Below are 57,671 nucleotides of genomic sequence, written 5' to 3'. Positions count from 1 at the left end.
ATCCGTCCCGTGCTGGACGGTGAGTACGCCGGACCGGACTACATGGTCCGGTTCGTGGAGGCCGCGGTGCTGCCCGCGCTCGGCCTCGACTAGAAGACCCAGGCCGCCGTCCGAGGGATGACTGGACGGCGGCCTGCAAGCGCCGCACCGTGGGGACGGGGGCGGCGCCACCCGGCCGGGCGGGTCCCTCTGGAGCGGAGAGGGACCCGCCCGGCCGACGTTTTCCCCGGAGGCGGCGGGGCGGGGCCGCCGCAGGGTCCGCTGGGGCCGTGTGAACCAGCGGTACGGGCGGCCCGTGACGCGTCACACGTTCTGGCCGCTCCCGCCGCCCGAGGACTCCTTGATGCCGCGGGTGATCTCGTCGATGACCGACTGCCCCTGCTCGACGTCCACGCCGAAACGGACGACGACCATCAGGCCCGGGTTCCCCGGCGACGGAAAGGCCAACGACTCCACGTACCCGTCGGACCCCTTGGCGGTGACCGCCTTCCAGCGCACCAGGTACCCCTTCTGGCCGGCCACGGTGACCGCCTTGGAGGCCAGCACCTGGTGCGACGATATGCCGCCGTAGGCCTTGCCGTACGACTGGTCGGCGTTGGTCGCGATGTCCGCCTCGGCCACCTGCCGCGCCGTGCCCACCGTGGGCGCGGGTGAGGAGGAGGCGCCACCCTTGTTGCAGCTCAGCGAGGTGTCGCCGGGGCACTTGTAGGTGTCGGAGGAGTTGACCTGGGCGCCGCTGCCGTTCGCGAACTGCTGGCCGTACCAGCCACTCGGGATGGGCAGACTGATGCCGCTGGCCGGGTCGGCCACCGACCCGCTCCTGATCTTCGGCGGCTCGGAGTGCTCCGGGGCGGGCGCCCGGCCCCCGGACCCGCCCGAGCCACCGGAGCCCCCGGATCCGCCCGGATCCCCGGGACCGCCGCTGCCACCGCCGAACGGCCCGCCCTGGCCGCCGGAACGGCCGCCGCCCTGACCGCCCGGGATCTGCCGGGAGGCGGCCCGGTCGCTGCCGCCGTCGTCCTTGGTCAGCGCGTACACCCCGACCCCGATGCTCGCCAGCACCGCGGCGGCCACCGCCACGGCGATGCCCGTGCGCAGTCCGCGGCGCCCGCCGGGCGCGGGCTGCGCCGGGTAGGCGGGGTACCCCGGGTAGGCGGGATACCCCGCCTGCGCCGGACGGCCCGGGTACGCCGGCTGTCCCGGAGCGGCCGGTTGCCCGGGCTCGCCCCGGTACGCCGGGTGGGGACCCGCGGCGGGCGGCTGCGCCGGCGGACCCCACGCGGCGGCCGAGCCGGCCGGGCGGGTCCGGTCCGTCCACGCCCCGCCGTCCCACCAGCGTTCGGTGGCGGGGCCGTCACTTGTCTGCCCCGGGTCGGGATACCACCCGGGAGGAGTCACCTGCGTCATGTCCCCACCGTATGAGGCGTCCGTGAAAGAGGTATGAGAGGCCCCCGCCCGGCGGGACCGCACCGGCCCCGCCCCACGAGCCGCTTCGCGCCGTACGGGATGTTTCCTCCCGTGCGCGCCCACCGCCCGCGGTGCGCCGCGCCTCCTGTCCTGCGTGCCGCTGCCTGCCCTGCGCCGCGTCCGCCGCCGTGCGCGCCACGGTCCGCGGTACGAGGCCCCCGCCCCACTGTAAGCGGCGACGGCCCCGACGGGGAGGGGCCGACCGGTGCCGTCCGCCCGGGGGACCGACATGACCACCGGCACCACGGCCAACCGGCGCACCACCGCATCATGAAAGTCCCCGCACACCGTCAAATCTGCGCCAACTCGCGCCCGTTGACATTCCGTCCCTTCCCCCGCAGGCCGCGGGACCGCCGCGTCGCCCGCCTGTACCCGACGTCACCCGTGACGGCAACACGTGGCCGGACAGTCCTCCGCTCGGCCTCCCGGAGGGATACGCTCGGGATTCGTACGGCGTTCGGGCGGCTAGGGGAGGTACCGGAATGACGGAGGCAGAGCCGGATGCGGCCGTCTCGGCTTCCCTGTGGGAGCGCGACGAGGAAGTCACCGCCGTCCGGCGGGCGGTGGACATCCTGTGCGCCGACCGCGCGTCCGAGGGCGGCCTGCTGGTCTTCCAGGGCGAGGCCGGGCTCGGCAAGACCGCCCTGCTGACCGAGACCCGTCGCATCGCCGAGGAACGCGGCTGCACGGTGTGGTCGGCGCGCGGCGGCGAGATCCTGCGCTCCGTCCCCTTCAACGTGGTGCGCCAACTCCTCCAGCCCGCGCTGCTGTCACTGCTGCCCGAGGAGGCCCGCGAATACCTCGGCGACTGGTACGGCATCGCCGGCCCCGCCCTCGGCATAGCGGAACCCGGCGAGGGACAGGCCGACCCGCAGGGCGTCTGCGACGGCCTGGTCAACGCGGTGCGCCGCCTGGCCGACCGCGAGTGGCCGCTGGTGCTGCTGATCGACGACGCCCACTGGGCCGACGAGGAGTCGCTGCGCTGGCTCGCCGCCTCCGCCGAACGCCTGGCCGAGCTGTCCGTGCTGTTCGTGGTGACCCGCAGGCGCGGCGAGGTGAGCGGCGAGAGCGCCCGGCTGCTGGACGCGGTCGCCGCCGCCGCGGGGGTGAGGGATCTGCGCGCCCTGTCCCCGGACGCCACGGCCGAACTCACCCGCACCGCCCTCGGCTCGCACGCGGACGCCCCGTTCTGCCGCGAGGTGTGGGCGGTCACCGGCGGCAACCCCTACGACGCCGTCGAACTCCTCGCCAAGGTCCGCGACAGCGAACTCGAACCGGTCGAGTCCCGGGCCGGCGAACTGCGCGACCTCAACCGCTCGGCCCGCGGCGGCGGCCTCGTCGCCCGGCTGGAGGAACTCGGCATCGACGCCACCCGGTTCGCGTGGGCCGCCGCCATCCTCGGCACCGGCATCTCCGTGGACCTGGTCGCCCAACTCGCCACCATGGGCCGCGAGGAGGCGGTGCGCTGCGCCGAACTGCTGCGCACCGCCCGTATCCTCACCGAGCCGGACCCGGCCGGCGCCCACGGCATCGACGGCGACCTGGAGTTCGTGCACCCGCTGATCGCCACCGCCGTCTACAACTCCATCCCGGACGCCCTGCGCACCGCCATGCACGGCATCGCCGCCCAGGTGGTGGCCGAGTCCGGACGCGGCGCCGCCGCGGCCTCCCGGCATCTGCTGGAGGTCCACCCGGACGACGACGAGGAACTGGTCGACCAGCTGCGGCAGGCCGCCCGCGAACACCTCGCCGTCGGCGCGCCCGAGGCCGCCCGCCGCTGCCTGGAGCGGGCCCTGCGGGAACCGCCCACGCCCGAGGTGCACCCGCGTGTGCTCTACGAACTCGGCTGCGCCACGCTGCTGACCGCGCCCGCCGTCACCATCGAGCACCTCCGGCTGGCACTGAGCATGCCCGGACTGGACGGCCGGGCGCGGGTGGACGCCGTCTGCCGGCTGTCCCAGGCGCAGTTGCACAACAACCAGCTGGAGGAGGCCGTCCGCACGGTGGAGGCCGAGGCGGCCCGCCACCGACCGGGAGCCACCCGGCTGCGGCTGCACGCCACCCAGTACATGTGGGAGGTCCTGAACGCCGGGGAGTCGATCTCGCCCGACCGCTCCGAGCGCCTCGCCGAACTCGCCGCCGCCTGCACCGGACGCGACAACCCCGAGCGGGCGCTGCTGATCCTGCGCGGCTTCGACGCCATGGCCCGCGGTGAGAACACCGAGGAGGTCGTCGAGCTGTGCGACCGCGCCCTCGTCAACGGCCGCCTGGCTCCCGGACTCGGCTGGACCGACACCGAGTGGGGCATCGAACTGCTGCTGATGCTCGCCAGCGCCTACGCCTACAGCGACCGCCTCGACCGGGCCGAAGCCCTGTACAACGAGGCGCTGCGCGCGTACGAGACCGCGGGCTGGAGCGGCGGCCACCTGGCCCTCGCCCATGCCTACGTCGGTCTCGGCCACCGCAGGCGCGGGCGGCTCAGAGAGGCCGAGGCGTCCCTGCGCGAGTCGCTGCGGATCGCCGAGCGGGTCGGCCGGGGACTTCCGCTGTACTGGACGGCGACCTGCAACCTCGTGGACACCCTGCTCGCCCGCGGCCATGTCGAGGAGGCGTGGGCGGTCGCCGAGCGGTACGAGTTCGCGCCGCCGTACCCGGCCACCATCGTCATCCCCGATCCGCGCAGTGTGCGCGGCAGGCTGCTGCTGGCCACCGGCCGCACCAAGGAGGGCGTCAACGAACTGGAGGCCGCCGAGAAGGCGGCGGCGGTACGCGGTCACCACAACCCGGTGATGGTGCCGTGGGCCGCGGACCTGGCTCGCGCCCTCGCCGTGGAGGACCCGGCCCGGGCGGTCCGGCTCGCCGCCGACGTCCGCCGCCAGGCCGAGCGGTTCGGCACCGACACCGCGATAGGAGAGGCCCTGCGCTGCGCGGCCGCCCTGGAGACCGGCCAGCGCGCGGTACGGCTGGCCGCCCAGGCCGTCGCCTACCTGGAGGCGTCCCCGTGCCAGTACGAACACGCCGCCGCACGCGTCGAGTTCGGCATCGCCTCCCGCTCGGCCGCCGAACTGGAACGCGGTCTGGCGCTGGCCCGCTCGTGCGGCGCGGACGGTCTGGTGGCCCAGGCCCGCGAGGCCCTGGAGTCGGCCCACGGCATCAGCTGAACCGCCTCCGGGGAGGCCGTCGGAGGTCATCCCCCGGCGCTCTCCCCGGACTCCTCCGCCGGCACCCGCTGCGGCACCGCGAAGGCCGAGCTGGCCGCCGGAACGCCGCAGTACACGGCGCTCTGGAGCAGCACCGCGCCGATCTCCTCGGCGGTGAGCCCGTTGCGCCGGGCGGCCCGCACATGCAGGGCCAGCTCGTCGTGGTGGCCGTGCGCGACCAGCGCCGTCATCGTGACCATGCTGCGCTCGCGGCGGGTGAGCGTCGGGTCGGTCCAGATCTCGCCCCAGGCGTAGCGGGAGATGAAGTCCTGGAACCGGGCCGTGAACGGCGTCTGCCGGGCCTGCGCCCGGTCCACGTGCGCGTCGCCCAGCACCTCGCGCCGCATCTGCACACCCCGCTTCGGCGCCCCGCCCAAGTGGGTGCGCAACCCGGCCGAGCCCGGCCGGTCCCGAGACGCGGCGCGCAACGAAGCGCAGGCCCGGGGCCGGGCGCGCCCCCGCCGCCCGTGCCCCCTCACGGTTCGTCCGTCCGGCCCCGGGTACCCGGCCGGTCGCGAAGGTGACGGACCGCGACGAAAGGGACGCTACGCGATGAAGGCAGTGACCTGGCAGGGCAAGCGCGACGTGCGGGTGGAGGAGGTGCCCGACCCCGAGATCCAGGAGCCGACGGACGCCGTCATCCGGATCACCTCCAGCGGCCTGTGCGGATCCGACCTGCACCTGTACGAAGTGCTCACCCCGTTCATGACGCCCGGCGACATCCTCGGCCACGAGCCGATGGGCGTCGTCGAGGAGGTCGGTCCGGAGGTGCCCAACCTCAAGCGCGGCGACCGGGTGGTCGTCCCCTTCCAGATCTCCTGCGGCCACTGCTACATGTGCTCCTCGGGCCTCCAGACCCAGTGCGAGACCACCCAGGTCACCAGCGAGGGCATGGGCGCCGCGCTGTTCGGCTACACCCGGCTCTACGGCGCCGTCCCCGGCGCGCAGGCCGAGTACCTCAGGGTCCCGCAGGCCCACTACGGGCCGATCAAGGTCCCCGTGGGCCCGGCCGACGACCGTTTCGTCTACCTCTCCGACGTGCTGCCCACCGCCTGGCAGGCGGTCGCCTACGCCGACGTCCCGCCCGGTGGCACCGTCGCCGTCCTGGGCCTCGGCCCCATCGGCGACATGGCCTGCCGGATCGCGCGGGTGCGCGGCGCCGAGCAGGTGTTCGGCGTGGACCTGGTCCCCGAACGGCTGGAGCGGGCGCGCCGGCGGGGTGTGAAGACCTACGACCTGCGCGACTTCGACAGCGAGAAGGAACTCGTCGCCGCCATCCGCGACGAGACCAACGGACGGGGCCCTGACGCCGTGATCGACGCGGTGGGCACCGAGGCGCACGGCAGCGCGGTCGCCAAGATGGTGCAGCAGGCCGCCGCGGTGATGCCCCGCGCCCTGAGCGGGCCGCTGGCCGAGCGCTTCAGCGTGGACCGGCTCGCCGCCTTCTACACCGCCATCGAACTGGTGCGGCGCGGCGGGACCATCTCGCTCTCCGGCGTGTACGGCGGCTCGGCCGACCCGCTGCCGATGCTCACCATGTTCGACAAGCAGATCCAGATCCGGATGGGCCAGGCCAACGTCCGCCGCTGGGTGGACGACATCCTGCCCTATCTGACGGACGAGGACGTGCTCGGCGTGGACGACTTCGCCACCCACCGGCTGCCGCTCTCGGACGCGCCGCACGCGTACGAGATGTTCCAGCGCAAGCAGGACGGCGCGGTCAAGGTGCTCATGACGCCGTGACGCCGTGACGCGGTCGTCCGGCCGGTCGTCGTCCGTCGCCCCCGCCCCTACCCGCCGTCGGTCCGCCGCCCGTCGCCGGGCCTCGCGGGCGGCGGGCCGAGGATCTCGGCGAGGTCGTAGCGGACGGGCTCCTCCAGCTGGGCGTAGGTGCAGCTGCGCGGGGTGCGGTCCGGGCGCCAGCGGCGGAAGCGCGCCGTGTGCCGGAACCGCGTCCCGTTCTCCATGTGGTCGTACGCCACCTCGGCGACCCGTTCGGGCCTGAGCGGCACCCACGACAGGTCCTTCCTGCCCGACCAGCGGCTCGGTGCCCCCGGCAGCCGGGCCGACTCGTGGGCCGCCTCTTCGGACCAGGCCGCCCACGGATGCCCGGCCGTGTCGTCCATGCGCAGGGGCGCCAGCTCCTCGATCAGCTCGGCCCGCCTCTTCATCGGGAACGCCGCCGACACGCCCACGTGCTGGAGGCGGCCCTCGTCGTCGTAGAGCCCGAGCAGCAGTGATCCGACCACCGGCCCGGACTTGTGGTGGCGGTAACCGGCGACGACCACGTCGGCCGTCCGCTCGTGCTTGATCTTGAACATGGCACGCTCGTCCTGGAGGTAGCGCAGCCCCGGCGGCTTGGCGATCACCCCGTCCAGACCCGCGCCCTCGTACTGCTCGAACCACCGCCGCGCCACCTCGACGTCCCGCGTCGCGGGCGCCACGTGCACCGGCGCGGTGACCCCCGCGAGCGCCTCGACCAGCAGCGCCCGCCGGTCCGACAGCGGTACGTCGAGCAGCGACTCGTCGTGCAGGGCGAGCAGGTCGAAGGCGACGAAGGAGGCGGGCGTCCGCTCGGCCAGCGTGCGCACCCGGGAGTCGGCGGGGTGGATGCGCTCGGTCAGCGCGTCGAAGTCAAGCCGCCCCTCGCGGGCGATCACGATCTCCCCGTCCAGCACGCACCGCTCGGGCACCCGCTCCTTGAGGGCTTCCACCAGCTCGGGGAAGTATCTGGTCAGCGGCTTGCCAGTCCGGCTGCCCAGCTCCACCTCCGGGCCGTCGCGGAACACGATCGCCCGGAAACCGTCCCACTTCGCCTCGTACTGCATGTCCGGCGGGATCCTCGCCACCGACTTGGCGAGCATCGGCTTCACGGGCGGCATCACGGGCAGCTCCATGCAGCGATTGTGCGTGTTCGTGACGGGTCGCGCCCGTCAGCGAACGTGGCGCGCCCGTCCATGAGCAGCTGTGCCGGCGTCCACGAGGGCGGCCCGTCCGCGACGCCCGTTGTGCGGCAGCCGCACCCTGCGCCTACCGTGGCACGCATGGGCGACGCGGTGGAACTGGACGTGGCCGGCCGGACCGTACGGCTGTCCAGTCCGGACAAGGTCTTCTTCCCGGAGCGGGGCTACACCAAGCTGGACGTGGCCCGCTACTACCAGGCGGTCGCCCCCGGCATCCTGCGCGCCCTGCGCGACCGCCCCACCACCCTGGAGCGCTATCCGGACGGCATCACCGGCGAGTGGTTCTACCAGAAGCGGGCGCCCAAGGGCATGCCCGACTGGATCCCGACCGCCCACATCACCTTCCCCAGCGGGCGCAGCGCCGACGAGATGTGCCCCACCGAGGAGGCGGCCGTGGTCTGGGCCGCCCAGTACGGCACCCTCACCTTCCACCCCTGGCCGGTGCGCCGCGACGACGTCGACCACCCCGACGAACTGCGTATCGACCTCGACCCGCAGCCCGGCACCGACTACGCCGACGCGGTCCGCGCCGCCGGTGAACTGCGCACCGTGCTGGAGGAGTTCGGCGGACTGTGTGGCTGGCCCAAGACCTCCGGCGGGCGCGGACTGCACGTCTTCGTGCCCATCGAGCCGCGCTGGACCTTCACGCAGGTGCGACGGGCCGCCATCGCGGCGGGCCGGGAGCTGGAGCGCCGGATGCCGCAGCAGGTGACCACCAAGTGGTGGAAGGAGGAACGCGGCGCCCGCATCTTCGTGGACTACAACCAGACCGCCCGCGACCGCACCATCGCCTCCGCCTACTCCGTGCGCCCCCGCCCGAACGCTCCCGTCTCCGCGCCGCTGCGCTGGGAGGAGGTGGGTGTCGCGCACCCCGAGGACTTCGACATCACGACCATGCCCGCCCGGTTCGCCGAGGTGGGCGACGTGCACGCCGACATGGACGACCACGCCTACTCGCTGGAGGCCCTGCTGGAGCTGGCCAACCGCGACGAACGCGAGCACGGCCTGGGCGACCTGCCCTATCCGCCCGAGTACCCGAAGATGCCGGGCGAGCCCAAACGCGTCCAGCCCAGCCGCGCCAAGCGGGACGACCGGCCCGCCTCCGGGGCGTCGTAGGCCCTCCGAGGCGTCGTGGACGACCCTCGCCTCACTCTCGCGGCGCGGGCCGCAGTACGGCGAACCGGGCGCCGTACGGATCGGCGAGGCGGGCGACGCGGCCGACCCCCGGGATGTCGGTGGCGGGCACCCGGACCGTGCCGCCCAGCTCCGCCGCCCGGGCGGCCACGGCGTCCGCGTCCAGGGCGGCGAAGTACGGCAGCCAGTAGGCGCCCGCCGCCGCCTCGGTCGGGTCGTCGGCGAGCGGCACGAAACCGCCGAACACGGTTTCCTCGCCGCCGCCCGCCGGATTGACGCGGGTGTAGGTGCCGTCCGGGAAGGACGCCGCGGAGGTCTCCAGCCCCAGTACCCGGTGGTAGAAGGCGGCGGCCGCCGCGATGTCCGGCGTGTACAGCTCGACCCAGCACAGGGCGCCGGGTGCGCCCGCCACGTCCAGGCCCGCGGTCCGCCCCGGTTGCCACAGCCCGAACGGCACGCCCGCCCGGTCGGCGAGGAGCGCCATGCGGCCCTCGCCCATGACGTCGAACGGATGGACCAGCACCCGGCCGTGCGCCTGCTCGGCGGCGGCCGCGGTCGCCCGCGCGTCGGGGGTGCGGAAGTACACGGTCCAGGAGGGCGGCCCCTGGCTCGGCCGGATCTCCATGCCGCCGGCCACCGTACGGCCGTCCAGCTGGAAGAAGCCGTAGCCGCCGCCGGGACCGGCCGGGCGGAACTCCCAGCCGAACAGGGCGCGGTAGAAGGCGCGGGCGCCGTCCAGGTCGGGGACGCCGACATCGATCCAGTCGGGGGCGCCGTCGGCGAAACGGGTGGTGAGCATCGTCGCCCTCCTCGGCAGGGGCCGCTGTCCGCTCTGCGTGTGCGTCTGCTCTGCCGAGTCTCGCACCGCCCGCCGGCGATCGCCGCCGCACACGCGGGTGGGCGCGCCGCCGTGCGCACGCGCCGCCGCCGGGCCATCATCAAGGTGGCCGGCGGACCGCGAACGCGGCGTTGAGCGCGCGTTGATCGAACGTTTTTCGCCGCCTGCCACGCTTTCGGACATGCACATCGAGACCATGACCCCGGCCGACCCCGCCTGGCAGGCCCAGGCGCTGTGCGCGCAGACCGGGGCCGACTTCTTCTTCCCCGAGCCGGGCAGCTCCGTGCGCGAGGCCAAGCGCATCTGTGCCCTGTGCGAGATGCGCCCGGCCTGCCTGGAGTACGCCCTTGCCCACGACGAACGCTTCGGCGTCTGGGGCGGCCTGTCCGAGAAGGAACGGCTGAGCCTGCGCCGGACCGCGCGCTAGGCACGCGGTCCGGCGCAGGCTCACGCGCCGGCGCGGGCCGCCATCCGGGCCTTGCGGGCCGCCAGCTTCTCGTCGAACTTGGCCGCCTCCGCGTCCAGACCGCCCATGAACAGGCCCAGTTCCTCCTGCGCCCGCAGGCCCTCGGGGCCGAGGCCGTCGATGTCCAGCACCTTCAGATGGCGCAGCACCGGCTGCAGCACGTCGTCGTGGTGGATGCGCAGGTTGTAGACCTCGCCGATGGCCATCTGCGCCGCCGCCCGCTCGAAGCCGGGGATGCCGTGGCCGGGCATGCGGAACTCCACCACCACGTCCCGCACCGCCTGCATGGTGAGGTCGGGCGCGAGTTCGAAGGCCGCCTTGAGCAGGTTGCGGTAGAAGACCATGTGCAGGTTCTCGTCGGTGGCGATGCGCGCGAGCATGCGGTCGCAGACCGGATCCCCGGACTGGTGGCCGGTGTTGCGGTGGGAGATGCGGGTGGCCAGTTCCTGGAAGGCGACGTAGGCGATCGAGTGCAGCATCGAGTGCCGGTTGTCGGACTCGAAACCCTCGCTCATGTGCGCCATCCGGAACTGCTCCAGCTTGTCCGGGTCCACCGCGCGCGAGGTGAGCAGGTAGTCCCGCATCACGATGCCGTGGCGGCCCTCCTCCGCCGTCCAGCGGTGCACCCAGGTGCCCCACGCGCCGTCCCGGCCGAACAGGCTGGCGATCTCGTGGTGGTAGCTGGGGAGGTTGTCCTCGGTCAGCAGGTTCACGACCAGCGCGGTCCGGCCGATCTCCGTGACCTTGGACTGCTGCTTGTCCCAGGCCTCGCCGTCGGCGAACTGGCCGGGGAAGTTGCGGCCGTCGCTCCACGGGACGTACTCGTGCGGCATCCAGTCCTTGGCGACCTTCAGATGCCGGTTCAGTTCCCTCTCGACCACTTCCTCCAGTGCGTACAGCAGCCGGGCGTCGGTCCAGACGGCGGACGGGCTGCCGAGGTGCGGGGAAGTGATCGTCATGGATACTCCAGGGGGACGTGCGGGGGCCGGGCGGGAGCCGGCACCGCCGAGCGGGGGAACGGTCGAACAGGCCGGCGAGCGGTGCCGACCAACCTACGGAATCGTAGGCTACGAAACCGTAGGTTACGTAACCGTAGGTTAAGGCCGCTGTAAAGACCTCCCCGCGTACCCCGTCCGGCCCGCCCCGCCAGGCCCTATGACGGACCGTGAGCGGCCGCGGCTCCCACCCGCGCACCGCGGGGCACGCGCCCGCGTCACCCGTTCGGCCGCCTCTCCCGGGGAGCCCGCGCCGTCACTCCGTTGGTCGCGACGGCCTCCCGGGTGGTCTCCCTCAGCTCCCCGCCGTCACTCCGTGGCCGCGACGGCCTCCCAGGTGGTCTCCCTCAGCTCCCCCTCCTCCACCAGGAACCAGCGGGTGATGCCGATCGAGCGCAGGAACGGCAGATCGTGACCCGCCACGATCAGCGCCCCCTCGTACGACTCCAGCGCGCTGGTCAGCCGGCGCACGCTCGCCATGTCGAGGTTGTTCGTCGGCTCGTCCAGCAACAGCAGCTGGGGCGCGGGCTCGGCCAGCATGAGCGCGGCGAGCGCGGCCCGGAAACGCTCACCGCCGGACAGCGTGCCCGCCTTCTGGTCGGCCCTTGCGCCCCGGAACAGGAAGCGGGCCAGCCGGGCCCTGACACGGTTGGCGGTGGCGTCCGGAGCGAACCGGGCCACGTTCTCCACGACGCTCAGCCCGTCGTCGAGCACGTCCAGCCGCTGGGGCAGGAATCGCAGCGGCACATGCGCCACCGCCTCCCCGGACGCCGGCGGCAGCTCCCCGGCGAGGGTGCGCAGCAGCGTCGTCTTGCCCGCGCCGTTGCGCCCGACCAGCGCCACCCGCTCCGGACCGCGCAGATCGAGCACGCCGCTCACGCGCGCGCCGTACGCCGTCCTGAGTTCCCGCAGGGTGAGCACATCGCGGCCGGGCGGCACCGCCGTGTACGGGAGTTCGACGCGGATCTCGTCGTCGTCGCGCACCGCCTCCACCGCCTCGTCCAGGCGCTCCTTGGCCGCGGTGAGCCGCTCCTCGTGCAGGATGCGGTGCTTGCCGGCCGACTCCTGGGCGGCCCGCTTGCGCGCGCCCATCACGATCTTCGGCTCGCGCCGGCTGTCCCACATCTTCTGCCCGTACCGCCTGCGACGGGCCAACTTCACCTGGGCGTCGGACAGTTCGCGCTTCTGGCGGCGCAGATCGGCCTCGGCGACGCGCACCATCCGTTCGGCGGCGTCCTGTTCGACGGCGAGGGCCTCCTCGTAGGCGGAGTAGTTGCCGCCGTACCAGGTGACCCGGCCGGCGCGCAGATCGGCGATCTGGTCCACCAGGTCGAGCAGCTCGCGGTCGTGGCTGACCACGACCAGCACGCCGGGCCAGGCGGCGACGGCCGCGTACAGCCGCCGCCGGGCGTACAGGTCGAGGTTGTTCGTGGGTTCGTCCAGCAGCAGCACGTCGGGACGGCGCAGCAGCAGCGCGGCCAGCCGCAGCAGCACCGACTCGCCGCCGGACACCTCGCCGACGGTGCGGTCCAGCCCGATGTGGCCGAGGCCGAGTTCGCCGAGCGTGGCCAGGGCACGTTCCTCCACGTCCCAGTCGTCGCCGACGGTCTCGAAGTGCTCCTCTGCCGCGTCGCCCGCCTCGATGGCGTGCAGCGCGGCCCGCCGCGCGGCGATGCCGAGGGCCTCGTCCACCCGCAGGCCGGTGCCCAGGGTGACGTTCTGCGGCAAGTATCCGACCTCGCCGCCCACCCGGACGACGCCGTCGGACGGCGCGAGCTCGCCCGCGATCAGCTTCAGCAGGGTGGATTTCCCGGTGCCGTTGACGCCGACGAGGCCGGTGCGGCCGGGGCCGAAGGCGATGTCGAGGCCGGAGAGGACGGACGTGCCGTCGGGCCAGGCGAAGGACAGTGCGGTGCAGGTGACGGATGCTGACATGGGACACCTCGCGGTTGCCGGGTGCGGTCTGGGGGCAGACGCATGTCGAGACACCGCGGGGCGGGGAGGCCGTGTGGGAGAGGAGGCACGGGGCATGAGAAGAGCCCTGGGCCGGACTTCCGTGAGGACGGCTCGGACGCCGAGGTCGGACGCGACGTGCACACCTGACCGGTGTGACGCGGTGTCTCAGGACCTCAGACGAGCAACGTCCTTCTCCAATCGACGGCAACAGGAACGCTGTACAACGTACGAGCGGCTCCGGGCGGCTGTCAACGAATATTCGCGTGGGCCCCGCGCCCACCGTGCGAAGGAGGCCCGCCCATGTCCGACGGCCCGCTCCCGCCGTCCCCGCCGGCCCCTCAGCTCCCGCTGTCGCTGCCGGCCCGCCTCTACCTGCTGGCCTGGGACACCTCGCGCCGGCGCCTCACCGCCGCCGACCGGCTGCCCCGCCTGGTGCGGGCCGGTGCGCTGACCGAGCTGGTCCGGCGCGGGCTGCTGATGGACGACGACGGCATCGCCACCCCCGTCGACCTGGACGCGCGCACCGGCGACGCGGTGCTGGACGGCCTCCTCGACCTGGTCCGGGAGTCCTGCCCCCGCCGCTGGCGGACCTGGGTCACACTGCGTGCCCGGTACACGCTCGTGGCCGTACGCGAACAGCTGGCCGCCGAGGGGTATCTGCGCGCGGAGAAGCGGCGGGTCCTCGGGATCTTCCCGACGGTGGAGTACGCCCTGGAGCGCGTCGCCGCCGTGGACGCGCTGCGCGCGGAGGCCCGGCAGGTGCTGGCCGGCGACCGCCCGGCGGCGGAGGTCACCGAGCAGACCGCCGCCGCGGTCGCCCTGGCCGCCGCCGCCCGGCTCGGCACCCTCGTGCCCGATCGGGAACGCGGGCGGCACCGGCGGCGCATCGAGGAACTGACCGAACGCGGCACGGCGGCCGTCCCGGCCCTGCGCGGCGTGGTCCGCGAGGTCCGCACGGCACTGACGGCGACGACGGCCACGGCGGCGACGGGCGGCTGAGCCGGGGGACCGGTACGGTCCGGGCGGGCGGCTGCGCGGCGGCGTTTCCCCGCCCGCAGCCGGCCCCTGGGGCGAGCGCCCGCGACCGGCTCGTCCTGAACCACCCGCGACCGTTCGTACACGACCGGCCCGTCCCCGGACCCGCCGCCGGCAGGGCCGGGCGCACCCCCGCCCGCAAGTGAGCGCACCCCCTGCCCGGGCTGTCACGTCCATGTCGCATTTCTGCTGGACCGGCCCCCGGCCCGCTGGTTGAGTGGCGGGCATGAGCAACCGAGACGTCCTGCGCGACCGCGCCCGCACCTTCCACGCCCTGCACGTTCCCGGCCGGCCCCTGGTCCTGCCCAACGCCTGGGACGCCATGAGCGCGCGGCTCGTCGAGGCGGCGGGCGCCCCGGCCGTGGCGACCACCAGCGCCGGACTCGCCTGGGCGCTCGGCGTCGCCGACGGGAACGAACTGGACCGGGAGCCCGCGCTCGCCGCCCTGGCCCGGATCACCGCCGCCGTCACCGTGCCGGTCAGCGCCGACGTCGAGAGCGGCTACGCGCGGGACGCCGCGGGCGTCGCCGACACGGTCCGCGCGGTGCTCGCGGCCGGCGCCGTCGGGATCAACATCGAGGACGCCGCGCACGGGCGGGGCGCCGCCCCGCTGCGGTCCGTCACCGAGCAGTGCGAGCGGCTGGCCGCCGCCCGCGAGGCCGCGGACGCCGAAGGCGTGCCGCTGTTCGTCAACGCCCGCATCGACACGTTCCTGCGCGGCGGCGGCGGCGTGGACGCCACCCTGGAGCGGGCCGCCGCCTACCGCGCCGCGGGAGCGGACGGCGTCTTCGTACCCGGGACCGTCGACCCGGGCACGGTCAAGGCGCTGGCCGCGGGCGTGACCGGACCGCTCAACATCCTGGCGGGCCCCGGCGCCCCGCCGGTCGCGGAGCTGGCCGCGCTCGGCGTCGCCCGGGTGAGCGCCGGCTCCGGCATCGCCGAGGCCGCGTACGCCGTGGTCGGCCGCGCCGCGCGGGAGCTGCTGGACGCGGGGACCTACGGGTCCGTGGCGGACGGACTGCCCTACGGCGAGCTCAACGCACTGCTGCGCACGGAGCGCTAGCAGGCGTCCCGCATCAACTCCGCGAGCCCGTGGTCCACGTCGAGCTGGAGGTGTTCGAGGCCGACCGGCACCAGCTCGCTCGCGGCCCGCAGGAACCGGCGTATGTCACCGCTGCGGACGTGCACCACGGCGGTGCCCTCGGGGGCGTGGAACTCCAGGACCGTGCGGTCGTACCCGTACGGCCGCACCCGTACGTCCCCGTCGCCCTCGGGCTCCTCCAGGCCGGCCGTCAGCAGATCGCGGGCGAAGGTCCAGCAGACCTCGACGCCCTCCAGGGTGGCCGGGGCGGGGAAGGACATCCGGACGGCGAACGGGTCCCGGCGGTCGTAGTGAAGCGTGGCGGGAATGCTGGGCATCCGCGGCGCGGCGGCGACCAGACGCGCCTCGACGGGCTGCTCGATGACGGTGGACAACGCCTTGCTCCCTTGTGACGTAGGGCGTACGACGGCTGGACGACAGACGGACGGGTGAGCGGTCGGGCGGACGAAGCCGGCACTGGGAGAGACGACGGAACCGGCCGGTCCGTGCACATGGGGAGCGAGTGACCTCTGTCACCGCCTTCATGCGCGGACGTGGCCCGTCTTCCGTGGCCGGCCACGCGTGTGACCCCAGGTCACCGGGCATCCGGCGACACGGGACGCTTCGCTCGACTGGGGGATCGAATATCGCCTGATATAGCGAACTATTCCAGGATGCGGGTATCCGTTCCTTGACAGAGAGGAAGTGAACGGCATGCCACGCGGAAGCAGTTCCAAGCGGGAGCGTCAGTACGAGCACATCAAGGAGAGCGCGCAGGACCGGGGCGAGAGCGCCGGGCGCGCCAAGGAGATCGCCGCCCGCACGGTGAACAAGGAGCGCGCCCGCTCCGGCGAGTCGAAGACCGCCAGCCGTACCTCGACGCAGGACATGTCCTCCGGCAAACGGGGCGGACAGCGGTCGGGCCAGGGCTCCCAGGGCCCCACCTACGACCAGCTCTACGAAGAGGCCAAGCGCCGCAACATCCACGGCCGTTCGGACATGAACAAGCAGCAGCTGCGGCAGGCCCTGGACAAGTGACCCCGGGGTCCGCGGACGGCGCGGGGCCGGTCGGCGCGCGCCTCCCGTGAACCGGCGCGGCGATGTGGCCGCGCCGGTCGCGGGCCCCGCGGTCCCGGCCCGCGCGACGGCCCCGTACCCTCGTCCTCACCATGACGACGACCGTAGGCGTACCCGCGGGCTGGCCCGCGACGGCGGAGCAGGCCCGGGCCGTGCAGGACGAGTTGCGGGCGAAGGTCGTGCTGGACGAGGTGGGGCCGCCGCCCGGGACGGGACACGTCACCGGCGTCGACGTCGCCTACGACGACGAGCGGGACGTCGTCGCGGCCGCCGCCGTCGTCCTCGACGCGGCCACGCTGCGGGTGGTCGCCGAGGCCACCGCCGTCGGCCGGATCTCCTTCCCCTACGTCCCCGGGCTGCTCGCCTTCCGCGAGATCCCCACCGTGCTCGCCGCCCTGGACGCCCTGGACCGCCCGCCGGGCCTGGTCGTGTGCGACGGGTACGGGCTGGCCCATCCGCGCCGGTTCGGGCTCGCCAGCCACCTCGGCGTCCTGACCGGACTTCCGGTGATCGGCGTCGCCAAGAACCCCTTCACCTTCGCCCACGCCGACCCGGGCACCCCGCGCGGCAGCGCCTCGCCGCTGCTCGACGGCGGTGAGGAGGTCGGCCGCGCGCTGCGCACCCGGGACGGCGTGAAACCGGTCTTCGTCTCCGTGGGCCACCGCACCACGCTCGACAACGCCTGCGCCCACACCCTCGCCCTGGCCCCGGCCTACCGCCTGCCGGAGACCACCCGCCGGGCCGACGCGCTGTGCCGACGGGCCCTGCGGGAGGCGACGGGGCAGCAGGAGCCCGGCGCCCGCTAGGGCCTGTCTGATAATTCCCGTCGTCGCCCGAAGGGCGGCCGCGCGGCGTCAGGTGCGTGCTCTCGGGGTGCCGGGCGCAGGCCCTCGTACTGGACGTACTCGGGTCTGCGCCCGGTGCCGCGAGAGTGCGTGCATGGCGTCGCGAGGCAGACGGGAATTGTCAGACAGTCCCTAGGTCGTGTCCGCAAAGTCAGGGCAGCCAGAGTCGTAGGCAGGCGATGGTGACCAGGGCTTGGTAGTGGCGTGCGCGTTTGTCGTAGCGGGTGGCCAGGGCCTTGTTGTGCTTGAGCCTGTTGAAGCAGCGCTCGACGACATTGCGGCGTCGGTAGGCTGCCCGGTCGAGCCGGCAGAGGCTCTCGCCTCGGTGGAGGCGGCCGTTGATCTGGTCGAGCCGTTCGGGGATCGCCGCCTTGATACCGCGTCTGCGCAGGTAGGAGCGGATCTTCGCGGACGAGTAGCCCTTGTCGGCGGCGACCCGCTCGGGCCGGGTCCTGGGCCGGCCGGGACCGCACCGCCGGACGCGGATGCGGGCCATGACCTGCTCGAACTGGGTGCAGTCGTTGACGTTGCCGGCGGTGATGGTGAAGGCCAGCGGCCGGCCCTGGCCGTCGCAGGCGAGGTGGATCTTCGTGGTCAGCCCGCCGCGGGACCGGCCGATCGCCTCACCCGGCCAGGGCCCCCTTTTCGGGCCCCGGCCGCATGCTGGTGGGCCCGCACAGTCGTGGAGTCCACGCACGCGATCGTCCAGTCGAGCGACCCGACGGCATCCGAGTGCTGCTGGACATGGGCCAGGAGCCGGTCCCAGGTGCCGTCGGCCGACCAGCGGCGGAAACGTTCGTAGACCGTCTTCCACGGCCCGTACCGCTCGGGCAGGTCCCGCCAGGCCGCACCCGTGGACAGCTTCCACAGAATCCCGTTGACCACCTGACGGCGGTCCCGTACCGGCCGGCCCATCCGCGACGGAGCCAGCAACGGCTCGATCACCGCCCACGACTCATCGGTCAGCTCATGACGACGCACCATGAACAGACCAACGACGCCGACACTTTGCGGACACGACCTAGGGCCGCCGGGCGGCCGGGAAGCGCCGGACACTCCGCCCTAGCCGACCACCGCCGCCGTGCGGACGGTCAGCCCGGACGCGCGCAGCCGGTCGAGGAGCGCGTCGCCCATCGCGACCGCCGTGGTCACCTGACCGGCCGTCGCGGGCAGTTCGTCCAGCGCCAGGCACAGGGCCGACTCGGCGAACATCCGCGCCGTCTCGTCGTAGCCGGGGTCGCCGCCCGCGATCTCGGTGAACACCCGTCGTCCGCCGCCCTCGCCCACGAACCGCACCGAGAACCAGCTCCTGGCCCGCTTCTCGGCGCTCGGCCCGTCCCCCGGCTTGAGCCGGCCGGACAACCAGCCGCGCACCGGCGGTACTTGGGCGGCCGCGGCGAGGGCGCCGACGGCGGCCACCCCGCCGGCGGCCACCGGCAGATGCTTCACGGCGGCGTAGTGGCGGTAGCGGAAGTCGGGGCCGTAGCGCTCCAGGGCCCGTGCCGAGCGCACCACGATCTGCGGGTCGATGGTCGGCAGCGGCAGCGCCCACGCGCCGACCTCCCCGGCGAACCGCGGCCCGCCCGCCGGCGCGGAGGCCCGCCGCCCCACCAGCCGCGGCTCGTGCCGGGCGCGCTCGCGCGCGGCGGCCCGCATCCGCAGCGGCCGGGACACCTGCCCGAGCACCGAGGCGAACGTGCCGCCCGAGAACGCGGCGTCCGCGCGGACGAACCCGTCCACGGACAGCGGCACGCCCTCCGGCAGCTGCCGGACCGTGTAGTACACGCCCAGGTCGTGCGGCACGGAGTCGAACCCGCAGGCGTGCACCAGACGCGCCCCGGTCTCCCGCGCACGGGCGTCGTGCCGGACGTACATCAGATCGACGAACTCGGGTTCGCCGGTCAGGTCCACATAGTCCGTGCCACTGTCCGCGCAGGCGGCGACCAGCTCCTCGCCGTAGGTCACGTACGGCCCCACGGTGGTGGCCACCACGCGCGCCTGCCGGGCCAGCGCGCGCAGGGAGACCGGGTCGGCCGCGTCGGCCCGCACCACCCCGACGGACGCTCCGCCGGGCAGGTCGGCGCGCAACTCCTCCAGCCTGCGTTCGCTGCGGCCCGCGACGGCCCAGCGCAGGTCGTCCGGCGCGTGCGCGGCCAGGTACTCGGCGGTCAGCCGTCCCACGAAACCCGTGGCCCCGAAGAGCACGATGTCGTACGGACGTTCTGCCTCGTTCAGCCTGCTCATGACACCCCTCCTCGCGGCGTCGCCGCCTCGCCGCCGTCGGTGGCCGAGGCTAGCGTGCGCGCGGCGACCGCCGCGAGGGGGTGGCCGCCACACCGGCCGGGAAGCGGTGTCCGTGTCGTGCGGGGAGGGAAGCGGTGGCGCGCGGATCGTGCCGGGTGGGCAAGGCGGCATGCGGTTCGTGCCCGGCGGGGGAGTGGCGTGCGGGCGGCGAGGGAGTGGCGTGCGGTACGGCCGGCGGCGCGCCGGGTACCTCTCGGACACGACCTTGGCTAAGCGCTTGCTCGTGCTGGGCTTGTGCCGGGTGGAACGTGTTCTTAACATCAGCGGTGTTACATCGGTTGTGTCACAGTGGTCGCGACGAGGGGGCCCACAGGATGGCAACGGCACAGACGCCGGGGCGGCACGGCCCGCTGACCGGCGTGCGCGTCGTGGAACTGGCCGGCATCGGCCCCGGGCCGTTCGCCGCGATGCTGCTGGCCGACCTCGGCGCCGACGTGGTCCGGGTGGACCGCCCCGGCGGCGCGGGCCTCGGCATCGACCCGGCCCGCGACGTCACCAACCGCAACAAGCGCTCGGTCGTCCTCGACCTGAAGTCGCCCGAGGGCCGATCCGGCGTCCTCGACCTCGCCGCCCGCGCCGACGTCCTCGTCGAGGGCTACCGCCCCGGCGTCGCCGAACGCCTCGGCGTGGGCCCCGAGGACTGCCACGCCCGCAACCCCCGGCTCGTCTACGGCCGGATGACCGGCTGGGGCCAGGAGGGACCGCTCGCCCCGCGCGCGGGACACGACATCGCCTACATCGCCGTCACCGGCGCCCTCGGCATGACCGGCGCCCCCGACGGCCCCCCGGCCGTCCCCGCCAACCTGCTCGGCGACTACGCGGGCGGCTCCCTCTACCTCGTCGTCGGCGTTCTCGCCGCCCTTCACCACGCCCGCGAAACCGGCGCCGGCCAGGTGGTGGACGCCGCCATCGTGGACGGCGCCGCCCATCTGGGCGCGATGATCCACGGCATGCTCGCCGCCGGCGTCTGGCAGGACCGGCGCGGCACCAACCTCCTGGACGGCGGCTGCCCGTACTACGGCACGTACGAGACCGCCGACGGCGGGTACATGGCGGTCGGCGCCCTGGAGCGGCGTTTCTACGACGAGTTCGCCGCCCTCCTGGGTCTCCCGTCCGACCTCGTCGGCGCCCACGCCGACCTCGCCCGCTGGAGCGAGTTGGGCGAGGCCGTCGCCGCCCGTTTCAAGTCCCGCACCCGCGAGGAGTGGACCGGCGTCTTCGAGGACTCCGACGCGTGCGTGGCCCCCGTACTGTCGCTGCGCGAGGCGCCGCACCACCCGCACCTGGCCGCCCGCGGCACCTTCACCGACCACGGCGGGATCACCCAGCCCGCCCCCGCGCCCCGTTTCTCGGCCACCCCCACCGCCGTCCGCACCGGCCCGGCCCTGCCGGGCGCCCACGCGGCCGAGGTGGCCCGCGACTGGGACCTGCCGGCGGGCGCCTGACCCGGGCGCCCGGCCGTGCCCCTCCGCACCGCACAGCCACCGAAACCCTCATCGAAAGGCCTGTCAGTGAGCACCGAAGCGTACGTGTACGACGCGATCCGCACCCCGCGCGGGCGCGGCAAGGCAGGCGGCGCCCTGCACGGCACCAAGCCCATCGACCTGGTCGTCGGCCTCATCCACGAGATCCGCCGCCGCTTTCCGGACCTGGACCCGGCGGCCGTCGACGACGTGGTGCTCGGCGTCGTCGGCCCGGTCGGCGACCAGGGCTCCGACATCGCCCGGATCGCCGCCCTCGCGGCGGGGCTCCCCGACACGGTCGCAGGCGTCCAGGAGAACCGCTTCTGCGCCTCGGGTCTGGAGGCCGTCAACCTGGCCGCCGCCAAGGTCCGTTCGGGCTGGGAGGACCTGATCCTCGCGGGCGGCGTCGAGTCGATGTCCCGGGTGCCGATGGCCTCCGACGGCGGCGCCTGGTTCAACGACCCGATGACCAACCTCACCGTCAACTTCGTGCCCCAGGGCATCGGCGCCGACCTGATCGCCACCATCGAGGGCTTCTCACGGCGCGACGTGGACGAGTACGCGGCGCTGTCCCAGGAGCGCGCGGCGGCGGCCTGGAAGGACGGCCGCTTCGACCGCTCCGTCGTCCCCGTCAAGGACCGCAACGGTCTCGTCGTCCTCGACCACGACGAGCACCCGCGCCCCGGCACCACCGCCGACTCCCTGGCCAAGCTCAAGCCGTCCTTCGCGGACATCGGCGAGCTGGGCGGCTTCGACGCCGTCGCCCTCCAGCAGTACCACTGGGTGGAGAAGATCGACCACGTCCACCACGCGGGCAACTCCTCCGGCATCGTGGACGGCGCCTCGCTCGTCGCCGTCGGCTCCAGGGAGGTCGGCGAGCGCTACGGCCTCACCCCGCGCGCCCGGATCGTCTCCGCCGCCGTCTCCGGCTCCGAGCCCACCATCATGCTCACCGGCCCCGCCCCGGCCACCCGCAAGGCGCTCGCCAAGGCCGGCCTCACCATCGACGACATCGACCTGGTCGAGATCAACGAGGCCTTCGCGGCCGTCGTCCTCCGCTTCGTCAGGGACATGGGCCTTTCCCTGGACAAGGTCAACGTCAACGGCGGCGCCATCGCGCTCGGCCACCCCCTCGGCGCCACCGGCGCGATGATCCTCGGCACCCTGGTGGACGAGCTGGAGCGCCAGGACAAGCGCTACGGCCTCGCCACCCTCTGCGTCGGCGGCGGCATGGGCGTCGCCACCGTCGTCGAGCGCCTCTGACTCCCAGCGCAGCCCTCAGCACCGGACCTCAACGGAGACCCCTGACATGACCGAGAGCACCACCATCCGCTGGGAACAGGACGACACCGGCGTCGTCACCCTCGTCCTGGACGACCCGAACCAGTCCGCGAACACCATGAACCAGGCCTTCCGCGACTCCTTCGCCGCCGTCGTCGACCGCCTCGAAGCCGAGCTCCAGGCCGACCCCGACGCCGTTCGCGGCATCATCCTCACCTCGGCGAAGAAGACCTTCTTCGCCGGCGGCGACCTGCGCGACCTGATCCGCGTCACCCCCGAGACCGCGCAGGACCTGCTCGACGGCGGCCTCGCCATCAAGCGGAACATGCGCCGCATCGAGACCCTCGGCAAGCCCGTCGTCGCCGCGATCAACGGCGCGGCCCTCGGCGGCGGCTTCGAACTCGCCCTCGCCTGCCACCACCGCGTCGCCCTCGACACCCCCGGCACCAAGATCGGCTGCCCCGAGGTCACCCTCGGCCTGCTGCCCGGCGGCGGCGGCGTGGTGCGCACCGTACGGCTGCTGGGCATCACCGACGCCCTGCTGAAGGTGCTCCTCCAGGGCACCCAGTACAACGCGCGCCGGGCCCAGGAGAACGGCCTCGTCCACGAGGTGGCCGCCACTCCCGAGGAGCTGATCGCCAAGGCCCGCGCCTTCATCGACGCCAACCCCCAGTCGCAGCAGCCCTGGGACACGCCGGGCTACCGCATCCCGGGCGGCACCCCGTCGAACCCGAAGTTCGCCGCGAACCTGCCCGCCTTCCCGGCCAACCTGCGCAAGCAGACGGCCGGCGCGCCCTACCCGGCGCCCCGCAACATCCTGGCCGCCGCCGTCGAGGGGGCCCAGGTCGACTTCGAGACCGCGCAGGTCGTCGAGGCCCGCTACTTCGTGGAGCTGGCCGCCGGGCAGACCTCGAAGAACATGATCCAGGCGTTCTTCTTCGACCTCCAGGCCGTCAACTCCGGCGCCAACCGCCCCCAGGGCGTCGAGCCCCGCAAGGTCCGCAAGGTCGCCGTCCTCGGCGCCGGGATGATGGGCGCCGGCATCGCCTACAGCTGCGCCCGCGCCGGCATCGAGGTCGTCCTCAAGGACGTCTCACTGGAGGCGGCCGTCAAGGGCAAGGGCTACTCCGAGAAACTGTGCGCCAAGGCCGTCTCCCGGGGCCGTACGAGCCAGGAGAAGGCGGACGCGCTGCTCGCCCGCATCACGCCGACCGCCGACGCGGCCGATCTCGCCGGCTGCGACGCGGTGATCGAGGCCGTCTTCGAGGACCCGGCGCTCAAGCACAAGGTGTTCCAGGAGATCGAGCACGTCGTCGCGCCGGACGCGCTGCTGTGCTCCAACACCTCCACGCTGCCCATCACGGTCCTCGCCGAGGGCGTCGAGCGGCAGGGCGACTTCATCGGCCTGCACTTCTTCTCGCCGGTCGACAAGATGCCGCTGGTGGAGATCATCAAGGGCGAGCGCACCGGCGAGGAGGCCCTGGCCCGCGCCTTCGACCTGGTCCGCCAGATCAACAAGACGCCCATCGTCGTCAACGACTCGCGCGGCTTCTTCACCTCCCGGGTGATCGGCCACTTCATCAACGAGGGCGTGGCGATGGTCGGCGAGGGCATCGAGCCCGCCTCCGTCGAGCAGGCCGCGGCCCAGGCCGGCTACCCGGCCAAGGTGCTCTCCCTGATGGACGAGCTGACCCTCACGCTGCCCCGCAAGATCCGCAACGAGTCGAAGCGGGCCGTCGAGGAGGCCGGCGGCACCTGGCCCGCCCATCCCGCCGAGGCGGTCATCGACCGCATGGTGGACGAGTTCGGCCGCACCGGCCGCAGCGGCGGCGCCGGCTTCTACGAGTACGACGAGAACGGCAAGCGGGCGGGCCTGTGGCCGGGCCTGCGCGAGCACTTCACCAAGCCGGGCCACGAGATCCCGTTCCGGGACATGCAGGAGCGGATGCTCTTCTCGGAGGCCCTGGACACGGTCAGGCTGCTGGAGGAGGGCGTCCTGACCTCGGTCGCCGACGCCAACATCGGCTCGGTCTTCGGCATCGGTTTCCCCGGCTGGACCGGCGGCGTGCTCCAGTACATCAACGGCTACGACGGGGGCGCCGGGGCAGGTGCCGGGCTGCCCGGCTTCGTGGCCCGCGCCCGGGAACTCGCCGAGCGCTACGGCGAGCGGTTCGAGCCGCCGGCGCTGCTGGTCGCCAAGGCGGAGCGGGGGGAGACCTTCACGGACGCCGGCTGAGCGCGGCGTCCGGACGGCCGCCGCGCTCAGGCGGAGGACGCGTCCCCGTTCCCAGGGGGCGCGGCCTCCGCGCGCGCGGCGCCGCTGTCGACCCACTCGCGCAGCTCCTCCTTCAGCGACCGCTGGAAGGTGGTCAGCAGCGCCTGCACCACCAGCGGGTGCATATGAGCCGACAGCGACTTCACGTCCTCGGTCTCCCGCTCGGCGACCGCGTCGCGCAGCAGCCCCGACAGCTCACGGGCCGCCGCGCGGGCGTGCTCGACCAGCGCGGTGCGGGCCGCGAGGATCGTCTCCTGGGACAGCGGCACGTCCAGCAGCCGCACGCCCAGCCGGAACAGTCCGGCGTCGACGCGGAACGCGCCGTCCTCGGGCACCAGCACGTTCATCGCCTCCAGCCGGTCCACGTCCTCGTCGCTGAGCGGCCGCCCGGCCCGCCGCCCCAGCTCGGTCCGGGACAGCGTCTCCACGCTCTCCGGGGCCCAGGAGGCGACGACCGCCCGGTGCACGGCCAGATCGTGCGGGCTCAGGTCCGGCGGGAGCTGACGCAGATGCCGTTCGATCGCGGCCAGCGTCATGCCCTGGTGCTGCATCTCCTCGATCAGGGCGAGGCGGGCCAGGTGATCCCGGCCGTAGCGGCCCACCCGGCGCGGGCCGATCTCGGGCGGCGGCAGCAGACCGCGACTGCTGTAGAAGCGGACCGTGCGCACCGTGACGCCGGCCCGCGCGGCCAGCTCGTCGATCGTGAGGGCCGGCTCCCCGGTGTCGGTCGTCGTCATGTGGAGCAGTATCGCTGTTACACCAATGGTGTGAAAGCCGGTGGCCGATCTGCGCAGGTCATGTGAGAAGTCCCGCTGTGTGACGTGTGCCATCGCATGAGACGTGAGCACCCTGGGAAGCTGCTTTCCTGGTCTGTACCGCGCCCACGGGCAGGGCGGGCCGGAACCGTACGGACAACCGGGCCCACCCCGCCCGGGGCACCAGAGAGTGGATCTTCCCCTTGAGCAAGGACGTGCACACGGCACCCGTCGTCGGGCATCCCCCGACGGCCGGTGCCCCCGCCGACGCGGGCGACGCCGGGTACAGCAAGGACCTCAAGCACCGCCACGTCAACATGATCGCCATCGGCGGTGCGATCGGCACCGGGCTCTTCCTGGGCGCCGGCGGCCGCCTGCACAACGCGGGACCGGCACTCGCCCTGGCCTACCTGGTCTGCGGCGTCTTCGCGTTCTTCGTCGTCCGCGCCCTCGGCGAGCTGGTCCTGTACCGGCCCTCCTCCGGCTCCTTCGTGTCGTACGCGCGCGAGTTCCTCGGCGAGAAGGGCGCCTACGTCGCGGGCTGGATGTACTTCCTGAACTGGTCGACCACCGGTATCGCCGACATCACCGCGATCGCGCTGTACACGCACTACTGGAGTTTCTTCACGCCGATCCCGCAGTGGGCGCTCGCGCTGATCGCGCTGGCCGTCGTCCTCACCGTGAACCTGATCTCGGTGAAGATCTTCGGCGAGATGGAGTTCTGGTTCGCGATCGTCAAGGTGGCCACCCTGGTCGCCTTCATGCTGATCGGCATCTTCCTGCTGGCCACCCAGCACCAGGTGGACGGCACCACACCGGGCCTGAGCGTGATCAGCGACCACGGCGGGCTCCTGCCGCACGGCGCGATGCCGGTCGTCCTCGTCATGCAGGGCGTGATCTTCGCCTACGCCGCCCTGGAGCTGGTCGGCGTCGCCGCCGGCGAGACCGCCGAGCCGGAGAAGGTCGTCCCGCGCGCGGTGAACTCCATCATGTGGCGCGTCGCCCTCTTCTACGTCGGCTCGGTCGTGCTGCTGGCACTGCTGCTGCCGGGCTCGGTGTACTCCGCCGACGAGAGCCCCTTCGTCACGGTCCTGTCGAAGGTGGGCGTGCCGGCGGCCGGCGACGTGATGAACCTGGTGGTCCTCACCGCCGCCATGTCCTCGCTGAACTCCGGCCTGTACTCCACCGGCCGCATCCTGCGCTCCATGGCGATGGCGGGCTCCGCCCCGAAGTTCACCCGCGTGATGAGCCGCAGCCAGGTGCCCTACGGCGGCATCCTGCTGACCTGCGCGGTGTGCGTGCTCGGCGTGGTCCTGAACTACAAGGTGCCCGACCAGGCCTTCGAGATCGTGCTGAACGTCGCCTCCCTCGGCATCGTCAGCACCTGGGTGATCATCATGGTCTGCCACCTGATCTTCGTCCGCCGCGCCAAGGCGGGCCTGGTCACCCGCCCGCACTTCCGCCTCCCCTTCAGCCCGGTCACCGAGATCGCCACGGTCGCCTTCCTCCTGGCCTGCCTCGGCCTGATGTGGAACGACCCGGAGGTGGGCCGCAAGACCCTCTACCTCATCCCGGCCATCGCCCTCCTCCTGGTCGCGGGCTGGTACGGCGTCCGCCGCAGGGTCACGGAGGAGTCCGCGGCTTCGCTGACGAAGTAGCGGCGGCACCGGCCAGAGGCCGACGGGCGCCGTCGGAACGGCGCCGGTCACCGTCTCCGGGACGCACCCACCGTCCGTGCCCGAGCGGGAAGCCTTCCCGCTGGGGCACGGTCATGGTGCGTCCGCTTCTTCGATGCTCGCTTCGTGCGTCCGCAGACTGGCCAGGACGTCGTGGTGCCCGCACAAGGCGAGGACCGACTTGGCTATCCGACGCACTCGGAAGGCCCTCACCTGTTCAAGATCCCTCAGCCGAGACCTGGCTCACCCGTCCACAACCTCCCGGGAGAGAACACCTAGTGCGCCTCGTGGGCGGACTCGATCTTCTTCCAGGACTTCGGCTGCGTCACAGCCGCACCCGGCTTCGTCGCCGCGAGCGACCGGGACGCCGTCGCGGCCGGCTTCGTCGGCTGGAAGAGCCAGGCGTCGAACAGGGCCGCCAGCGGCTTGCCGGAGATCTGTTCCGCGTACTTCTGGAAGTCGGCCACCGACGCGTTGCCGTACGCGTGCGCCGTCGGCCAGCCCTTGAGGATGCGGAAGAACGCGGTGTCGCCGACCTCGTCGCGCAGCGCCTGGATGGCGGCCGCGCCCCGGTCGTAGACGGCGGCGTCGAACTGGTTGTCCGCGCCCGGGTCACCGGGTTCGACAGTCCAGAACGGGTCGTCGGCCGGGTGCGAGGCGTACACGTAGTCGGCGAGCTGCTGCGCCGTGCCCTCGCCCTCGTGCTCCGACCACAGCCACTGCGCGTACGTCGCGAAGCCCTCGTTGAGCCAGATTTCCTTCCAGCCCTTCACCGACACGTCGTCGCCGTACCACTGGTGGCCCAGCTCGTGCACGATCAGCGAGACGTTGGCGCCCTTCGCGAACTGCTTGGGGCTGTAGAACACGCGGCTCTGCGTCTCCAGCGCGTAGCCGGTGGTCGTGTTCGGGACGTAGCCGCCGGCCGAGCTGAAGGGGTACGGCCCGAAGTAGCCGCTCAGCCAGTCGACGATCTCACCCGTGCGCTCCACGCTCGCCCGCGCCGCCCCGTCGTTGTCGCCGAGGTCCTTGCTGTAGGCGTTGATCACCGGGACGCCGCCCTCGGAGACGCCCTGGGTGATGTCGAACTTCCCGAGCGCCAGGGTGGCGAGGTAGGTCGCCTGCGGCTTGTTCTGCCGCCAGCTGTAGCGGGTCCAGCCGAGCTGCGAGCTGGTCGCCTGGCGGGTGCCGTTGGAGATCGCCTGGGTGCCGTCCGGCACCGCCACCGACACGTCGTAGGTGGCCTTGTCGCTCGGGTGGTCGTTGCTGGGGAACCACCACCACGCCGCCTCGGGCTCGTCCGCCGCGACCGCGCCGTCCGGAGTGCGGTGCCAGGTGGTGAAGCCGTAGGCGCTCTTCGTGGACGGCACCCCGCTGTAGCGGACGACCACGGTGACCGCCGTGCCCTTGGCCAGCGGCGTCCTCGGCGTGACCACCAGCTCGTGCTGCCCGGACGTGGTGAAAGCGGCCTTCGTGCCGTTGACCCGCACCTCGCTCACGTCCAGCAGGAAGTCCAGGTCGAAGCTGGACAGGTCCCGCGTGGTCCGCGCGGAGATCGTCGCGGTGCCCTCCAGCTCGTCCGTCGCCGGCTGGTACCTCAGCCGCAGGTCGTAGTGGGAGACGTCGTAGCCGCCGTTGCCGTAGTCGGGGTAGTAGGGGTCGCCGATGCCCGGCGCGCCGGGGGACGGGCTCGCGGCCGATGCCGGGATCGCCAGCAGGAGGGAGGCCGCCGCCAAGACACCCGGCACGAGGATTCTGCGGTGCACGTCAGCTCCAAGTCGTAGGGGCGTGAAGTCTGTTCGGAGCCTATTGAGTCCCTGTCGGCGCAGGCATGTCCATGGCCACCCCTGTCACACGATCGCCATTCGGCCGACATGCGCCGGGCACGCGCTTCGCCCTGTTCCCGGCGAATCCGGCGACACGTCAGGTGCTGTCTTCTGCAGGGGAGTCGTCCGCTGTACCGTCCCGCTCATGCCGAACAGCATGAGCATGACGATCTGGAGACGGCTGATCGTGACGGCCACCGCCGTCCTGGCCGCCGCCCTCCTCACCCCGGCGGCGGCGCACGGCGCCCCGCACGACAGCCGCACCATGCACTCCGGCCGGGCCCCGCGCGAGAGCCGGCCCGTCTACTCCTACGCGGACGCCGTCCGCGAGTCCGTGTGGGTCGACACCGGGCTCGACGGCGACGGCGACGGCCGCACCGACCGCGTCGCCGCCGACATCGTCCGCCCCAGCGAACCCGCCCTACAGGGCCGGAAAGTGCCCGTCATCATGGACGCCAGCCCGTACTACTCCTGCTGCGGGCGCGGCAACGAGAGCCAGACCAAGACGTACGACGCGGCCGGCCACGTCGTCCAGATGCCGCTGTTCTACGACAACTACTTCGTGCCCCGCGGCTACGCCTTCGTCGGCGTCGACCTCGCCGGCACCGACCGGTCCGACGGGTGCGTCGACGTCGGCGGCCGTTCCGACGTCCAGTCCGCCAAGGCGGTGATCGACTGGCTGAACGGCCGCGCCCGCGCCTACACCACCCGCACCGGCTCCACCCCGGCCCAGGCCACCTGGACCAACGGGAAGACCGGAATGATCGGCAAGAGCTGGGACGGCACCATCGCCAACGGCGTCGCCGCCACCGGCGTCAAGGGGCTGAAGACCATCGTCCCGATCAGCTCCATCTCCTCCTGGTACGACTACTACTTCGCCCAGGGCGCCCCCCTCTACGACTCCGGCCCCGACTGGCTGTCCGACTACGTCGAGAGCGACACCGCCCGCGCCCACTGCGCCGCCGTGCAGCAGAAGATCGTCGCGGGCGCCCCGCGCACCGGCGACTGGACCCCCTTCTGGACCGAGCGCGACTACGTCAAGGACGCGAGCAAGGTCCGGGCCAGCGTCTTCGTCGTCCACGGCATGCAGGACCTCAACGTCCGCACCAAGAACTTCGGCCAGTGGTGGGACGCCCTCGCCAGGAACGGCGTGCAGCGCAAGATCTGGCTCTCCCAGACCGGCCACGTCGACCCGTTCGACTACCGGCGCGGCGCCTGGGTGGACACCCTGCACCGCTGGTTCGACCACGAACTCCTCGGCTACGACAACGGCATCGACCGCGAACCCGTGGCCGACGTCGAACGCCACCCCGACCAGTGGACCACCTCCGCCACCTGGCCGCCCCGCGGCACCGCCACCACGACCCTGCGCCCCGCCCCCGGCGAAGCGGCCGGTGTCGGCGCCCTCGGCCTGCGCCCGGCCCGCGGCACCGAGACGTTCACCGACGACCCGTCGCTGAGCGAGACCGACTGGGCGGCGGGCGTCGACCGTCCGACTCCGGAGAAGGCCGGCTTCCTCACCCGGCCGCTCGACCGCGACCTGCGGATCGCAGGCTCCTCCGAGGTCACCGTCACCGCCACCCCGACCACCACCACGGCCCACCTCTCGGCCGTCCTGGTCGACCTCGGCCCCGACACCATCCGCGACTACGGCGACGTGGACGAGGGCATCACCACCCTCGCCGACCGCACCTGCTGGGGCGCGAGCACGGCGGGCGACAGCTCCTGCTACAAGGAGACCGCCGCGAAGACGGAGGCCGTCGGCCACACCGTCGTCAGCCGCGGCTGGGCCGACCTCGGCGACTGGGCCGGTGACGGCAGGGGGCGCCCGCTCACCCCGGGCAAGGCGTACACGATCACCCTCGACCTGGCGGCGACCGACCATGTCGTGCCCAAGGGGCACCGCCTGGCGCTGATCGTGGCGGGCACCGACAAGGACCTCATCGACCCGCCGTCGAGCACGCCCGCCCTGACGGTGGACCTGTCCCGTACGTCGGCCGAGGTCCCGCTGGTCGGCGGGGCGGCGGCGTTCACGCGGGCGACCGCGGGGGCCGGGGGGAACGCCGTGGGCGCCACGGCGGCGACGACCGCCTCCGATACGGTCTCCGCGCCCGCTGCCGCCGTGGAGGCGGCCCCGGAGGGCGTCCGGCACCAGCGCACCGTCCACCGGCTTCCCGCGCGGTGACCGGCTGAGGGTCTGACGGCGGGTTCTCAGGCGGCCGGGCGCACCAGCCCGGCCGCCTGACGCGCGCAGCCCCACGCCACGGTGACCCCGGCGCCGCCGTGCCCGTAGTTGTGCACCAGCATCCGCCCGTCCGGCAGCGCCTCGCGCTCCAGCCGTACCGCGTGCCGGGCCGGGCGCAGGCCGACCCGGTGCGCCAGCACCCGCGCCCCGGCGATCTCCGGCCGTACGGCGGCGCAGCGCGCGACGATCGCCTCGGCCACCGCCGGATCGGGCGACAGCGACCAGTCGTCCTCCTCGGCCGTCCCACCGAGGACGAGACCGCCCGGCTGCGGGAAGAAGTACACGGAGGCCGCCGCGGCGTGGTCCACGCAGGTCAGCCAGGTCGTGATCCCCGGGTTCTCCACGACGACGAGCTGGCCGCGCACCGGCCGCACCGCCGGGTCCGGCACCAGCTCCCGGGCGCCGAGCCCCGTGCAGTTCACCACCACCGGGGCGTCCACCGAGACCAGCTCCGTCACCGTCCGCTCCTGGACGCCGCCGCCCGCCGCCAGCAGCCGCTTTCGCAGCCAGGCCAGATGCGCCCGCATGTCGATCAGCGGCAGCCGCGCCCACAGCGCCGGGCCCGGGTACTCGTCGGCGGTCGCCACACGCAGCTGGGGCACCCGCGCCGCCCACGGTCCGAGCGAGTCGAGGCGGGTGTCGGCGTGCAGGCCCTCGACCATCCGCACGCCCGTCTCGGCGGGCCGCGCCGCCAGCTCCTCGTACACGGCCAGCGACTCCAGCGACCAGTCGCCGACCAGCGACTCCGGCTCGATGCGGTACGGCCACCACAGGGCGCCCGCGACCGCCGACGTCGTCCGCTCGGCGGGCTCGCGCGTCCACACCCGTACCCGTACGCCGCGCTCCGCCAGCACCAGCGCGGTCGTCAGTCCGATGACCCCGCCGCCGACCACCACGACGTCGCCGCCCGGTCCACCGCTGCCGCTGCTCAGTCCACCGTCCACGCCAGGACCGTAGCGGACGGCGCCCTGCCGCGCGCACCTCGGTCCCGCGCCGGACGACTAGGATCGGCCCCCTGATGACTGCCACCCTCGTCGCCAAGAACCTCGCCGCCGGACACGGCGACCGCGCCCTGTTCTCCGGGCTCGACCTCGTCGTCGCGCCCGGCGACGTCATCGGGCTGGTCGGCGCCAACGGCGCGGGCAAGTCCACGCTGCTGCGGATGCTCGCCGGACTCGGCACGCCCGAACAGGGCGAGCTCACCCTCTCCCCGCCCTCCGCCGCCGTCGGCCACCTGCCGCAGGAGCCCGACCGCCGGCCCGGCGAGACCGTACGCGGGTTCCTGGCCCGCCGGACCGGCGTCGCAGCCGCCCAGCGGGCGATGGACGAGGCGACCCAGGCCCTGGTCGACTCCGCGCCCGGCGCGGACGACGCCTACGCCGTCGCCCTGGAGCGCTGGCTCGGCCTCGGCGGCGCCGACCTGGACGAGCGGGCGGAGGAGACCGCCGACTCCCTCGGCCTCGCCGTCGACCTCGACCAGCCCATGACGTCGCTGTCCGGCGGGCAGGCGGCCCGCGCCGGCCTCGCCTCGCTGCTGCTGTCCCGCTACGACGTCTTCCTGCTGGACGAGCCCACCAACGACCTCGACCTCGACGGTCTCGAACGCCTCGAACGCTTTGTCACGGGGCTGCGCGCCGGGACGGTCGTCGTCAGCCACGACCGCGAGTTCCTCACCCGCACGGTCACCAAGGTCCTCGAACTCGACCTCGCCCAGAAGCAGATCAACCTCTACGGCGGCGGTTACGCGGCCTATCTGGAGGAGCGCGAGGTGGCCCGCCGGCACGCCCGCGACGAGTACGAGGAGTACGCCGACAAGCGGGCCTCCCTCCAGGACCGGGCGCAGATGCAGCGTTCCTGGATGGACAAGGGCGTGAAGAACGCCCGGCGCAAGGCGGGCAACGACAACGACAAGATCGGCCGCAAGTTCCGCAGCGAGGCCAGCGAGAAGCAGGCCGCGAAGGCGCGGCAGACCCAGCGGATGATCGAGCGCCTGGACGTCGTCGAGGAACCCCGCAAGGAGTGGGAGCTGCGCATGGAGATCGCGGCGGCGCCGCGGTCGGGCGCGGTCGTCGCCACACTGCGCGACGCGGAGGTGCGGCGCGGGGGCTTCACGCTGGGGCCGGTGTCGGTGCAGATCGACTGGGCGGACCGGGTGGCGGTCACCGGTGCGAACGGGGCCGGCAAGTCGACGCTGCTGGCCGCGCTGCTGGGGCGGCTCCCGCTGGACGCCGGACACGCGGCGCTGGGGTCCGGTGTGCTGGTCGGCGAGGTGGACCAGGCGCGTCGGCTCTTCCACGGCGAGGAGACGCTGCTGGACGCCTTCCGGGCGGCGGTCCCGGACACCGAACCGGTCGAAGTGCGGACACTGCTGGCCAAGTTCGGGCTGAAGAGCGAGCATGTGCTGCGGCCGGCCGCGACGTTGTCGCCGGGGGAGCGGACCCGGGCGGCGCTCGCGCTGCTCCAGGGGCGGGGGGTCAACCTGCTGGTCCTGGACGAGCCGACGAACCACCTCGATCTGCCGGCGATCGAGCAGCTGGAGTCGGCGCTGGAGTCCTACGAGGGGACGTTGCTGCTGGTCACGCATGACCGGCGGATGCTGTCCGCGGTCCGGACGAACCGTCACCTGGAGGTCTCCGACGGCAAGGTGACGGAGCATCAGGTATAGCTGAGGGGTGCGCCGTGGGGCGGGCGGTCCCGATGTGCCGGGTGTACCGGCCATGAGGGGCGTCGGGGTGGGGGCCTACACTCGGCAACCGTTGCCCAGCGGAGAGAGACCGCAGACCGAAAGGCCTGGTTGCCCATGTTCCAAGACGCCCCCATCTACCACCAACTCGTCGCCGAGCGGGGAGATGTGCCCGCGCGGGTGCGGGATGCGGCCACGAGCATACTTCGGGAGCTGGACGAAGTGATGCGTGTGGGGCAGCCGTCGGGCGGGTTCCTGCCCGGCCCGGCCCCCCGGGGCGCTGCGGCGCCACGCCCCCACTCGGCCCTACCGCCGGGGCAGCATCCGCGCTGAGGTTCCTGCCAGGGGCCCGGTCCCCGGCGGAATCCCCGGCCCCCGCCGTGGCGTGCGGCGGGGGCCGGGGGCGGGGTCAGGGGCGGCTGTTCTTCGTGTTCAGGAGGCCTGCGCGGCGCAGGGCGTCCGCCATCGCGCTGTTGGCGGGCGGGGATGCCTGGCGTGCGGCGGCGCCACCGCCACCGCCGCCGGACCGGCCCTGGCGCTGCTGCGGCGGGCGGCCCCCGCGCTGGCGGCGCTCGCCGCCGCCGTTCTGCTTCTCCTGCGGCACCGCCTCGTCGTCCAGCCGCAGCGTCAGCGAGATCCGCTTGCGCGGGATGTCGACGTCCAGCACCTTCACCTTGACGATGTCACCCGGCTTCACCACGTCCCGCGGATCCTTCACGAACGTCCGCGACATCGCCGACACATGCACCAGACCGTCCTGGTGGACGCCGACGTCCACGAACGCGCCGAAGGCCGCCACGTTCGTCACCACACCCTCCAGGACCATCCCCGAGGACAGGTCGGAGATCTTCTCCACGCCGTCCTTGAAGGTGGCCGTCTTGAAGGCGGGCCGCGGGTCGCGCCCCGGCTTCTCCAGCTCCTTGAGGATGTCGGTGACCGTCGGCAGACCGAACGTGTCGTCCACGAAGTCCGCCGGCCGCAGCGAGCGCAGCACCCCGGTGTTGCCGACCAGGGAGGCCACCTCCTGCCCCGTGGTCTTCACCATCCGCCGCACCACCGGATACGCCTCCGGGTGCACGCTGGAGGCGTCCAGCGGGTCGTCGCCGCCGCGGATCCGCAGGAAGCCCGCGCACTGCTCGTACGCCTTGGGGCCGAGCCGGGAGACCTTCTTCAGCTGGGCGCGCGAGGTGAACGGCCCGTTGGCGTCCCGGTGCGCGACGATGTTCTCCGCGAGCGACCCGGTGATGCCCGAGACCCGGGAAAGCAGCGGTACGGACGCCGTGTTGACGTCCACGCCCACGCCGTTCACACAGTCCTCGACCACCGCGTCCAGCGAGCGGGACAGCTTCACCTCGGACAGGTCGTGCTGGTACTGGCCGACGCCGATGGACTTCGGGTCGATCTTCACCAGCTCGGCCAGCGGATCCTGGAGCCGGCGCGCGATGGACACCGCGCCGCGCAACGACACGTCCATGCCCGGCAGTTCCTGCGAGGCGTAGGCGGAGGCGGAGTACACCGACGCGCCCGCCTCCGACACCATCACCTTGGTGAGCTTCAACTCCGGGTGCTTGGCGATGAGTTCACCGGCGAGCTTGTCGGTCTCGCGGGACGCGGTGCCGTTGCCGATGGCGATCAGCTCGACCGCGTGCTCCTTCGCGAGCCGGGCCAGCTTCGCGATCGCCTCGTCCCACTTGTTGGCCGGGACGTGCGGATGGATCACGTCCGTGGCGACGACCTTGCCGGTCGCGTCCACCACGGCCACCTTCACCCCCGTACGGAAGCCGGGGTCCAGACCCAGCGTCGCCCGGGTGCCGGCCGGGGCGGCCAGCAGCAGATCACGCAGGTTGGCCGCGAACACGTTCACCGCCTCGTCCTCGGCCGCCGTGCGCAGCCGCAGCCGCAGGTCGATGCCGAGGTGGACCAGGATGCGGGTGCGCCAGGCCCAGCGGACCGTGTCCTTCAGCCACTTGTCGGCGGGCCGGCCGCGGTCGGCGATGCCGAACCGGTGCGCCACGGCGCCCTCGTAGGAGGACGGGCCGTCGGTGGGCTCCTCCGGCTCCAGGACGAGGTCGAGGACCTCCTCCTTCTCGCCGCGCAGCATCGCCAGGATCCGGTGCGAGGGCAGCTCGGTGAACGGCTCGGTGAAGTCGAAGTAGTCGGCGAACTTCGCGCCCGCCTCCTCCTTGCCCTCGCGCACCTTCGCCGCCAGCCGGCCACGCGTCCACATGCGTTCGCGCAGCTCGCCGATCAGGTCGGCGTCCTCCGAGAACCGCTCGGTGAGAATCGCCCGGGCGCCGTCGAGCGCGGCCTGCGGATCGGCCACGCCCTTGTCCGCGTCCACGAAGGCCGCCGCCGCGGCGAGCGGGTCCACGGACGGATCGCCGAGCAGGCCGTCGGCCAGCGGCTCCAGCCCCGCCTCGCGCGCGATCTGCGCCTTGGTGCGCCGCTTCGGCTTGTACGGCAGGTAGATGTCCTCCAGGCGCGCCTTGGTCTCCGCGGCCCGGATCCGCGCCTCCAGCTCGTCGGTGAGCTTGCCCTGCTCGCGCACCGACTCGAGGACGGCGGCGCGCCGGTCCTCCAGCTCCCGCAGATAGCGCAGCCGCTCCTCGATCGTGCGCAGCTGCGCGTCGTCGAGCATCTCGGTCGCTTCCTTGCGGTAGCGGGCGATGAAGGGCACCGTCGAACCGCCGTCGAGCAGCTCCACGGCGGCCTTGACCTGCCGCTCCCGTACGCCGAGCTCCTCGGCGATCCTGCCTTCGATGGACCCTGTGAGGGGTGTCGTCACGTTCCCGTACCGCCTTCTCCGCTTCGGGTTGCGCGGCAATTGTGGCAGGTGGCGCCGTCAACCGGGGATCAGGGCGGTCCCGGGCGGGGCGGCCCCGGCCGCCCCGCCCGTCGGATCGCGCGGGACGGGCCGCGACCGCCGCCTCCGCCGTACCGCCGCGACCCGTGGCAGGAAAGGTGGGGAACCCGTCGTTGCGGCCGTCGCGCCGCCCGCGAAGAATCGTTCGCATGGCGCAGCGAACGGTTCTCGTGGTCCTCTTCGACGGCGTCCAGAGCCTCGACGTCACCGGCCCCCTGGAGGTCTTCGCCGGCGCCGACCAGCACACCCCGGGCTCCTACCGGCTCCGCACCGCCTCGCTGGACGGCCGTCCCGTGCGCACCACCAGCGGCCTGACGCTCGTCCCGGACCTCGCGCTCGCCGACGCGCCCGAGGCGCACACCCTCCTCGTCCCCGGCGGCCAGGGCACCCGCCGGCCCGACGGACGCCTGATCGACTGGGTGCGCGCGCACGGGCCGCGGGCCGACCGGCTGGTCTCGGTGTGCACGGGCGCGATCCTGCTGGCCGAGGCGGGCCTGCTGGACGGCCGCCGGGCCACCACCCACTGGGCGTACTGCGACACCTTCGCCCGCCGGCACCCCGCGGTGCGGGTCGAGGCCGACCCGATCTACGTCCGCGACGGCCACGTCGCCACCTCCGCCGGGGTCACCTGCGGCATCGACCTCGCCCTCGCCCTGGTCGAGGAGGACCTCGGCCGCGACACCGCGCTCGCCGTCGCCCGCCATCTCGTCGTCTTCCTGCGCCGGCCCGGCAACCAGGCCCAGTTCAGCGCGCAGCTCGCCGTCCAGACGGCCCGCCGCGCACCGCTGCGGGACGTACAGCAGTGGATCACCGAGCATCCCGCCGCCGATCTGTCCGTCGAGGCGCTTGCCGCCCGCGCCCGCCTCTCACCACGCCACTTCGCCCGCGCCTTCCGTGCCGAGACCGGCGCCACCCCCGGCCGTTACGTCGACCGGGTCCGCCTCGAACACGCCCGGAGGCTGCTGGAGGACACTTCCGACGGCGTCGAGGAGATCTCCCGCGCCAGCGGCTACGGCACCCCCGAGGCCATGCGCCGCGCGTTCGTCAAGGCGCTCGGCGCCTCCCCGGCCGAGTACCGCCGCCGCTTCCGCCCCGTACCGGCCCCCTGAATCCGCCGAGGCCCACCAAGGCCCCGAACCCGCCTGAACCCGTCCGAGTCCACCCGAGGAGAACCCGTGCAGATCGCCGTCGTCCTCTACGACCGCTTCACCGCCCTCGACGCCGTCGGCCCCTACGAGATCCTCCAGCGCCTCCCGGACGCCCGTGTCGTCTTCGTCGCCGAACAGGCCGGTCCCGTGCGCACCGACACCGGCGCCCTCGCCCTCGTCGCCGACCAGGCCCTCGCCGAGGTGACCGCCCCCGACGTGGTGGTCGTCCCGGGCGGGCCGGGCCAGAGCGCCCTGATGGATCACGCGCCGCTGCTGGACTGGCTGCGCGCGGCCGACGCCACCAGCACCTGGACCACTTCGGTGTGCACCGGCTCCCTGCTGCTGGGCGCGGCCGGACTGCTCGCGGGCCGCCGCGCGACCTCCCACTGGCTGGCGCTGGACCAGCTGCCCGCCCTCGGCGCCGAGCCCACCGGCGAGCGGGTCGTGGTGGACGGCAAGTACGTCACCGGGGCCGGGGTCTCCGCCGGGATCGACATGGCCCTCACCCTGGCCGGACGCATCGCCGGCGACGACGTCGCCCGGTCCGTCCAGCTGGGCACCGAGTACGACCCGCGCCCGCCCTACGACGCCGGTTCCCCGGACAAGGCGCCCGCACACGTGGTCGACGCCCTGCGGGCCCGCAGCCGCTTCCTCCTGACATGACGGACGCCACGGACGCGGCGGATCACCCGGAGGCGGACACGCTCCAGGTGAAGCGCGGCGCCCTGCGCTCCAGGAACGCGGCGACCCCCTCGGCGGTGTCGCCGCTGCCCCGCGCCTGCTCGGCCCAGTGGGCGTCCCGGTCCGTACGGCCGTCCGCGAACTCCTTGGCGGCGGCCTGGGTCAGCTGCGAGCGGGCGGCCAGGGTCCGGGTGAACTCGGCGACCCGCTTGTCGAGTTCGCCCTCCGGCAGCACCTCGTCCACCAGGCCGGTGCGCAGCGCGCGCTCCGTGTCGATCAACTCACCGGAGAAGAGCAGGTACTTGGCGGTGGCCGGGCCCACCAGGGAGACCAGCCGCCGGGTGGCGGAGGCGGGGTAGACGATGCCCAGTTTCGCCGGCGTCACCCCGAACAGCGCCCCGGCCTCCGCGAACCGAAGATCGCAGGCCGCCGCGAGCTGTGCGCCGCCGCCCACGCAGTGCCCGCGCACCGCGGCCAGCGTCGGCTTGGGGAACGCCGCCAGGGCCTCCTCGGCCCGCACCGCCAGGCGCTGCGCCTCGTCCGGCGAGCCGCGCAGCGTGGAGATGTCGGCGCCCGCGCAGAACGTGCCGCCCGCACCCGTCAGCACCAGCGCCCGCACCCGCGGATCGGTGGCCAGGGAGTCCAGGAGCGGCGGCAGCGACCGCCACATCCCGGCCGTCATGGCGTTGCGCTTGGCCGGGTGGTGGACGACGACGGTGGCGACCGCGTCGGTGACCTCGTGCAGCAGCTGCGGCTCCATGCGCCGGATGCTATCCGCTCGTCCGGGCGCCCGGACGAGCGGGAGCGGGCGGCGCAACCCGTACAACACGAAGAGTTCACGAACCCGGCACGGACCGGACCCAGGCGGTCGCAACCGGTGAAGGGGTGGACGCGTACGGTCGTAAGGCGACGTGAAGCCGCTGACTTGTGTTCAGTGCTTGGGGTGGGACGCCGGGGCGCGAACACTCTTCGTGTGGCGACAATCGAGGGCGGCGACCGGACGATGGACGACCACGGGCACGGGGAGGGCCCGCGCCCGGCGGGCGGCACGGCGGCGTTCGCCCCCCGGACCGCCGAGCCGCCGGACCCGCTGCCGTACGAAGGGGTGTGGCGGTTCACCGCGCCGGCCCTCGACGCCTCCGTCCCGCAGGCCCGGCACGCGGTACGGGACCTGCTGCGCCGCCAGGGCGTCCCGGTGTCGCCCGACCTCGTCCACGGGCTGCTGCTGATCGTGTCCGAACTGGTCACCAACGCCGTACGGCACGCTGCCGTGCTCTCGCCGACGCTCGCCGTGGAGGTCGCCGTCGGCGCCGGGTGGGTGCGCGTCGCCGTGGAGGACCAGCACCCCTACCGGCCGACCGCACTGGAGACCGACCACGGCCGCACCGGCGGGCGCGGGCTGCTGCTGGTCCGCGAGATCGCCCGGGAGGCGGGCGGGGTCTGCGACGTGCAGCACACGGCGAGCGGCGGCAAGGTGATCTGGGCCGCCCTGCCGCTGGGTTCCGTCTGAGCAACGGCTCCAGGACCCGGGGCGGGCGCACCGGTTCCTACCGGTCCCGTCCGCGCGACATCCATTGGTCCCGTCCCGTCCGCCCGTCATCCAGGAAGGGTGCGGACCCGCCCGTGCCGACGGCCCCGGTCGGGTTCCCGCCGCTGCGACGGAGACGGACCGCACCGGCCGCCGGCCTCACCAGCCCGCGGGGCCCGTCAGCTCCCTGACCGCCGGACGCGCCGCGTCCAGCACGGTCATGAACCAGGCGGAGAAGGGCTCCCGGGCGTGCCGCTCGGCCAGCTCGGCCGGCGTCACGAACGCCGTGTCGCCCACCTCGTCCGGGTCCGGCCGCAGCCGGGACTGCACCAGGCCGACGAAGAGGTGGTTGAACTCCTGCTCCACCAGGCCGGAGGCCGGGTCCGGGTGGTTGTAGCGGACGGTGCCCGCCGCGGCGAGCAGCGAGGGGGAGACCCCCAGCTCCTCGTACGTCCGCCGGGCCGCCGCCGCGAAGGGCGACTCACCGGGGTACGGGTGGCCGCAGCAGGTGTTGGACCACACGCCGGGGGAGTGGTACTTGCCGAGCGCCCGCTGTTGGAGCAGCAGCCGGCCCTGCTCGTCGAACAGGAACACGGAGAAGGCGCGGTGCAGCTGCCCCGGCGGCTGATGCGCGGCGAGCTTCTCCGCGGTGCCGATCGTCACACCGTCCTCGTCGACGAGTTCCAGCAAGATCGCGTCCGCGGTGCCGTTCGACGAGCTGTGCGCAGCGGTGGCAGGTGTGATCGGCATACCCATCCTTCACATCGGTCCTCGATCCCCAAGTCTGCCGCACGAATACGGCACTCCCGGCACTTCCCGGCCGCCCGCATGTCCCGCGCGGGGCGGGCGGCGGGCCGTCGCCGGTCCGGCGGAAGAGGGGCTACCGGTAGATGATCGTGCCCGGCGCGGCGCAGGCGGAACCGCCCGGGGGTCCGGCCGGTGAAGCCCCGGCGCACTCGGCGGCGCGCGGCTCGTCCGGCGGCGCCCGGTGCGCTCGGCGGTGCGCCGGGCCGGTCAGCGCCGCGTCGGCCCGTTCATCGGTGCGCAGGGCCGGTCAGTGGCACGGACCTCGGCGCGCAGGCTCGGTGGCGCCGGCCTCAGTGGCACAGGCCCGCCTCGTGCTCGGCGTGGCCGCCCGGCTCCAGCTGGAAGGTGCAGTGCTCCACGTCGAAGTGGTCCCCGAGGCAGCCCTGGAGTTCGTGCAGCAGCTTCTCATGGCCGATGGCGCCGAGCAGCTCGGAGCTGACGACCACGTGGGCGGAGAGCACCGGCAGCCCGGAAGTGATCGTCCAGGCGTGCAGGTCGTGCACGTCCTCGACCCCGTCCAGGGCCAGGATGTGCGCGCGCACCTCGTCCATGTCGACGTTCTTCGGCGCCGCCTCCAGCAGGACGTCCAGGGTCTCGCGCAGCAGCTTGACCGTGCGCGGCACGATCAGCAGGCCGATGGCCAGGGAGGCGATCGGGTCGGCGGTGCGCCAGCCGGTGAGCAGGATCACCGCGGCCGAGATCATCACCGCGAGCGAGCCGAGCGCGTCGGCGGCGACCTCCAGGAAGGCGCCGCGCACGTTCAGGCTCTCCTTCTGGCCGCGCATCAGCAAGGTCAGCGAGACGGAGTTCGCCACCAGGCCGATCAGACCGAACACGATCATCAGCCCGCCGTGGGTGTCGGCCGGGGCGACGAACCGCTGGATCGCCTCGAAGAGGACGTAGCCGCCGACGCCGAGCAGCAGCAGACAGTTGGCGAGCGCGGCGAGGATCTCGGCGCGGGCCAGGCCGAAGGTGCGGTTGCGGCTCGGCGGGCGGTTGGCGATGTGGATGGCGAACAGCGCCATGCCGAGGCCCAGGGCGTCCGTGGCCATGTGGGCGGCGTCGGCCACCAGGGCGAGGGAGTCGGCGAGCAGCCCGCCGACGACCTCCACCACCGTCACGGCGAGCGTGATGGACAGCGCGATGCGCAGCGTGCCGACGTGCGCCGCCGCGGCCGTGCCGGAGCCGCCGTGCGTGTGCCCGTGCCCGTGGTCGTGACCGGCCCCCATGAGCTGTCCGCCCTCCTGCTGTTCCGTCCGGGACCACAGTGAACTACGGCCCCGGGGTATCAGGCAACGCGGCACTGAACACCGTTGTCATGTGCCCTGACCTGCGCAAACGAACCGCAGGTCAGGTCCTGCGCCCCGCCTGCACCACCCTTGCGGCCCACACCGCACGCCCGAGCCCTCAGCGCGCACCGCACGCCCCCGCCACGGTGCGCGCTGACGCCCGCGCCGCACGCCGGCTCCCGCGGCGCGCACCGTCACCCGTCACGCCTCGCCCACGTCGTGCCCGCTCCCGCGCGCCTCCGCGCCGCCGTGCCGCCGCGCGGCGACCTATGCGCCGGAATGCCCCTTCTACCCCGCCCACCGCCCCCCGGAGTTTGTGGCCCGGCCCTCCGATCGCCCATGATGATCGCGGCGCAGGCTGGAGCGGGTGGCGTGGAGCCGTCCGTGAACGGGCGGTGAACGTGGCCCTTCGGGCATCCGATAGCCTCTGCCGACATGCCGCCCGGGCGTCTCAGACAAGCGGCGCCCCACCATGCACATGACCGGCGCGGACGCGTCGGCACAGGGAGTGAGTTCGGTTGTCGACCGCCATCCTCACCGGTCAGCCGGTCCCCGGATCGTCGATCGAGGGCGATCTGCGGTCCCTCGGATTCGAGGTCCGGATCGCCGCCGACGTCCCGGAGGCCGAGACCCTCCTCGCCCAGGTGCCCGCCGACCGGCGCGTCGCCGTCGTGGACGCCGCCTTCGTCGGCCACCTGCACGCCCTGCGCCTCGGGCTCACCGACCCGCGCTTCCCGCTGGCCGCGGTCCCCGGCGCCGTCACCGCCCAGCCGGCCGGCCGGCCGGCCCTCACCCGCGCGATGGCCCGCGAGCACTCCGACGGCGGTACCACGCCCCTGGCCGTCGGCAGCCGGGTCGCAAGCCTCGCCGACCGGATCTGTGCCGCCCTCGACGCCGACGGCGCCGACGTGCACCGCCCGGAACTCGGCAGCCTCGTGGCCGCGGTGCCCGCCGACCCCCAGGCCCGCAACGAGGCCCGGCAGGCCGTGGCCGCCGTGGACGACGAGGCCGTCCGGCTCAAGTCGGCCGTCAAGGCCCGCGACGGCTTCTTCACCACCTTCTTCATCAGCCCGTACTCGCGCTACCTCGCGCGCTGGTGCGCCCGCCGGGGCCTGACCCCCAACCAGGTCACCACCGCGTCCCTGCTCACCGCGCTGATAGCGGCCGGCTGCGCCGCCACCGGCACCCGCGGCGGCTTCGTCGCCGCCGGCGTGCTCCTCATCGCCTCGTTCGTCCTGGACTGCACCGACGGACAGCTCGCCCGATACTCCCTGCAGTACTCCACGCTCGGCGCCTGGCTGGACGCCACCTTCGACCGGGCCAAGGAATACGCCTACTACGCCGGCCTCGCCCTCGGGGCGGCCCGCGGCGGTGACGACGTATGGACCCTCGCCCTCGGCGCCATGGTCCTGCAGACCTGCCGGCACGTGGTCGACTTCTCCTTCAACGAGGCCAACCACGACGCCACCGCCAACACCAGCCCCACCGCCGCCCTCTCCGACCGGCTCGACAGCGTCGGCTGGACGGTCTGGCTGCGCCGGATGATCGTCCTGCCCATCGGCGAACGCTGGGCCATGATCGCCGTCCTCACCGCGGCCACCACCCCCCGCATCACGTTCTACGCGCTGCTCGTCGGCTGCGCCCTGGCCGCGTCGTACACCACCGCCGGCCGCCTGCTGCGCTCCGTGACCCGCCGGGCCACCCGCACCGACCGCGCGGCACAGGCGCTCGCGGACCTCGCCGACACCGGGCCGCTGGTCGGGCTGTGCGGCCGCTTCCTGCGCCGGGTGCCGCGCCACTCGGCCGCCTACCTGGCCCTGACCGGCGGCGTGCTCATGACCTGCTCCGCCGCGCTGTGGGGCGCCGGCTGGCAGACCGTCGTGTGCGCCGCGGGCTACGTCCTGCTCTCGGCGGCCGCCGTCGCCCGCCCCCTCAAGGGCCCCCTGGACTGGCTGGTGCCGCCCTTCTTCCGCGCCGCCGAGTACGGCACGGTCCTCGCCCTGGCCGCCCGCGCCGAGGTGAACGGCGCCCTGCCGGCGGCTTTCGGCATGGTGGCGGCCGTCGCCTACCATCACTACGACACGGTGTACCGCATCCGCGGCGGCGCCGGAGCGCCACCAACCCGTCTGGTGCGCGCCATCGGGGGGCAGGAGGGGCGGACGCTGCTCGTCGCCGTGCTCGCCGCGCTGCTCACCGCCGTCCAGTTCAAGGTCGCGCTCACGGTGCTCGCCGTGTTCGTGGCCGTGCTGGTGCTCACCGAGAGCATCCGCTTCTGGGTGCGCGCCCACCGGGGCGGCGCGCCCGCCGTACATGACGAAGGAGAACCCGCATGATCGGCCTCGTGCTGGCGGCCGGCGCCGGACGGCGCCTGCGCCCCTACACCGACACCCTGCCCAAGGCGCTGGTGCCGGTGGGGCCCGAGGGTGCGGAGGACGCCGTCACCGTGCTCGACATAGCGCTCGGCAACTTCGCCGAGGTGGGCCTGACCGAGGTCGGGATCATCGTGGGCTACCGCAAGGAAGCCGTCTACGAGCGCCACGCGGCCCTGGAGCAGAAGTACGGTCTGAAGATCACCCTGATCGACAACGACAAGGCCGAGGAGTGGAACAACGCCTACTCCCTGTGGTGCGGCCGTGACGCCCTGAAGGACGGCGTCATCCTCGCCAACGGCGACACCGTCCACCCGGTCTCGGTGGAGAAGACCCTGCTGGCCGCCCGCGGCGACGGCAAGAGGATCATCCTCGCGCTGGACACCGTGAAGTCCCTGGCCGACGAGGAGATGAAGGTCGTCGTCGGACCGGAGGGCGGTGTCCGCCGGATCACCAAGCTCATGGACCCGGCCGAGGCCACCGGCGAGTACATCGGCGTCACCCTGATCGAGGGCGAGGCGGCCGAGGAACTGGCCGACGCGCTGAGGACCACCTTCGAGCGCGACCCGCAGCTGTACTACGAGGACGGCTACCAGGAGCTGGTCGACCGCGGCTTCAAGGTCGACGTGGCCCCGATCGGCGAGGTCGACTGGGTGGAGATCGACAACCACGACGACCTCGCCAAGGGCCGGGAGATCGCGTGCCGGTACTGACGAGGCTCATCCCCTCGCCGCTCGTCGTGGACATCCGGCCCGGGGCGCTCGACGACCTGGCCGTGATCCTGTCCGACGAGCGGATCTCCCCCTCGGGGCGGCTGGCCTTCGCCATCAGCAACGGCTCCGGCCAGGTGCTGCGGGACCGGTTCGGGCCGGCCTTCCCCGGCGCCGACTGGTTCGCCGACGCCGACGGCACCATCGACGGCGCCGTCCGGCTCGCCGACTCCATCAAGAAGGCCGGCCGCTACGACGCGGTGGTCGGCGTCGGCGGCGGCAAGGTCATCGACTGCGCCAAGTACGCGGCGGCCCGGGTGGGCCTGCCGCTGGTCGCGGTCGCCACCAACCTGGCCAACGACGGGCTGTGCTCCCCGGTCGCCACCCTCGACAACGACGCGGGCCGCGGCTCCTACGGCGTGCCCAACCCCATCGGCATCGTCATCGACCTCGATGTGATCCGCGAGGCCCCGGTGCGCTACGTCCGGGCCGGCATCGGCGATGTGATCTGCAAGATCTCCGCCGTGGCCGACTGGGAGCTGTCGCACCGCGAGACCGGCGAGAAGGTCGACGGCCTGGCCGCCGCGATGGCCCGCCAGGCGGCCGAGGCGGTGCTGCGCCACCCGGGCACCATCGGCGACGCCCCGTTCCTGACGACGCTCGCCGAGTCCCTGGTGCTGTGCGGCATCTCCATGTCGGTGGCCGGCGACAGCCGGCCCGCCTCGGGCGCCTGCCACGAGATCAGCCACGCGTTCGACCTGCGCTACCCCAAGCGCAGCGCGCTCCACGGCGAGCAGTGCGGTCTCGGCGGCGCCTTCGCCACGTTCCTGCGCGGCGACCGGGAGACGGCCGGGCAGATGGCCGACGTCCTGCGCCGCCACGGGCTGCCCGTGCTGCCCGGCGAGATCGGCTTCGACCCGGACGAGTTCGTCCAGGCCGTCGACTACGCCCCGCAGACCCGGCCCGGCCGCTACACCATCCTCGAACACCTCGACCTCTCCACCGACCAGATCAGGGACGCATACGCCGACTATGCAAAAGCCATCGGTAGCTGAGCTCCGCCCGGTCGTCCACCCCGCGGGGGTGAAGGACCGGCGGAGCGGCGAGCACTGGGCCGGCCGGCTCTACATGCGCGAGATTTCGCTGCGCATAGACCGGCACCTGGTGAACACGCGGGTCACGCCCAACCAACTGACCTACCTGATGACCGTGTTCGGAGTCCTCGCGGCCCCGGCCCTGCTGGTGCCGGGGATCTGGGGCGCCGTGCTCGGCGTGGTCATGGTCCAGCTGTACCTGCTGCTGGACTGCGTCGACGGCGAGGTCGCCCGCTGGAAGCAGCAGTTCTCCCTCGGCGGCGTCTACCTCGACCGGGTCGGGGCGTATCTGACCGACGCCGCGGTCCTGGTCGGGCTCGGGCTGCGCGCCGCCGACCTGTTCGGCAGCGGCCGGATCGACTGGCTGTGGGCCTTCCTGGGCACCCTGGCCGCCCTCGGCGCCATTCTGATCAAGGCGGAGACCGACCTCGTCGGCGTGGCCCGGCACCAGGGCGGGCTGCCGCCGGTCAAGGAGTCCGCCTCCGAGCCGCGCTCCTCCGGCATGGCGCTGGCCCGCCGCGCCGCCGGCGCGCTCAAGTTCCACCGGCTGATCCTCGGGATCGAGGCCTCGCTGCTGATCCTGGTCCTCGCGATCGTGGACCAGGTCCGGGGCGACCTGTTCTTCACCCGGCTCGGCACGGCCGTCCTGGCCGGCATCGCACTGCTCCAGACCCTGCTGCACCTGGTGTCCATCCTCGCCTCCAGCAGGCTGAAGTGAGCGGCCCCGTGGACAGGTCCCTGAAGGTCGGCGCGGTCGTCATCACCATGGGCAACCGCCCCGAGGAGCTGCGTGCGCTGCTGGACTCGGTCGCCAAGCAGGACGGCGACCGCGTCGAGGTCGTCGTCGTCGGCAACGGCTCGCCCGTCCCGGACGTCCCCGAGGGCGTACGCACGATCGAGCTGCCGGAGAACCTCGGCATCCCCGGCGGCCGCAACGTCGGCATCGAGGCCTTCGGCCCCGGCGGCCGGGACGTGGACGTCCTGCTCTTCCTGGACGACGACGGACTGCTGGCCCGCACCGACACCGCCGAGCTGTGCCGGCAGGCGTTCGCGGCCGACGACAAACTCGGCATCATCAGCTTCCGCATCGCCGACCCGGACACCGGTCTCACCCAGCGCCGCCACGTGCCGCGCCTGAGGGCCTCCGACCCGATGCGCTCCTCCCGGGTCACCACCTTCCTCGGCGGCGCGAACGCCGTGCGCACCCAGGTCTTCGCCGAGGTCGGCGGCCTGCCGGACGCGTTCTTCTACGCCCACGAGGAGACCGACCTGGCATGGCGGGCCCTGGACGCGGGCTGGCTGATCGACTACCGCTCCGACATGGTGCTGTACCACCCGACGACCGCGCCCTCCCGGCACGCCGTCTACCACCGCATGGTCGCCCGCAACCGGGTCTGGCTGGCCCGCCGCAACCTGCCCGCCCCGCTCGTGCCGGTCTACCTCGGGGTGTGGCTGCTGCTCACCCTCGCCCGCCGCCCCTCGGGCCCGGCCCTCAAGGCCTGGTTCAGCGGCTTCAAGGAGGGCTGGAGCACCCCGTGCGGACCGCGTCGGCCCATGAGGTGGCGCACCGTGTGGCGGCTCACCCGGCTGGGCCGGCCGCCGGTCATCTGACAGTCTCGTTCGTGGCGGGTACCCGATCCGCCGGTCCGTGCCCGACAGCCGCACACGCTGCGCATGAGAAGACGAAAGCAAGGCCTCGTGAGTGAGACAACGCAGGACGGCGCCGTCGCCCTCGGTGCGGCGGCCGACGAGGGACTGACCCCGGCGCAGCTCGCCGCCAAGTACGGGCTGTCCGTCAGCGGCGCCCGGCCCCCGCTGCTGGAGTACGTACGCCGGCTGTGGGGGCGGCGCCACTTCATCCTCGCCTTCTCCCAGGCCAAGCTGACCGCCCAGTACAGCCAGGCCAAGCTCGGCCAGGTGTGGCAGGTGGCGACCCCGCTGCTGAACGCGGCCGTCTACTACTTCATCTTCGGCGTCATCCTCAAGGCCAACCGGGGCATGAGCCACGGCGCCTACATCCCGTTCCTGGTGACCGGGGTGTTCGTGTTCACCTTCACCCAGAGCTCGGTCATGGCCGGTGTGCGCGCCATCTCCGGCAACCTGGGGCTGGTGCGCGCGCTGCACTTCCCGCGCGCCGCGCTGCCGATCTCCTTCGCGCTCCAGCAGCTCCAGCAGCTGCTGTTCTCGATGATCGTGGTGTTCGTCGTCACGATCGCCTTCGGCAGCTACCCGGGGCTGTCCTGGCTGCTGATCGTGCCGGCGCTGGTGCTCCAGTTCCTGTTCAACTCCGGGCTGGCGCTGATCCTGGCCCGGCTCGGCGCCAAGACCCCCGACCTCGCGCAGCTCATGCCGTTCGTCATGCGCACCTGGATGTACGCCTCGGGCGTGATGTTCTCCATCAGCAGCGTGCTGGCCGGCAAGCCCGAGTGGCTCATCCGGGCCATGCAGGCCAACCCCGCCGCGGTCTACATGGACCTCGTCCGGTTCGCCCTGATCGACGGCTACGGCGCCGCTGACCTCCCGCCGCACATCTGGCCGCTCGCCGTGTTCTGGGCGGTGGTCTTCTTCGCCGGCGGTTTCGTGTTCTTCTGGAAGGCCGAGGAGCGGTACGGCCGCGGCTGAGCGGAGCGCGAAGTCCACGGACAGGCGACCGTCCCGACGCGAGGCCCCGCCGGAACCGTCCGGCGGGGCCTCGCGTGTGCAAAGGAAGCGTCAACTCCCGTGGCGCCAAGGAATCTTGATAACGATCGGTGTGTTGTTGTGATGTGCAGGACACCCCCATGCGGTTCGCTGCGTTGTACAACGTAAGCTGTACCGGTCCCGGAAAGCGGCAAGTGGGGAGATAATGCGCGACACCCTCCGCCAGGGCCGCCGCCCGGACGGCAGGGCGGCGTGTCCGAAATAGTGTGTGTCGGGTCGGCAGTGTAGAACGGGAGATGTGACGGCAATGGCTACGGAAACTCCCCAGCTCAACGCAGCATGTGCCGTCCCCGCGCCGGGCAGCGGACGATGACGGCGACGAGCGCGGCGCACGATCTCGAACGCGTCACCCTCGACAAGGCCGCGGACGAGAACTTCCCCGTGGCGCCGTTCTTCCTGCCCCGCGCCTGGCGTACCGACCTCATGGCCGTCTACGGCTTCGCCCGTCTCGTCGACGACATCGGCGACGGCGATCTGGCCCCCGGCGGCGCGGACGCCCGGCTGCTCGGCGTGTCGGCCACCGACGCACAGGACCGCCTCGTCCTCCTGGACGCTTTCGAGGCCGATCTGCGCCGGGTCTTCGACGGCACGCCCCGCCACCCCCTGCTGCGCCGGCTCCAGCCCACCGTCCGCCGGTGCGCGCTGCCGCTCGCGCCGTTCCTCGGCCTGATCGCCGCCAACCGCCAGGACCAGCTCGTCGCCCGGTACGAGACCTGGGACGACCTCCTCGCCTACTGCGAGCTGTCCGCCAACCCCGTGGGCCGGCTGGTCCTCGGCGTCACCGGCACCTCCACCCCCGAGCGGGTCCGCCGCTCCGACGCGATCTGCACCGCGCTCCAGATCGTCGAGCACCTCCAGGACGTCAAGGAGGACCTCGGCCGCGACCGCGTCTACCTCCCCGCCGAGGACATGAAGCGCTTCCACGTCCAGGAGGCGGACCTCGCCGCGCCCACCGCCGGCGCATCGGTGCGCGCCCTGGTCGCGTACGAAGCGGAACGCGCCCGCGATCTGCTGAATGAAGGCGCCCCCTTGGTGGGTAGCGTCCACGGCAGGCTGAAGCTGCTGCTCGCGGGGTTCGTGGCAGGGGGGAGGGCGGCCGTCGACGCGATCGCCGCCGCCGCATACGACGTACTTCCCGGCCCGCCCAAGCCCGGCAAGGTCCAGTTGCTGCGCGAGGTGGGCGTGACTCTGCGAGGAGAGGGGTGATCCGGACCGTGGAGTCGGAACAGCACGCGTCCGCACCGGTACTCGCCGCCTACAGCTACTGCGAGGCCGTCACCGGGCAGCAGGCCCGCAACTTCGCCTACGGCATCCGGCTGCTGCCGACGCCCAAGCGCCGCGCGATGTCGGCGCTGTACGCGTTCTCCCGGCGCGTGGACGACATCGGCGACGGCGCGCTGGCCGACGACGTCAAGGCCGCCCGTCTCAAGGACACCCGGGCGCTGCTCGACCGCATCCGGGACGGCGCCGTCGAGGACGACGACACCGACCCCGTGGCCGTCGCCCTCGCCCACGCCGCCCGCTCCTTCCCGATCCCGCTCGACGGCCTCGACGAGCTGATCGACGGAGTCCTCGCCGACGTGCGCGGCGAGACCTACGAGACCTGGGACGACCTCAAGGTCTACTGCCGCTGTGTGGCCGGCGCCATCGGACGGCTCTCGCTCGGCGTGTTCGGCACCGAACCCGGCGCGCGCGGAGCCGAGCGCGCTCCTGAGTACGCCGACACGCTGGGCCTCGCCCTCCAGCTCACCAACATCCTGCGCGACATCCGCGAGGACGCCGAGGGCGGCCGCACCTATCTGCCCGCCGACGACCTCGCCAAGTTCGGCTGCTCGGCCGGCTTCCACGGGCCGACCCCGCCGGAGGGCTCCGACTTCGCCGGCCTGATCCACTTCGAAGTCCGGCGCGCCCGCGCCCTGTTCGCCGAGGGCTACCAGCTGCTGCCCATGCTGGACCGGCGCAGCGGCGCCTGCGTGGCCGCCATGGCCGGCATCTACCGGCGGCTGCTGGACCGGATCGCCCGCGACCCCGAGGCCGTCCTGCGCGGCCGGGTCTCCCTGCCCGGACGGGAGAAGGCGTACGTCGCCGTGCGCGGACTGTCCGGGCTCGACACCCGGCATGTGAGCAGGCAGGCCGTCAGGAGGCGGGTCTGATGGACGCACCGGCCACCGGCGCCCGGCCGGAGAACAGGCGGCGGGCAACCCGCCGCTGCCGCACGGCGTCACTGATCGCGACGACCGGCGGCGAGGCACCCGCTCACCGCGGCGGACGAACAGGGGAGGGCGCGCGATGAGCGACGGCACGCTACCGCAGCAACCGCACGGCGGCACGGCCCGCACCGGCGGCCGGCACGCGGTCGTGGTCGGCGGCGGGCTGGCCGGACTCACCTCCGCGCTCGCCCTCGCCGACGCCGGGATGCGCGTGACGTTGCTGGAGAGCCGGCCGCGCCTGGGCGGCCTCGCCTTCTCCTTCCAGCGCGGCGACCTCACCGTCGACAACGGCCAGCACGTCTATCTGCGCTGCTGCACCGCCTACCGCTGGTTCCTCGACCGCGTCGGCGGCGCCCACCTCGCGCCGTTGCAGAGCCGGCTCGACGTGCCCGTGCTGGACCTGGCCCGGCCCGAGGGACGACGGCTCGGCAGACTCCGGCGCGACCCGCTGCCCGTACCCCTGCACCTCGGGCGCAGCCTCGCCGCCTATCCGCACCTCTCGCTCGCCGAGCGCGCCCGCGTCGGCCGTGCCGCACTGGCGCTGCGCTCCCTCGACCCGGCCGACCCGGCCCTGGACGCGACCGACTTCGGCAGCTGGCTGGCCGCGCACGGGCAGTCCGCGCGGGCCGTCGAGGCACTGTGGGACCTCGTCGGGGTCGCCACCCTCAACGCGCGAGCCGCCGACGCCTCACTGGGGCTCGCCGCGATGGTGTTCAAGACCGGTCTGCTGTCCGACCCGGGCGCCGCCGACATCGGCTGGGCCCGCGTCCCGCTGGGCGAACTGCACGACCGGCTCGCCCGCAAGGCGCTCGACTCCGCGGGCGTGCGTACCGAGGTCCGGACACGAGTCACCTCCCTCTCCCTCAACGAGAACGGCGGCTGGAGCGTTCAGGTTCCCGGCGAGACGCTGGACGCGGACGCCGTCGTGCTCGCCGTACCGCAGCGCGAGGCGCACGACCTGTTGCCCGCCGGCGCCCTGGAGGCCCCCGAACGCCTGCTGGAGATCGGCACCGCCCCGATCCTCAACATCCACGTCCGCTACGACCGCAAGGTGCTCGCGGCCCCCTTCGTGGCCGCCCTCGGCACCCCGGTTCAGTGGGTCTTCGACCGCACCGAGGCCGCCGGCGTCGAGCACGGCCAGTACCTGGCGCTGTCCCAGTCGGTGGCGCAGGACGAGATCGACACGCCCGTCGCCGACCTGCGCGAACGCTATCTGCCCGAGTTGCGCCGCCTGCTGCCGCGCACGCGCGGGGCCGAGGTCGTGGACTTCTTCGTGACCCGGGAGCGCACGGCGACGTTCGCCCCGGCCCCCGGCGTCGGCCGGCTGCGGCCCGGCGCCCGCACCAAGGCACCCGGCCTGTACCTGGCCGGCGCGTGGACCGCCACCGGGTGGCCCGCGACCATGGAGAGTGCGGTCCGCAGCGGCGTGAGCGCGGCCGACGCCGCGCTCGACGCCCTGGGGCGGCCCCGCCCGACCCGTCTCTTCGTCCCCGAGGAGGCGGCCGCGTGACGTTTCGACAGCGGCCGGCGGCGGGCCCCCGCACCTCCGGCACCGCGACAAGAGGAGAGACTGTGCCCACTGTGCCCCCGGCCCCGACGGCCGCTCGGCGGACCGCGGTGGACGTGACCGCGCTGTTGGACCGCGGCCGGACCCTGGCCACTCCGGTCCTCAAGGCGGCCGTCGACCGCCTGGCCCCTCCGATGGACACCGTCGCCGCCTACCACTTCGGCTGGATCGACGCAGCCGGCAATCCCGCCGACGGGGACGGCGGCAAGGCCGTGCGCCCCGCCCTGGCCGTGCTCTCCGCGGAGGTCGCCGGCGCCGCCCCCGAGGCCGGTGTCCCCGGCGCGGTCGCCGTGGAACTCGTGCACAACTTCTCACTGCTGCACGACGACCTGATGGACGGCGACGAGCAGCGCCGGCACCGCGACACCGTCTGGAAGGTGCACGGCCCCGCCCAGGCCATCCTGGTCGGCGACGCCCTGTTCGCCCTCGCCAACGAGGTCCTGCTGGAACTCGGCACGGTCGAGGCGGGCCGCGCCGCCCGTCGGCTGACCACCGCCACCCGCGCCCTGATCGACGGCCAGGCGCAGGACATCTCCTACGAGCACCGCGACCGGGTCAGCGTCGAGGAGTGCCTGGAGATGGAGGGCAACAAGACCGGCGCCCTCCTCGCCTGCGCCTGCTCCATCGGCGCCGTGCTCGGCGGTGCCGACGACCGTACCGCCGACACCCTGGAGAAGTACGGCTACCACCTGGGCCTGGCCTTCCAGGCCGTCGACGACCTCCTCGGCATCTGGGGCGACCCGGACGCCACCGGCAAGCAGACCTGGAGCGATCTGCGCCAGCGCAAGAAGTCCCTGCCGGTCGTGGCCGCGCTCGCGGCGGGCGGCGACGCCTCCGAGCGGCTCGGCGAGATCCTCGCCGCCGACGCCAAGAGCAGCGACTTCGAGAACTTCTCCGAGGAGGAGTTCGCGGCCCGCGCCGCCCTCATCGAGGAGGCCGGCGGCCGCGAATGGACGGCTCAGGAAGCACGCCGTCAGCACACCATCGCCATCGAAGCCCTCGACGCCGTGGACATGCCCGACCAGGTGCGGTCCGCGTTCGCGGCGCTCGCCGACTTCGTCGTCGTACGAAAGAGATGATCACTATCGGTCGAACCACCCTCGCGTAGTCGCCGGCCGGTGCAGGAACGTTGCGCGCACCGGCCGACGGCGGACCCACAGCAGCACGACTTGCACGACTGCACGAAGGGGAAGCCATGACAGCGACGACCGACGGAAGCACCGGGGCGACACTGCCGACCCGCGCTGCCGCGGCCAGCGAACCCGTACTCACCATCCCCGTCGCGGCCGGGGTACACCAAGCCGCGGAACACGCCGTGAGGCGTGCCACCGACTTCCTGCTGAGCATGCAGGACGCCGAGGGCTGGTGGAAAGGCGACCTCGAGACCAACGTCACGATGGACGCCGAAGACCTGCTCCTGCGCCAGTTCCTGGGCATCCAGGACGAGGCGACCACGCACGCCGCCGCGCTCTTCATCCGCGGCGAGCAGCGCGAGGACGGCACCTGGGCCACCTTCTACGGCGGTCCCGGCGAGCTGTCCACCACCATCGAGGCCTACGTGGCGCTGCGGCTGGCCGGCGACGCGCCCGACGCCCCGCACATGGCGAAGGCGGCTGCCTGGGTGCGCGCGCGGGGCGGCATCGCCGCCTCCCGGGTCTTCACCCGCATCTGGCTCGCTCTGTTCGGCTGGTGGAAGTGGGACGACCTGCCCGAACTCCCGCCCGAGCTGATCTACTTCCCCACCTGGTTCCCCCTCAACATCTACGACTTCGGCTGCTGGGCGCGGCAGACCATCGTGCCGCTCACCATCGTCTCAGCGAAGCGGCCGGTACGCCCCGCCCCCTTCGCGCTGGACGAGCTGCACACCGACCCGGCCCACCCGAATCCCGCCAAGCCGCTGGCCCGGGCGGCGAGTTGGGACGGCGCCTTCCAGCGGCTGGACAAGGCGCTGCACGCCTTCCGCAAGGTGGCGCCCAAGCGGCTGCGCCGCTCGGCGATGAACACCGCCGCCCGCTGGATCATCGAGAGGCAGGAGAACGACGGCTGCTGGGGCGGCATCCAGCCGCCGGCCGTGTACTCGATCATCGCACTGCACCTGTTGGGTTACGACCTGAAGCACCCCGTGATGCGCGCGGGCCTGGAGTCGCTGGACCGGTTCGCGGTGTGGCGCGAGGACGGCGCCCGGATGATCGAGGCCTGCCAGTCGCCGGTGTGGGACACCTGCCTGGCCACCATCGCGCTCGCCGACGCCGGGCTGCCCGCCGATCACCCGCAGTTGGTGAAGGCCGCCGACTGGATGCTCGGCGAGGAGATCGTGCGCCCCGGCGACTGGTCGGTGCGCCGTCCCCAACTACCGCCGGGTGGCTGGGCGTTCGAGTTCCACAACGACAACTACCCCGACATCGACGACACCGCCGAGGTGGTGCTCGCGCTGCGCCGGGTCCGGCACCACGACCCGGAGCGGGTGGACCGGGCCATCGGGCGCGGAGTGCGCTGGAACCTCGGCATGCAGTCGAAGAACGGCGCCTGGGGCGCCTTCGACGTCGACAACACCAGTCCCTTCCCCAACCGTTTGCCGTTCTGCGACTTCGGCGAGGTCATCGACCCGCCGTCGGCCGACGTCACCGCGCACGTCGTGGAGATGCTGGCCGTCGAGGGCCTGGCCCACGACCCGCGCACCCGGCGCGCCATCCAGTGGCTGCTGGAGGAACAGGAGCCGGACGGCTCCTGGTTCGGCCGCTGGGGCGTCAACTACATCTACGGCACCGGCTCCGTCGTCCCCGCCCTGACCGCCGCCGGACTGCCCGGCTCGCACCCGGCGATCCGCCGCGCGGTGGCCTGGCTCAAGCGGGTGCAGAACGACGACGGCGGCTGGGGCGAGGACCTGCGCTCCTACCGGGACTCCAAGAAGTGGAGCGGCAAGGGCGCCTCCACCGCCTCGCAGACCGCGTGGGCGCTGATGGCCCTGCTGGCGGCGGGGGAGCGGGACTCCGAGGCGGTCGGGCGCGGCGTGCGGTGGCTCGCGGACACCCAGCGGGAGGACGGCTCCTGGGACGAGCCGTACTTCACCGGTACCGGCTTTCCCTGGGACTTCTCCATCAACTACCACCTGTACCGGCAGGTGTTCCCGCTCACCGCGCTCGGCCGGTACGTCCACGGCGAACCGTTCGCCGCCGAGGCGTCCGCCGGCCGGCCCCTCGCCGAGGCCAAGGGAAGCTGATGGCGACCCGCCCCGCCCCGCCGCCGCTGCTGGTCGCCTGCGCGCTCGGCATCGAGCACTTCGCCCTGCGCACGGGCGAGCGGCGCGCACGCCGCCGCGGCGAGGCGCGCCGTGGCGGCGCCGCACCGGGCGAATGGGGCGGCGGCGGGCCCGTCACCCTCCTGCGCACCGGCATGGGGCCCCGGGCGGCGGAACGCTCCGTCACCCGGGCCCTGGCCGGAGGGGACCTGGCCCGCGCCGCCGTGCTGGCCACCGGCTTCTGCGCGGGACTCGCCCCCGGCATGCACCCCGGCGACCTGGTCGTCGCCGAGGAGACCCGCGACGCCCGCGGCGACGTCGAGTGCGTGGGCACCGAACTGCTCGTCAAGGAACTCACCCGCGCCCTGCCCGGCCGCACCGTCCACACCGGTCCGCTGACCGGCTCGGACCACGTCGTCCGCGGCCCGGAGCGCTCCGATCTGCGCGCCACCGGGGCGATCGCGGTCGACATGGAGTCGGCCGCGACCCTGCTGAGCGCCGTCCGCGCGGGCGTCCGTCCCGTTGCGGCCGTCCGGGTGGTCGTGGACGCCCCGGAACACGAACTCGTCCGGATCGGCACGGTGCGCGGTGGAATATCTGCTTTCCGTGTCCTCCGTTCCGTACTGCCGACTTTTTTCGAATGGCACCGCAATGTGCTACTCCCCAGGAGGTGAGCCAGATGGCCATGCCACTGCGCCAGTCCATCAAGGTCGCTACATATCTGGCCGAACAGAAGCTGCGCAAGCGGGACAAGTTCCCGCTCATCGTGGAGCTCGAGCCGCTGTTCGCCTGCAATCTGAAGTGCGAGGGATGCGGCAAGATCCAGCACCCGGCCGGAGTGCTCAAGCAGCGCATGCCGGTCGCCCAGGCGGTGGGCGCGGTGCTGGAGTCGGGCGCGCCGATGGTGTCCATCGCCGGCGGTGAACCGCTGATGCACCCGCAGATCGACGAGATCGTGCGTCAGTTGGTGGCCAAGAGGAAATACGTCTTCCTGTGCACCAACGCGATGCTGCTGCGCAAGAAGATGGACAAGTTCACCCCCTCGCCCTACTTCGCCTTCGCGGTGCACATCGACGGGCTGCGCGAGCGGCACGACGAGTCGGTGGCCAAGGAGGGCGTGTTCGACGAGGCCGTGGCGGCCATCAAGGAGGCCAAGCGGCGCGGCTTCCGGGTGACCACCAACTCCACCTTCTTCAACACCGACACCCCGCAGACCATCGTCGAGGTCCTCAACTTCCTCAACGACGACCTCAAGGTGGACGAGATGATGATCTCGCCCGCCTACGCCTACGAGAAGGCGCCCGACCAGGAGCACTTCCTGGGTGTGGAGCAGACCCGCGAGCTGTTCAAGAAGGCGTTCTCGGGCGGCAACCGGCGCAAGTGGCGACTCAACCACTCCCCGCTCTTCCTGGACTTCCTGGAGGGCAAGGTCGACTTCCCGTGCACCGCGTGGGCGATCCCGAACTACTCCCTCTTCGGCTGGCAGCGCCCCTGCTACCTGATGAGCGACGGCTACGTGCCCACGTACCGCGAACTCATCGAGAAGACCGACTGGGACAAGTACGGCCGCGGCAAGGACCCGCGCTGCGCCAACTGCATGGCGCACTGCGGCTACGAGCCCACCGCCGTGCTGGCCACCATGGGGTCGCTCAAGGAGTCCCTGCGCGCCATGCGCGAGACCGTCTCCGGAAACCGGGACTGAGGCCATGACCGCCATTTCCCTGGGCGTCCCCGAGGTACCGGCCCGGCCGATCGCGCGGCGACGCGTGTCGCGGCAGATCCAGGTCGGGCCGGTGGCGGTGGGGGGCGGCGCGCCGGTGTCGGTGCAGTCGATGACGACGACGCGTACGTCGGACATCGGGGCGACGTTGCAGCAGATCGCGGAGTTGACGGCGTCGGGGTGCC

At 73.2% G+C, this 57,671-nt stretch carries 47 protein-coding genes and 1 pseudogene (1 of these 48 running past the window's edge); 32 read left to right on the top strand and 16 right to left on the bottom strand.

The annotated features are described in order from the left end of the window. A protein-coding gene (locus AB0N63_RS28710; RefSeq protein WP_365533224.1) for a TetR/AcrR family transcriptional regulator crosses the window boundary here: on the top strand, window positions 1-93 show its 3' portion. Its footprint begins 522 nt before the window's first position; only the last 93 of its 615 coding nucleotides appear in the window; its start codon lies beyond the left edge, outside the window; its stop codon occupies window positions 91-93. Window positions 94-303: 210 nt separating this feature from the next. On the opposite strand, the gene AB0N63_RS28705 is transcribed toward AB0N63_RS28710, so the two are convergent. Next, window positions 304-1,407: a DUF2510 domain-containing protein gene (locus AB0N63_RS28705; protein WP_365533222.1), complete on the bottom strand. Its 1,104-nt coding sequence runs from the start codon at window positions 1,405-1,407 to the stop codon at window positions 304-306. 542 nt (window positions 1,408-1,949) lie between these two features. Here AB0N63_RS28705 and AB0N63_RS28700 point away from each other — a divergent pair. After that, window positions 1,950-4,628 carry an AAA family ATPase gene (locus AB0N63_RS28700; protein ID WP_365533220.1) on the top strand — a complete coding sequence of 893 codons (2,679 nt, stop codon included), beginning with the start codon at window positions 1,950-1,952 and terminating at the stop codon, window positions 4,626-4,628. A 26-nt stretch (window positions 4,629-4,654) separates the two neighbouring features. Here AB0N63_RS28700 and pcaC read toward each other — a convergent pair. Further along, window positions 4,655-5,035, bottom strand: a pseudogene (gene pcaC / locus AB0N63_RS28695) (4-carboxymuconolactone decarboxylase); the annotation flags it as partial. A 184-nt stretch (window positions 5,036-5,219) separates the two neighbouring features. Here pcaC and AB0N63_RS28690 point away from each other — a divergent pair. After that, complete coding sequence (locus AB0N63_RS28690) at window positions 5,220-6,410, top strand: zinc-dependent alcohol dehydrogenase (RefSeq protein WP_365533218.1); 1,191 nt, start codon at window positions 5,220-5,222, stop codon at window positions 6,408-6,410. A 47-nt stretch (window positions 6,411-6,457) separates the two neighbouring features. On the opposite strand, the gene AB0N63_RS28685 is transcribed toward AB0N63_RS28690, so the two are convergent. Continuing rightward, entirely contained in the window at window positions 6,458-7,564 is a 1,107-nt protein-coding gene (locus AB0N63_RS28685; protein ID WP_365533216.1) for an ATP-dependent DNA ligase, read from the bottom strand. A gap of 147 nt (window positions 7,565-7,711) precedes the next feature. Here AB0N63_RS28685 and ligD point away from each other — a divergent pair, with 147 nt between their 5' ends. Further along, window positions 7,712-8,746: a non-homologous end-joining DNA ligase gene (gene ligD, locus AB0N63_RS28680; RefSeq protein ID WP_365533214.1), complete on the top strand. Its 1,035-nt coding sequence runs from the start codon at window positions 7,712-7,714 to the stop codon at window positions 8,744-8,746. 31 nt (window positions 8,747-8,777) lie between these two features. On the opposite strand, the gene AB0N63_RS28675 is transcribed toward ligD, so the two are convergent. Further along, window positions 8,778-9,563 carry a VOC family protein gene (locus AB0N63_RS28675; RefSeq protein WP_365533212.1) on the bottom strand — a complete coding sequence of 262 codons (786 nt, stop codon included), beginning with the start codon at window positions 9,561-9,563 and terminating at the stop codon, window positions 8,778-8,780. 220 nt (window positions 9,564-9,783) lie between these two features. On the opposite strand from AB0N63_RS28675, the gene AB0N63_RS28670 reads away from it, so the two are divergent. Further along, entirely contained in the window at window positions 9,784-10,029 is a 246-nt protein-coding gene (locus AB0N63_RS28670) for a WhiB family transcriptional regulator (RefSeq protein WP_365533210.1), read from the top strand. Between the two features lie 20 nt (window positions 10,030-10,049). Here the strand turns inward: AB0N63_RS28670 and AB0N63_RS28665 are convergent, their stop codons facing one another. Further along, a complete protein-coding gene (locus tag AB0N63_RS28665; protein WP_365533208.1) occupies window positions 10,050-11,027 on the bottom strand; it encodes an acyl-ACP desaturase in 978 nt (325 codons plus the stop codon). A gap of 345 nt (window positions 11,028-11,372) precedes the next feature. Continuing rightward, entirely contained in the window at window positions 11,373-12,998 is a 1,626-nt protein-coding gene (locus AB0N63_RS28660) for an ATP-binding cassette domain-containing protein (RefSeq protein ID WP_365533206.1), read from the bottom strand. Window positions 12,999-13,319: 321 nt separating this feature from the next. Between AB0N63_RS28660 and AB0N63_RS28655 the strand changes: the two genes are divergently transcribed. Beyond that, window positions 13,320-14,018, top strand: a complete 699-nt coding sequence (locus tag AB0N63_RS28655) for a GPP34 family phosphoprotein (RefSeq protein WP_365533203.1) — start codon at window positions 13,320-13,322, stop codon at window positions 14,016-14,018. A gap of 262 nt (window positions 14,019-14,280) precedes the next feature. Next, the gene (locus AB0N63_RS28650) at window positions 14,281-15,117 is read left to right on the top strand and encodes an isocitrate lyase/phosphoenolpyruvate mutase family protein (RefSeq protein WP_365533200.1); all 837 of its coding nucleotides are present in this window, start codon (window positions 14,281-14,283) and stop codon (window positions 15,115-15,117) included. Here the strand turns inward: AB0N63_RS28650 and AB0N63_RS28645 are convergent. Next, window positions 15,114-15,530: an SsgA family sporulation/cell division regulator gene (locus AB0N63_RS28645; RefSeq protein ID WP_365533198.1), complete on the bottom strand. Its 417-nt coding sequence runs from the start codon at window positions 15,528-15,530 to the stop codon at window positions 15,114-15,116. The two genes, AB0N63_RS28650 and AB0N63_RS28645, sit on opposite strands and share 4 nt — an antisense overlap. Before the next feature lie 319 nt (window positions 15,531-15,849). Between AB0N63_RS28645 and AB0N63_RS28640 the strand changes: the two genes are divergently transcribed. Together AB0N63_RS28640 and AB0N63_RS28635 are read left to right on the top strand one after the other, a co-directional pair. Further along, complete coding sequence (locus AB0N63_RS28640; protein ID WP_019984265.1) at window positions 15,850-16,173, top strand: hypothetical protein; 324 nt, start codon at window positions 15,850-15,852, stop codon at window positions 16,171-16,173. Window positions 16,174-16,304: 131 nt separating this feature from the next. Next, complete coding sequence (locus AB0N63_RS28635) at window positions 16,305-17,018, top strand: endonuclease V (protein ID WP_365533195.1); 714 nt, start codon at window positions 16,305-16,307, stop codon at window positions 17,016-17,018. A 190-nt stretch (window positions 17,019-17,208) separates the two neighbouring features. On the opposite strand, the gene AB0N63_RS28630 is transcribed toward AB0N63_RS28635, so the two are convergent. Both AB0N63_RS28630 and AB0N63_RS28625 read right to left on the bottom strand, forming a co-directional pair. Then, window positions 17,209-18,041 (bottom strand): IS5 family transposase gene (locus AB0N63_RS28630; RefSeq protein WP_365533192.1). Its coding sequence is split into 2 segments (ribosomal slippage): window positions 17,209-17,699 and window positions 17,699-18,041, totalling 834 coding nucleotides; the frame shifts between segments, so codons are not numbered across the junction. A 78-nt stretch (window positions 18,042-18,119) separates the two neighbouring features. Further along, window positions 18,120-19,301: a saccharopine dehydrogenase NADP-binding domain-containing protein gene (locus AB0N63_RS28625; protein WP_365533190.1), complete on the bottom strand. Its 1,182-nt coding sequence runs from the start codon at window positions 19,299-19,301 to the stop codon at window positions 18,120-18,122. 374 nt (window positions 19,302-19,675) lie between these two features. Between AB0N63_RS28625 and AB0N63_RS28620 the strand changes: the two genes are divergently transcribed. The 3 genes from AB0N63_RS28620 (at window position 19,676) to AB0N63_RS28610 (ending at window position 24,341) form a co-directional block, all read left to right on the top strand. Beyond that, entirely contained in the window at window positions 19,676-20,806 is a 1,131-nt protein-coding gene (locus AB0N63_RS28620) for a CaiB/BaiF CoA-transferase family protein (protein ID WP_365533188.1), read from the top strand. Window positions 20,807-20,872: 66 nt separating this feature from the next. Beyond that, window positions 20,873-22,087 carry an acetyl-CoA C-acetyltransferase gene (locus AB0N63_RS28615; protein WP_365533186.1) on the top strand — a complete coding sequence of 405 codons (1,215 nt, stop codon included), beginning with the start codon at window positions 20,873-20,875 and terminating at the stop codon, window positions 22,085-22,087. A 46-nt stretch (window positions 22,088-22,133) separates the two neighbouring features. Continuing rightward, on the top strand, window positions 22,134-24,341 hold the full coding sequence (locus AB0N63_RS28610; RefSeq protein ID WP_365533184.1) for a 3-hydroxyacyl-CoA dehydrogenase NAD-binding domain-containing protein: 2,208 nt from the start codon (window positions 22,134-22,136) through the stop codon (window positions 24,339-24,341). Window positions 24,342-24,367: 26 nt separating this feature from the next. Here AB0N63_RS28610 and AB0N63_RS28605 read toward each other — a convergent pair whose 3' ends face one another. Continuing rightward, complete coding sequence (locus AB0N63_RS28605) at window positions 24,368-25,117, bottom strand: MerR family transcriptional regulator (protein ID WP_365533181.1); 750 nt, start codon at window positions 25,115-25,117, stop codon at window positions 24,368-24,370. A 221-nt stretch (window positions 25,118-25,338) separates the two neighbouring features. Here AB0N63_RS28605 and AB0N63_RS28600 point away from each other — a divergent pair, with 221 nt between their 5' ends. Beyond that, entirely contained in the window at window positions 25,339-26,793 is a 1,455-nt protein-coding gene (locus tag AB0N63_RS28600; RefSeq protein WP_365533178.1) for an amino acid permease, read from the top strand. Between the two features lie 293 nt (window positions 26,794-27,086). Here AB0N63_RS28600 and AB0N63_RS28595 read toward each other — a convergent pair whose 3' ends face one another. Beyond that, the gene (locus AB0N63_RS28595; RefSeq protein ID WP_365533175.1) at window positions 27,087-28,574 is read right to left on the bottom strand and encodes a M1 family metallopeptidase; all 1,488 of its coding nucleotides are present in this window, start codon (window positions 28,572-28,574) and stop codon (window positions 27,087-27,089) included. A 205-nt stretch (window positions 28,575-28,779) separates the two neighbouring features. Between AB0N63_RS28595 and AB0N63_RS28590 the strand changes: the two genes are divergently transcribed. Then, complete coding sequence (locus tag AB0N63_RS28590; RefSeq protein WP_365533172.1) at window positions 28,780-30,819, top strand: Xaa-Pro dipeptidyl-peptidase; 2,040 nt, start codon at window positions 28,780-28,782, stop codon at window positions 30,817-30,819. A gap of 26 nt (window positions 30,820-30,845) precedes the next feature. Here AB0N63_RS28590 and AB0N63_RS28585 read toward each other — a convergent pair whose 3' ends face one another. After that, complete coding sequence (locus tag AB0N63_RS28585) at window positions 30,846-31,823, bottom strand: FAD-dependent oxidoreductase (RefSeq protein ID WP_365533169.1); 978 nt, start codon at window positions 31,821-31,823, stop codon at window positions 30,846-30,848. Between the two features lie 74 nt (window positions 31,824-31,897). Between AB0N63_RS28585 and AB0N63_RS28580 the strand changes: the two genes are divergently transcribed. Then, entirely contained in the window at window positions 31,898-33,544 is a 1,647-nt protein-coding gene (locus AB0N63_RS28580) for an ABC-F family ATP-binding cassette domain-containing protein (protein WP_365533167.1), read from the top strand. 427 nt (window positions 33,545-33,971) lie between these two features. On the opposite strand, the gene AB0N63_RS28575 is transcribed toward AB0N63_RS28580, so the two are convergent. Next, the gene (locus AB0N63_RS28575; protein ID WP_365533164.1) at window positions 33,972-36,347 is read right to left on the bottom strand and encodes a Tex family protein; all 2,376 of its coding nucleotides are present in this window, start codon (window positions 36,345-36,347) and stop codon (window positions 33,972-33,974) included. A 227-nt stretch (window positions 36,348-36,574) separates the two neighbouring features. Here AB0N63_RS28575 and AB0N63_RS28570 point away from each other — a divergent pair, with 227 nt between their 5' ends. Both AB0N63_RS28570 and AB0N63_RS28565 read left to right on the top strand, forming a co-directional pair. Next, window positions 36,575-37,534 carry a GlxA family transcriptional regulator gene (locus AB0N63_RS28570; RefSeq protein ID WP_365533162.1) on the top strand — a complete coding sequence of 320 codons (960 nt, stop codon included), beginning with the start codon at window positions 36,575-36,577 and terminating at the stop codon, window positions 37,532-37,534. A 66-nt stretch (window positions 37,535-37,600) separates the two neighbouring features. Continuing rightward, a complete protein-coding gene (locus AB0N63_RS28565; protein ID WP_365533159.1) occupies window positions 37,601-38,236 on the top strand; it encodes a DJ-1/PfpI family protein in 636 nt (211 codons plus the stop codon). Between the two features lie 22 nt (window positions 38,237-38,258). Here the strand turns inward: AB0N63_RS28565 and AB0N63_RS28560 are convergent, their stop codons facing one another. Further along, a complete protein-coding gene (locus AB0N63_RS28560; protein ID WP_365533157.1) occupies window positions 38,259-39,014 on the bottom strand; it encodes an enoyl-CoA hydratase-related protein in 756 nt (251 codons plus the stop codon). Window positions 39,015-39,257: 243 nt separating this feature from the next. Here AB0N63_RS28560 and AB0N63_RS28555 point away from each other — a divergent pair, with 243 nt between their 5' ends. Next, window positions 39,258-39,764 (top strand): ATP-binding protein, encoded by a 507-nt coding sequence (locus tag AB0N63_RS28555; protein WP_365533298.1) that lies wholly within the window; start codon window positions 39,258-39,260, stop codon window positions 39,762-39,764. A gap of 177 nt (window positions 39,765-39,941) precedes the next feature. On the opposite strand, the gene idi is transcribed toward AB0N63_RS28555, so the two are convergent. Both idi and AB0N63_RS28545 read right to left on the bottom strand, forming a co-directional pair. Next, a complete protein-coding gene (gene idi / locus AB0N63_RS28550) occupies window positions 39,942-40,532 on the bottom strand; it encodes an isopentenyl-diphosphate Delta-isomerase (RefSeq protein ID WP_365533154.1) in 591 nt (196 codons plus the stop codon). 347 nt (window positions 40,533-40,879) lie between these two features. Beyond that, window positions 40,880-41,818, bottom strand: a complete 939-nt coding sequence (locus tag AB0N63_RS28545; RefSeq protein WP_365533151.1) for a cation diffusion facilitator family transporter — start codon at window positions 41,816-41,818, stop codon at window positions 40,880-40,882. Between the two features lie 578 nt (window positions 41,819-42,396). On the opposite strand from AB0N63_RS28545, the gene AB0N63_RS28540 reads away from it, so the two are divergent. From AB0N63_RS28540 to AB0N63_RS28475, 14 genes are all read left to right on the top strand, one after another. After that, a complete protein-coding gene (locus AB0N63_RS28540) occupies window positions 42,397-44,211 on the top strand; it encodes a DUF5941 domain-containing protein (RefSeq protein WP_365533148.1) in 1,815 nt (604 codons plus the stop codon). Beyond that, window positions 44,208-44,960: a phosphocholine cytidylyltransferase family protein gene (locus tag AB0N63_RS28535; RefSeq protein WP_365533146.1), complete on the top strand. Its 753-nt coding sequence runs from the start codon at window positions 44,208-44,210 to the stop codon at window positions 44,958-44,960. The genes AB0N63_RS28540 and AB0N63_RS28535 overlap by 4 nt, the downstream gene beginning before the upstream one ends. Next, entirely contained in the window at window positions 44,948-46,012 is a 1,065-nt protein-coding gene (locus AB0N63_RS28530; protein ID WP_365533144.1) for an iron-containing alcohol dehydrogenase family protein, read from the top strand. Before AB0N63_RS28535 ends, AB0N63_RS28530 begins: the two co-directional genes overlap by 13 nt. Then, entirely contained in the window at window positions 45,990-46,769 is a 780-nt protein-coding gene (locus tag AB0N63_RS28525; protein ID WP_365533142.1) for a CDP-alcohol phosphatidyltransferase family protein, read from the top strand. Before AB0N63_RS28530 ends, AB0N63_RS28525 begins: the two co-directional genes overlap by 23 nt. Window positions 46,770-46,777: 8 nt before the next feature. Continuing rightward, window positions 46,778-47,662, top strand: coding sequence for a glycosyltransferase (locus AB0N63_RS28520; protein WP_365533139.1), 885 nt, complete (start codon window positions 46,778-46,780; stop codon window positions 47,660-47,662). Window positions 47,663-47,749: 87 nt separating this feature from the next. Then, window positions 47,750-48,673, top strand: coding sequence for an ABC transporter permease (locus tag AB0N63_RS28515; RefSeq protein ID WP_365533137.1), 924 nt, complete (start codon window positions 47,750-47,752; stop codon window positions 48,671-48,673). Window positions 48,674-49,060: 387 nt separating this feature from the next. Further along, window positions 49,061-49,957, top strand: a complete 897-nt coding sequence (gene hpnC / locus AB0N63_RS28510) for a squalene synthase HpnC (protein ID WP_365533135.1) — start codon at window positions 49,061-49,063, stop codon at window positions 49,955-49,957. Continuing rightward, window positions 49,954-50,904 carry a presqualene diphosphate synthase HpnD gene (gene hpnD, locus AB0N63_RS28505; protein ID WP_365533132.1) on the top strand — a complete coding sequence of 317 codons (951 nt, stop codon included), beginning with the start codon at window positions 49,954-49,956 and terminating at the stop codon, window positions 50,902-50,904. The genes hpnC and hpnD overlap by 4 nt, the downstream gene beginning before the upstream one ends. A 136-nt stretch (window positions 50,905-51,040) precedes the next feature. Continuing rightward, window positions 51,041-52,471, top strand: coding sequence for a hydroxysqualene dehydroxylase HpnE (gene hpnE / locus AB0N63_RS28500; protein ID WP_365533130.1), 1,431 nt, complete (start codon window positions 51,041-51,043; stop codon window positions 52,469-52,471). 71 nt (window positions 52,472-52,542) lie between these two features. Beyond that, window positions 52,543-53,607: a polyprenyl synthetase family protein gene (locus tag AB0N63_RS28495; RefSeq protein ID WP_164387415.1), complete on the top strand. Its 1,065-nt coding sequence runs from the start codon at window positions 52,543-52,545 to the stop codon at window positions 53,605-53,607. Between the two features lie 116 nt (window positions 53,608-53,723). Then, on the top strand, window positions 53,724-55,748 hold the full coding sequence (gene shc / locus AB0N63_RS28490) for a squalene--hopene cyclase (RefSeq protein ID WP_365533127.1): 2,025 nt from the start codon (window positions 53,724-53,726) through the stop codon (window positions 55,746-55,748). Next, entirely contained in the window at window positions 55,748-56,440 is a 693-nt protein-coding gene (locus AB0N63_RS28485; protein WP_365533125.1) for a 1-hydroxy-2-methyl-2-butenyl 4-diphosphate reductase, read from the top strand. The genes shc and AB0N63_RS28485 overlap by 1 nt, the downstream gene beginning before the upstream one ends. A 5-nt stretch (window positions 56,441-56,445) precedes the next feature. Continuing rightward, entirely contained in the window at window positions 56,446-57,468 is a 1,023-nt protein-coding gene (gene hpnH, locus AB0N63_RS28480) for an adenosyl-hopene transferase HpnH (RefSeq protein ID WP_365533123.1), read from the top strand. A gap of 4 nt (window positions 57,469-57,472) precedes the next feature. Beyond that, the coding region (locus AB0N63_RS28475; protein WP_365533121.1) for a flavodoxin-dependent (E)-4-hydroxy-3-methylbut-2-enyl-diphosphate synthase at window positions 57,473-57,671 on the top strand (199 nt) is incomplete at its 3' end.

The organism is Streptomyces sp. NPDC093260, assembly GCF_040683715.1.
Lineage (GTDB): Bacteria > Actinomycetota > Actinomycetes > Streptomycetales > Streptomycetaceae > Streptomyces > Streptomyces sennicomposti.
The sequence above is the reverse complement of the archived record's forward strand: the minus strand, read 5'-3'. Positions and strand labels throughout refer to the sequence as shown.

Excerpts from the sequence above, each read along its gene's own strand:
- AB0N63_RS28610 (WP_365533184.1), top strand. The coding sequence starts at position 22,134 with ATGACCGAGAGCACCACCATCCGCTGGGAACAGGACGACACCGGCGTC.
- AB0N63_RS28670 (WP_365533210.1), top strand. The coding sequence starts at position 9,784 with ATGCACATCGAGACCATGACCCCGGCCGACCCCGCCTGGCAGGCCCAG.
- AB0N63_RS28700 (WP_365533220.1), top strand. The coding sequence starts at position 1,950 with ATGACGGAGGCAGAGCCGGATGCGGCCGTCTCGGCTTCCCTGTGGGAG.
- AB0N63_RS28650 (WP_365533200.1), top strand. The coding sequence starts at position 14,281 with ATGAGCAACCGAGACGTCCTGCGCGACCGCGCCCGCACCTTCCACGCC.
- AB0N63_RS28675 (WP_365533212.1), bottom strand. The coding sequence starts at position 9,563 with ATGCTCACCACCCGTTTCGCCGACGGCGCCCCCGACTGGATCGATGTC.
- idi (WP_365533154.1), bottom strand. The coding sequence starts at position 40,532 with ATGCCGATCACACCTGCCACCGCTGCGCACAGCTCGTCGAACGGCACC.
- ligD (WP_365533214.1), top strand. The coding sequence starts at position 7,712 with ATGGGCGACGCGGTGGAACTGGACGTGGCCGGCCGGACCGTACGGCTG.
- AB0N63_RS28545 (WP_365533151.1), bottom strand. The coding sequence starts at position 41,818 with ATGGGGGCCGGTCACGACCACGGGCACGGGCACACGCACGGCGGCTCC.
- AB0N63_RS28705 (WP_365533222.1), bottom strand. The coding sequence starts at position 1,407 with ATGACGCAGGTGACTCCTCCCGGGTGGTATCCCGACCCGGGGCAGACA.
- AB0N63_RS28580 (WP_365533167.1), top strand. The coding sequence starts at position 31,898 with ATGACTGCCACCCTCGTCGCCAAGAACCTCGCCGCCGGACACGGCGAC.
- AB0N63_RS28485 (WP_365533125.1), top strand. The coding sequence starts at position 55,748 with ATGGCGACCCGCCCCGCCCCGCCGCCGCTGCTGGTCGCCTGCGCGCTC.
- AB0N63_RS28605 (WP_365533181.1), bottom strand. The coding sequence starts at position 25,117 with ATGACGACGACCGACACCGGGGAGCCGGCCCTCACGATCGACGAGCTG.
- hpnC (WP_365533135.1), top strand. The coding sequence starts at position 49,061 with ATGACGGCGACGAGCGCGGCGCACGATCTCGAACGCGTCACCCTCGAC.
- AB0N63_RS28525 (WP_365533142.1), top strand. The coding sequence starts at position 45,990 with ATGCAAAAGCCATCGGTAGCTGAGCTCCGCCCGGTCGTCCACCCCGCG.
- AB0N63_RS28635 (WP_365533195.1), top strand. The coding sequence starts at position 16,305 with ATGACGACGACCGTAGGCGTACCCGCGGGCTGGCCCGCGACGGCGGAG.
- hpnH (WP_365533123.1), top strand. The coding sequence starts at position 56,446 with ATGGCCATGCCACTGCGCCAGTCCATCAAGGTCGCTACATATCTGGCC.
- AB0N63_RS28665 (WP_365533208.1), bottom strand. The coding sequence starts at position 11,027 with ATGACGATCACTTCCCCGCACCTCGGCAGCCCGTCCGCCGTCTGGACC.
- AB0N63_RS28690 (WP_365533218.1), top strand. The coding sequence starts at position 5,220 with ATGAAGGCAGTGACCTGGCAGGGCAAGCGCGACGTGCGGGTGGAGGAG.
- AB0N63_RS28570 (WP_365533162.1), top strand. The coding sequence starts at position 36,575 with ATGGCGCAGCGAACGGTTCTCGTGGTCCTCTTCGACGGCGTCCAGAGC.
- AB0N63_RS28685 (WP_365533216.1), bottom strand. The coding sequence starts at position 7,564 with ATGGAGCTGCCCGTGATGCCGCCCGTGAAGCCGATGCTCGCCAAGTCG.
- AB0N63_RS28655 (WP_365533203.1), top strand. The coding sequence starts at position 13,320 with ATGTCCGACGGCCCGCTCCCGCCGTCCCCGCCGGCCCCTCAGCTCCCG.
- AB0N63_RS28660 (WP_365533206.1), bottom strand. The coding sequence starts at position 12,998 with ATGTCAGCATCCGTCACCTGCACCGCACTGTCCTTCGCCTGGCCCGAC.
- AB0N63_RS28620 (WP_365533188.1), top strand. The coding sequence starts at position 19,676 with ATGGCAACGGCACAGACGCCGGGGCGGCACGGCCCGCTGACCGGCGTG.
- hpnE (WP_365533130.1), top strand. The coding sequence starts at position 51,041 with ATGAGCGACGGCACGCTACCGCAGCAACCGCACGGCGGCACGGCCCGC.
- AB0N63_RS28560 (WP_365533157.1), bottom strand. The coding sequence starts at position 39,014 with ATGGAGCCGCAGCTGCTGCACGAGGTCACCGACGCGGTCGCCACCGTC.
- AB0N63_RS28535 (WP_365533146.1), top strand. The coding sequence starts at position 44,208 with ATGATCGGCCTCGTGCTGGCGGCCGGCGCCGGACGGCGCCTGCGCCCC.
- AB0N63_RS28625 (WP_365533190.1), bottom strand. The coding sequence starts at position 19,301 with ATGAGCAGGCTGAACGAGGCAGAACGTCCGTACGACATCGTGCTCTTC.
- shc (WP_365533127.1), top strand. The coding sequence starts at position 53,724 with ATGACAGCGACGACCGACGGAAGCACCGGGGCGACACTGCCGACCCGC.
- AB0N63_RS28590 (WP_365533172.1), top strand. The coding sequence starts at position 28,780 with ATGCCGAACAGCATGAGCATGACGATCTGGAGACGGCTGATCGTGACG.
- AB0N63_RS28555 (WP_365533298.1), top strand. The coding sequence starts at position 39,258 with ATGGACGACCACGGGCACGGGGAGGGCCCGCGCCCGGCGGGCGGCACG.
- AB0N63_RS28640 (WP_019984265.1), top strand. The coding sequence starts at position 15,850 with ATGCCACGCGGAAGCAGTTCCAAGCGGGAGCGTCAGTACGAGCACATC.